Source organism: Comamonas sp. CAH-2 (genome assembly GCF_009668305.1).
GTDB lineage: Bacteria > Pseudomonadota > Gammaproteobacteria > Burkholderiales > Burkholderiaceae_C > Comamonas > Comamonas aquatica.
This window is the reverse complement of the sequence record NZ_VSWF01000025.1, coordinates 1-50,952: the sequence shown is the minus strand read 5'-3', so window position 1 is coordinate 50,952 and position 50,952 is coordinate 1. Positions and strand designations below refer to the sequence as shown.

General features: G+C 68.5%; 47 protein-coding genes and 1 pseudogene. 24 read left to right on the top strand and 24 right to left on the bottom strand.

The features are described from left to right. Window positions 1-485 (top strand): annotated as a pseudogene (locus FYM52_RS18660) (hypothetical protein); the annotation flags it as partial. A gap of 26 nt (window positions 486-511) precedes the next feature. Continuing rightward, window positions 512-1,759 carry a L,D-transpeptidase family protein gene (locus tag FYM52_RS13460; RefSeq protein ID WP_162524722.1) on the top strand — a complete coding sequence of 416 codons (1,248 nt, stop codon included), beginning with the start codon at window positions 512-514 and terminating at the stop codon, window positions 1,757-1,759. Between the two features lie 88 nt (window positions 1,760-1,847). Here the strand turns inward: FYM52_RS13460 and FYM52_RS13455 are convergent, their stop codons facing one another. Together FYM52_RS13455 and FYM52_RS13450 are read right to left on the bottom strand one after the other, a co-directional pair. Next, window positions 1,848-3,326, bottom strand: coding sequence for a SulP family inorganic anion transporter (locus tag FYM52_RS13455; protein WP_154164470.1), 1,479 nt, complete (start codon window positions 3,324-3,326; stop codon window positions 1,848-1,850). A 196-nt stretch (window positions 3,327-3,522) separates the two neighbouring features. Beyond that, window positions 3,523-4,344: a YecA family protein gene (locus FYM52_RS13450; protein ID WP_154164469.1), complete on the bottom strand. Its 822-nt coding sequence runs from the start codon at window positions 4,342-4,344 to the stop codon at window positions 3,523-3,525. 239 nt (window positions 4,345-4,583) lie between these two features. Here FYM52_RS13450 and FYM52_RS13445 point away from each other — a divergent pair, with 239 nt between their 5' ends. The 3 genes from FYM52_RS13445 (at window position 4,584) to FYM52_RS13435 (ending at window position 7,437) form a co-directional block, all read left to right on the top strand. Continuing rightward, window positions 4,584-5,396 carry a hypothetical protein gene (locus tag FYM52_RS13445; protein WP_162524721.1) on the top strand — a complete coding sequence of 271 codons (813 nt, stop codon included), beginning with the start codon at window positions 4,584-4,586 and terminating at the stop codon, window positions 5,394-5,396. Window positions 5,397-5,643: 247 nt separating this feature from the next. After that, window positions 5,644-6,465, top strand: a complete 822-nt coding sequence (locus FYM52_RS13440) for a hypothetical protein (RefSeq protein WP_154164468.1) — start codon at window positions 5,644-5,646, stop codon at window positions 6,463-6,465. Between the two features lie 18 nt (window positions 6,466-6,483). After that, on the top strand, window positions 6,484-7,437 hold the full coding sequence (locus tag FYM52_RS13435) for a sensor domain-containing diguanylate cyclase (RefSeq protein WP_154164467.1): 954 nt from the start codon (window positions 6,484-6,486) through the stop codon (window positions 7,435-7,437). Window positions 7,438-7,581: 144 nt separating this feature from the next. On the opposite strand, the gene FYM52_RS13430 is transcribed toward FYM52_RS13435, so the two are convergent. Next, the gene (locus FYM52_RS13430) at window positions 7,582-8,904 is read right to left on the bottom strand and encodes a dicarboxylate/amino acid:cation symporter (RefSeq protein ID WP_042417696.1); all 1,323 of its coding nucleotides are present in this window, start codon (window positions 8,902-8,904) and stop codon (window positions 7,582-7,584) included. A gap of 214 nt (window positions 8,905-9,118) precedes the next feature. Here FYM52_RS13430 and FYM52_RS13425 point away from each other — a divergent pair, with 214 nt between their 5' ends. Both FYM52_RS13425 and FYM52_RS13420 read left to right on the top strand, forming a co-directional pair. After that, window positions 9,119-11,767 (top strand): PAS-domain containing protein, encoded by a 2,649-nt coding sequence (locus FYM52_RS13425; protein ID WP_154164466.1) that lies wholly within the window; start codon window positions 9,119-9,121, stop codon window positions 11,765-11,767. A gap of 190 nt (window positions 11,768-11,957) precedes the next feature. Next, window positions 11,958-12,362 carry a YkvA family protein gene (locus FYM52_RS13420; RefSeq protein ID WP_154164465.1) on the top strand — a complete coding sequence of 135 codons (405 nt, stop codon included), beginning with the start codon at window positions 11,958-11,960 and terminating at the stop codon, window positions 12,360-12,362. Window positions 12,363-12,366: 4 nt separating this feature from the next. Here FYM52_RS13420 and FYM52_RS13415 read toward each other — a convergent pair whose 3' ends face one another. Further along, window positions 12,367-12,642 (bottom strand): metal/formaldehyde-sensitive transcriptional repressor, encoded by a 276-nt coding sequence (locus tag FYM52_RS13415; RefSeq protein WP_083215376.1) that lies wholly within the window; start codon window positions 12,640-12,642, stop codon window positions 12,367-12,369. 45 nt (window positions 12,643-12,687) lie between these two features. Between FYM52_RS13415 and dmeF the strand changes: the two genes are divergently transcribed. Next, on the top strand, window positions 12,688-13,734 hold the full coding sequence (dmeF, locus tag FYM52_RS13410; RefSeq protein ID WP_154164464.1) for a CDF family Co(II)/Ni(II) efflux transporter DmeF: 1,047 nt from the start codon (window positions 12,688-12,690) through the stop codon (window positions 13,732-13,734). Window positions 13,735-13,812: 78 nt separating this feature from the next. On the opposite strand, the gene FYM52_RS13405 is transcribed toward dmeF, so the two are convergent. Continuing rightward, complete coding sequence (locus FYM52_RS13405) at window positions 13,813-14,241, bottom strand: VOC family protein (protein ID WP_154164463.1); 429 nt, start codon at window positions 14,239-14,241, stop codon at window positions 13,813-13,815. A gap of 184 nt (window positions 14,242-14,425) precedes the next feature. Here FYM52_RS13405 and FYM52_RS13400 point away from each other — a divergent pair, with 184 nt between their 5' ends. After that, entirely contained in the window at window positions 14,426-15,517 is a 1,092-nt protein-coding gene (locus FYM52_RS13400; RefSeq protein ID WP_231499184.1) for an acyltransferase, read from the top strand. 19 nt (window positions 15,518-15,536) lie between these two features. Here the strand turns inward: FYM52_RS13400 and FYM52_RS13395 are convergent, their stop codons facing one another. Further along, window positions 15,537-16,475, bottom strand: a complete 939-nt coding sequence (locus FYM52_RS13395; RefSeq protein ID WP_154164462.1) for a LysR family transcriptional regulator — start codon at window positions 16,473-16,475, stop codon at window positions 15,537-15,539. A 133-nt stretch (window positions 16,476-16,608) separates the two neighbouring features. Here FYM52_RS13395 and FYM52_RS13390 point away from each other — a divergent pair, with 133 nt between their 5' ends. After that, entirely contained in the window at window positions 16,609-17,028 is a 420-nt protein-coding gene (locus tag FYM52_RS13390; protein WP_154164461.1) for a RidA family protein, read from the top strand. 70 nt (window positions 17,029-17,098) lie between these two features. On the opposite strand, the gene FYM52_RS13385 is transcribed toward FYM52_RS13390, so the two are convergent. Continuing rightward, the gene (locus FYM52_RS13385; protein WP_042417672.1) at window positions 17,099-17,737 is read right to left on the bottom strand and encodes a response regulator transcription factor; all 639 of its coding nucleotides are present in this window, start codon (window positions 17,735-17,737) and stop codon (window positions 17,099-17,101) included. Between the two features lie 531 nt (window positions 17,738-18,268). On the opposite strand from FYM52_RS13385, the gene FYM52_RS13380 reads away from it, so the two are divergent. Then, a complete protein-coding gene (locus tag FYM52_RS13380) occupies window positions 18,269-18,589 on the top strand; it encodes a heavy metal-binding domain-containing protein (protein WP_154164460.1) in 321 nt (106 codons plus the stop codon). A 91-nt stretch (window positions 18,590-18,680) separates the two neighbouring features. Here the strand turns inward: FYM52_RS13380 and FYM52_RS13375 are convergent, their stop codons facing one another. From FYM52_RS13375 to FYM52_RS13365, 3 genes are all read right to left on the bottom strand, one after another. Next, window positions 18,681-19,001 (bottom strand): multidrug efflux SMR transporter, encoded by a 321-nt coding sequence (locus tag FYM52_RS13375; protein WP_154164459.1) that lies wholly within the window; start codon window positions 18,999-19,001, stop codon window positions 18,681-18,683. A 216-nt stretch (window positions 19,002-19,217) separates the two neighbouring features. After that, window positions 19,218-19,742, bottom strand: coding sequence for a nucleoside deaminase (locus FYM52_RS13370; protein WP_154164458.1), 525 nt, complete (start codon window positions 19,740-19,742; stop codon window positions 19,218-19,220). After that, window positions 19,739-20,773: an ABC transporter substrate-binding protein gene (locus FYM52_RS13365; RefSeq protein WP_154164457.1), complete on the bottom strand. Its 1,035-nt coding sequence runs from the start codon at window positions 20,771-20,773 to the stop codon at window positions 19,739-19,741. The genes FYM52_RS13370 and FYM52_RS13365 overlap by 4 nt, the downstream gene beginning before the upstream one ends. Before the next feature lie 427 nt (window positions 20,774-21,200). Between FYM52_RS13365 and FYM52_RS13360 the strand changes: the two genes are divergently transcribed. Further along, entirely contained in the window at window positions 21,201-22,205 is a 1,005-nt protein-coding gene (locus FYM52_RS13360) for an isopenicillin N synthase family oxygenase (RefSeq protein WP_154164456.1), read from the top strand. A 153-nt stretch (window positions 22,206-22,358) separates the two neighbouring features. On the opposite strand, the gene FYM52_RS13355 is transcribed toward FYM52_RS13360, so the two are convergent. The 3 genes from FYM52_RS13355 to FYM52_RS13345 form a co-directional block, all read right to left on the bottom strand. Beyond that, window positions 22,359-23,462 carry a 3-deoxy-7-phosphoheptulonate synthase gene (locus tag FYM52_RS13355; RefSeq protein WP_154164455.1) on the bottom strand — a complete coding sequence of 368 codons (1,104 nt, stop codon included), beginning with the start codon at window positions 23,460-23,462 and terminating at the stop codon, window positions 22,359-22,361. 115 nt (window positions 23,463-23,577) lie between these two features. Continuing rightward, the gene (locus FYM52_RS13350) at window positions 23,578-24,066 is read right to left on the bottom strand and encodes a putative toxin-antitoxin system toxin component, PIN family (protein ID WP_154164454.1); all 489 of its coding nucleotides are present in this window, start codon (window positions 24,064-24,066) and stop codon (window positions 23,578-23,580) included. A gap of 3 nt (window positions 24,067-24,069) precedes the next feature. Beyond that, the gene (locus FYM52_RS13345) at window positions 24,070-25,353 is read right to left on the bottom strand and encodes a class I SAM-dependent RNA methyltransferase (RefSeq protein WP_043383713.1); all 1,284 of its coding nucleotides are present in this window, start codon (window positions 25,351-25,353) and stop codon (window positions 24,070-24,072) included. A 152-nt stretch (window positions 25,354-25,505) separates the two neighbouring features. On the opposite strand from FYM52_RS13345, the gene FYM52_RS13340 reads away from it, so the two are divergent. Continuing rightward, complete coding sequence (locus FYM52_RS13340) at window positions 25,506-27,332, top strand: methyl-accepting chemotaxis protein (RefSeq protein WP_154164453.1); 1,827 nt, start codon at window positions 25,506-25,508, stop codon at window positions 27,330-27,332. A gap of 181 nt (window positions 27,333-27,513) precedes the next feature. On the opposite strand, the gene FYM52_RS13335 is transcribed toward FYM52_RS13340, so the two are convergent. The 8 genes from FYM52_RS13335 to FYM52_RS13300 form a co-directional block, all read right to left on the bottom strand. Then, window positions 27,514-29,094, bottom strand: a complete 1,581-nt coding sequence (locus FYM52_RS13335; protein WP_154164452.1) for an RNA polymerase factor sigma-54 — start codon at window positions 29,092-29,094, stop codon at window positions 27,514-27,516. A gap of 50 nt (window positions 29,095-29,144) precedes the next feature. Continuing rightward, window positions 29,145-29,915, bottom strand: coding sequence for an LPS export ABC transporter ATP-binding protein (gene lptB, locus FYM52_RS13330; RefSeq protein WP_154164451.1), 771 nt, complete (start codon window positions 29,913-29,915; stop codon window positions 29,145-29,147). After that, a complete protein-coding gene (gene lptA / locus FYM52_RS13325; protein WP_154164450.1) occupies window positions 29,915-30,553 on the bottom strand; it encodes a lipopolysaccharide transport periplasmic protein LptA in 639 nt (212 codons plus the stop codon). The genes lptB and lptA overlap by 1 nt, the downstream gene beginning before the upstream one ends. 101 nt (window positions 30,554-30,654) lie before the next feature. Next, complete coding sequence (locus tag FYM52_RS13320) at window positions 30,655-31,302, bottom strand: thiol:disulfide interchange protein DsbA/DsbL (RefSeq protein WP_042417634.1); 648 nt, start codon at window positions 31,300-31,302, stop codon at window positions 30,655-30,657. 55 nt (window positions 31,303-31,357) lie between these two features. Next, a complete protein-coding gene (locus FYM52_RS13315) occupies window positions 31,358-32,008 on the bottom strand; it encodes an SPOR domain-containing protein (protein ID WP_154164472.1) in 651 nt (216 codons plus the stop codon). A gap of 30 nt (window positions 32,009-32,038) precedes the next feature. Beyond that, on the bottom strand, window positions 32,039-33,748 hold the full coding sequence (argS, locus tag FYM52_RS13310) for an arginine--tRNA ligase (RefSeq protein WP_154164449.1): 1,710 nt from the start codon (window positions 33,746-33,748) through the stop codon (window positions 32,039-32,041). Window positions 33,749-33,811: 63 nt separating this feature from the next. Continuing rightward, window positions 33,812-34,258, bottom strand: a complete 447-nt coding sequence (locus FYM52_RS13305) for a DUF2214 family protein (RefSeq protein ID WP_045265903.1) — start codon at window positions 34,256-34,258, stop codon at window positions 33,812-33,814. Then, a complete protein-coding gene (locus FYM52_RS13300) occupies window positions 34,255-35,184 on the bottom strand; it encodes a LysR family transcriptional regulator (protein WP_154164448.1) in 930 nt (309 codons plus the stop codon). Before FYM52_RS13300 ends, FYM52_RS13305 begins: the two co-directional genes overlap by 4 nt. Window positions 35,185-35,431: 247 nt before the next feature. Here FYM52_RS13300 and FYM52_RS13295 point away from each other — a divergent pair, with 247 nt between their 5' ends. From FYM52_RS13295 to FYM52_RS13275, 5 genes are all read left to right on the top strand, one after another. Continuing rightward, window positions 35,432-37,627: a malate synthase G gene (locus tag FYM52_RS13295; RefSeq protein ID WP_154164447.1), complete on the top strand. Its 2,196-nt coding sequence runs from the start codon at window positions 35,432-35,434 to the stop codon at window positions 37,625-37,627. Window positions 37,628-37,809: 182 nt separating this feature from the next. Continuing rightward, the gene (locus tag FYM52_RS13290; RefSeq protein ID WP_043383694.1) at window positions 37,810-39,399 is read left to right on the top strand and encodes a methyl-accepting chemotaxis protein; all 1,590 of its coding nucleotides are present in this window, start codon (window positions 37,810-37,812) and stop codon (window positions 39,397-39,399) included. A gap of 175 nt (window positions 39,400-39,574) precedes the next feature. Next, window positions 39,575-40,264 carry a CsgG/HfaB family protein gene (locus tag FYM52_RS13285; protein ID WP_042417618.1) on the top strand — a complete coding sequence of 230 codons (690 nt, stop codon included), beginning with the start codon at window positions 39,575-39,577 and terminating at the stop codon, window positions 40,262-40,264. An 11-nt stretch (window positions 40,265-40,275) separates the two neighbouring features. Continuing rightward, the gene (locus FYM52_RS13280) at window positions 40,276-40,641 is read left to right on the top strand and encodes a DUF4810 domain-containing protein (RefSeq protein ID WP_154164446.1); all 366 of its coding nucleotides are present in this window, start codon (window positions 40,276-40,278) and stop codon (window positions 40,639-40,641) included. Window position 40,642: 1 nt separating this feature from the next. Beyond that, complete coding sequence (locus tag FYM52_RS13275) at window positions 40,643-41,314, top strand: DUF799 domain-containing protein (protein WP_154164445.1); 672 nt, start codon at window positions 40,643-40,645, stop codon at window positions 41,312-41,314. A 140-nt stretch (window positions 41,315-41,454) separates the two neighbouring features. On the opposite strand, the gene FYM52_RS13270 is transcribed toward FYM52_RS13275, so the two are convergent. Further along, window positions 41,455-42,351, bottom strand: coding sequence for a LysR family transcriptional regulator (locus tag FYM52_RS13270; RefSeq protein ID WP_154164444.1), 897 nt, complete (start codon window positions 42,349-42,351; stop codon window positions 41,455-41,457). A gap of 80 nt (window positions 42,352-42,431) precedes the next feature. Between FYM52_RS13270 and FYM52_RS13265 the strand changes: the two genes are divergently transcribed. From FYM52_RS13265 to FYM52_RS13250, 4 genes are all read left to right on the top strand, one after another. After that, a complete protein-coding gene (locus tag FYM52_RS13265; protein ID WP_154164443.1) occupies window positions 42,432-43,832 on the top strand; it encodes an acyclic terpene utilization AtuA family protein in 1,401 nt (466 codons plus the stop codon). Next, window positions 43,825-44,190 carry a hypothetical protein gene (locus FYM52_RS13260; RefSeq protein WP_154164442.1) on the top strand — a complete coding sequence of 122 codons (366 nt, stop codon included), beginning with the start codon at window positions 43,825-43,827 and terminating at the stop codon, window positions 44,188-44,190. Before FYM52_RS13265 ends, FYM52_RS13260 begins: the two co-directional genes overlap by 8 nt. Before the next feature lie 29 nt (window positions 44,191-44,219). Continuing rightward, a complete protein-coding gene (locus FYM52_RS13255) occupies window positions 44,220-45,191 on the top strand; it encodes a tripartite tricarboxylate transporter substrate binding protein (protein ID WP_154164441.1) in 972 nt (323 codons plus the stop codon). 206 nt (window positions 45,192-45,397) lie between these two features. Further along, on the top strand, window positions 45,398-46,276 hold the full coding sequence (locus FYM52_RS13250; protein WP_238826212.1) for a ChaN family lipoprotein: 879 nt from the start codon (window positions 45,398-45,400) through the stop codon (window positions 46,274-46,276). A gap of 173 nt (window positions 46,277-46,449) precedes the next feature. On the opposite strand, the gene FYM52_RS13245 is transcribed toward FYM52_RS13250, so the two are convergent. After that, on the bottom strand, window positions 46,450-47,337 hold the full coding sequence (locus tag FYM52_RS13245; RefSeq protein ID WP_154164439.1) for a LysR family transcriptional regulator: 888 nt from the start codon (window positions 47,335-47,337) through the stop codon (window positions 46,450-46,452). 304 nt (window positions 47,338-47,641) lie between these two features. Here FYM52_RS13245 and FYM52_RS13240 point away from each other — a divergent pair, with 304 nt between their 5' ends. Beyond that, window positions 47,642-47,854 (top strand): cysteine-rich CWC family protein, encoded by a 213-nt coding sequence (locus FYM52_RS13240; protein ID WP_154164438.1) that lies wholly within the window; start codon window positions 47,642-47,644, stop codon window positions 47,852-47,854. A 340-nt stretch (window positions 47,855-48,194) separates the two neighbouring features. Continuing rightward, window positions 48,195-48,980 (top strand): class II glutamine amidotransferase, encoded by a 786-nt coding sequence (locus FYM52_RS13235; protein WP_154164437.1) that lies wholly within the window; start codon window positions 48,195-48,197, stop codon window positions 48,978-48,980. Window positions 48,981-49,563: 583 nt separating this feature from the next. Here the strand turns inward: FYM52_RS13235 and FYM52_RS13230 are convergent. After that, a complete protein-coding gene (locus FYM52_RS13230) occupies window positions 49,564-50,157 on the bottom strand; it encodes a DUF2059 domain-containing protein (protein WP_162524720.1) in 594 nt (197 codons plus the stop codon). Window positions 50,158-50,952: the final 795 nt, after the last annotated feature.

The window sequence follows — 50,952 nt, the reverse complement described above, 5'->3', positions numbered from 1 at the left end:
CACCCGCCCCGGCCCGCGTGGCCCAGGCCACCCCCGCGAGCCCGGCGCCCGCGGCCACCCCGCCTGCGCCTGCCGCCCCGGCCGCCGCCGTGGTCGAGAAGGCCGACAAGACCGAGAAGGCCAAGGAAGGCCCCTCGGCCCACCAGCAGGCCGTCGACGCGGTGGAAAAGGCCGTGCTGGCCTGGGCCAAGGCCTGGGAGCAGCAGAACATCAACGCCTACTACGCGGCCTACAGCCCCCGCTTCGATCCCCAGGGCGGCACCCTGGCGGCCTGGAAGCAGGAGCGCAAGGACCGCATCGTGGGCCGCGACGCCATCACCGTGGCGGTGCGCAACCTGAAGGTCACGCTGGACGGCGACAAGGCGTCAGCCAGCTTCCAGCAGTACTACGCCTCCGGCAGCTACAAGGCCACCACCCGCAAGACCCTGCGCATGCAGCGCGAGGGCAACCAGTGGCGCATCGTCCGAGAAGAAACAGGCCGCTAATGTCCCGCGATCCGATCCGTAGCCCCTTGCCCACCCTCCGCCCGCGCTGGCTGGCCACCTGCCTGGCCGGCGCCGCGCTGGCTGGCAGCCTGGGCTGGACCTCCACCGTCTGGGCCTCCTCGCAGGCCCAGGAGCTGGCGCGTGCCGAACAGCGCTTGGTCGCCATCCTGGCGCAGATCGAGCGCCGCGAAATCAACGCCGCCCTGCGCGCCGTCGCCGAGCTGACCGAGGAGGTGCCCAACTTCCGCGCCGCCCAGTTGCTCTATGCCGACCTGCTGCGCATGCGCACCGGCAGCGGCCCCATGGGCGCCCAGCTGGCCCAGACGCAGACCACGCCCAGCATCAGCAACCGCAGCGTGGCCGACCAGAGCATTGCCCCGCCCGAGTTCTTCCAGGGCCTGCAAAGTGAGCTGCAGCGCCGCCGCCAGGCCGCGGTCGACCTGCCGCCGCCGGGCATGATCCCCAGCAACTTCCTGCACCTGAGCCCCTCGGTGCGGCATGCGATCGCCGTGGATGCCAGCCGCTCGCGGCTGTACGTGTTCGCCAACGGCCCGCAGGGCATGGAGCTGATCTCCAACTTCTACGTCACCGTGGGCCGCAACGGCGTGCACAAGCGCGCCGAAGGCGACCAGCGCACACCGCTGGGCGTGTACTTCGTCGGCCGCCAGATCCCTGGCGAGAAGCTGCCCGAGCTGTATGGCAAGGGCGCGCTGACGGTCAACTACCCCAACGACTGGGACCGCCTGCAGGGCCGCACCGGCAGCGGCATCTGGCTGCATGGCGTGCCCTCCGACCAGTTCGCGCGCGTGCCCCAGGCCAGCGATGGCTGCGTGGTGCTGTCCAACCCGGACATCAGCTTCCTGATGGAGTCCATCGACCGCCGCACGCCGGTGCTGATCGCGGAAAAGCTGGACTGGGTCACCCCGCAGTGGACCACCCAGCAGCACAAGCAGGACAGCTTCATGCAGGGCCTGGAGCAGTGGCAGGCGGCCTGGCGCCAGGGCGACACGCAGCGCCTGTCGGCGCTGTACAGCGCCGAGCTGGCCGGGGCCGAGCCGCTGAGCAAGCGCCGCAGCCGCCTGTCCTCGTACGGCCCGCTGGCCAACCTGGCGATCGATGACATGTCGGTCTACAACTGGCGCGAGGCCGCTGGCGAGATCCGCATCGTCAACCTGCATGTGGCCACCAAGGGCGGCAACAGCCCCACCGTGCGCCAGTACTGGCGCAAGCAGGACGGGCGCTGGCAGATCTTCTCGGAAGATGTGCTGAGCTGAGAACCACGCGCCGCGCGACACCCCGCAAAAAAGCCCGCTCGCATCGCGCCAGCGGGCTTTTTGGTATCCGGCCCAGGGTTGGGCCCGCTCAGGTCTTCATGCGCTGCACCAGGCGCTGGCTCTGGGCGTCCAGGCCCACCAGTTCCACCGTGCAGCCATGCTGCTGCAGGCGCTGCACCACCTTGTCCAGGGCGCCGACGGCGGTGATGTCCCAGAAATGCGCGCCGCTGACGTCGATGCGCACCGGCAGCCCGGCGACGGCGCGCACGTCGAAGCTTTCCACCAGCGCATCGGCCGAGGCAAAAAACACCTGGCCACTGACCCACCAGGTGCGCGCCCCGGTGGCCGGATCATCCGCATGGCGCACCTGCAGCATGTGCGCCACCTTGAAGGTGAAGAACACGCCCGACAGCAGCACCCCGGTGATCACGCCCGCCGCCAGGTTGTGCGTGGCGATGGTGATGGCCACCGTGGCCAGCATCACACCGCTGGACAGGCGCGGGTGGCGCACCAGGTTGCCCAGCGACTTCCAGTCGAAGGTGGAAGCTGAGACCATCACCATGATGGCCACCAAGGCCACCACCGGCACCTGCGACACCCAGTCCTTGAGCGCCACCATCAGCACCAGCAGGAACACACCAGCAAACAGCGTGGACAGGCGCCCGCGCCCGCCGTATTTCACATTGCCCACGGCCTGGCCGATCATGCCGCAGCCGGCAATGCCACCGAAGACGCTGGAGGCCATGTTGGCCAGGCCCAGGCCCGTGCATTCGCGGTTCTTGTCGCTGGGGGTGTTGGTCATCTCGTCGACCACGGCGGCGGTCAGCACCGACTCCAGCAGTCCGACCATGGCAATGGCCAGCGCCGGCAGCAAGATGATGCGCAGCGTCTCCAGGCTGGCGGGCACCGCGGGCAGGCCGAACTGCGGCAGCGCCTCGGGCAAACGCCCCAAATCGGCCACCGTGGCCACGGGCAGGCCCAGCAGCGCCGCCAACACGGTCAGCACCACCACGCAGATCAGCGGCGAGGGAATCAGGGTGAACAGCTTCAGCCCCAGGCGCTGGCCCAGCCACGGCAGGCCGTAGATCAGCAGCAGGCCCAGCGCCAGCAGGGCCCAGGTGGGCGCATTCGCCCCGTGCAGGTGCGGCAACTGGGCGGCAAAGATCAGGATGGCCAGCGCATTCACAAAGCCGGTGCGCACCGAGCTGGAGACAAAGCGCATCAGCACGCCCAGCTTGCACAGGCCAAAGACGATCTGCAGGGCCCCGGCCAGCAGGCCGGCGGCAAACAGGTAGGGCAGGCCGTGCGCCGCCACCAGCGGTGCCGCCACCAGGGCCACCGAGCCTGCCGCCGCCGACACCATGGCCGGGCGCCCGCCGAAGATGGCGATGACGATGCTGATGACAAAGGAGGCAAACAGCCCCACGGACGGATCGACCCCGGCGACGAAGGAGAAGGCGATCACCTCCGGAATCAGGGCGAAGGTGGCGACGGCGCCGGCCAGCAGTTCGCGCGGAATGCTGGGCGCCCATTCCGCACGCAGGCGGGCAAGCAGGGGCAAGGACATGGACAGATGCAACGAGCGGGGGCGGTGGGCGGAGCGTGACCTGGTGGTCACCCACAAAAAAGGAGCTGCCAGCGCTGGATATGGCTGAGTTTCAGAGATAAAACCATCTGAAACCCTTTGCATACCAGCGCCAGCAGCTCCTTTTCAAGAAGCGTGCCGGGACGGATTCCACCCCGGCGTTCCGGCATTCAGGCGATCAGGCGCCGCAGCACTTCTTGAACTTCTTGCCGCTGCCGCAGCTGCAGGCATCGTTGCGGCCGGGCTGGTCGCCCTTGACCACGGCCTCCACGCGGGGGCCGATGCTGCGCCACAGCTGGCGCAGGTCGTACACGGCCCAGATGGCTTCGCCGAACGCGTCCAGGCGCTCCTGGCTGGTGGAGGCGGGGCCTTCCTCGGCGTACAGGTTCAGCGCGGGCTCGCCGTCGTCGTCCTCGGTCAGGTCGACCACGAATTCCATGGCCGCATCCAGCATCTGCGCGGCTTCCTTGTCGCGCGGGGCGGCCCATTCCTCGGCCCAGTTTTCCACCACGAACATGAAGCCCAGGGCCCAGACCTGGGCGAAGGACGGGATCTCCTCATCGGCCAGCTCGGCACGCTCGGCCTCGGGCAGCATCAGCACGGCGCCACGGGTGTCCATGACTTCGGGCTGGAAGGCGGCCTCGTCCTGCAGGGACTTGATTTCGGTGTCCAGCTGGGTGCGCAGCTCGGCCATGCGCAGCGCGGCCAGTTCCAGGAAACGGGCCTGCTGGGCCTCGTCCAGGAAGGCTTCCAGCTTGGGCAGGGGCTGGCCTTCGGCCACGCTCAGCGCCTCGCCGTCACCCAGCAGCATGGGCAGCCATTCGGTGGCGGGGATCTCGCGACGGGTGCAGACGATGGCCGCCAGGAAGCCGTCGCAGAACTCCCACTGGGGGATTTCCTCGGCGCGCTCGCGCATGGCTTCCAGCATCGCGTCCAGCTCCTCCAGCATCTCGGTGCTCAGGGCGGATTGGGGTTCCAGGGTGTCAGGGGTATCGGTCATGGGACGGTGTCGGTGTGCGGGGGGAGGGCCGGGGCGATGGCAGGGCCGTCGCGGGGGCCGGAAGGTGGCGGCATGCGCAGGCATGCAGCGCCGTTGCCGCGCAGTGTAGCCCGCAGGCCAAGTCCGCGTCGCGCACCCTGGCGTTGTCGACCCGCGCGCAGCCCCCGGCGAACAAGGCACAATCGCCGCACCGACCACCGGCCTGCCTGCAGGCCCCTGTTTTTCTGGACCGACTGCCTGTGCCTGCTTCCGCAACCGCCACCGACTACGACGCCTTCTTGCACGCCCATGTGCACAGCCAGCCGCACAGCGTCATGCGCTACGACGTGGACGGGGAGAGCCTGTGGGTCAAACGGGCCGGCGCCACCGTGCCGGGCTGGCGCCTGCGGGTGCTGGGCGCGGCCGCCAAGGCCTTGCGCATGCCCGTGCTCACCCCCGTGCCCAACCCCGGCGGGCGCGCGGCCATGGCCATCGAGGTGGCGCGCCTGCAGGACCTGCAGCGCCGCGGCCTGCGCGTGCCCACCGTGCTGGCGCACTGTGCCGACGGCTTTGTCATGCGCCACCTGGGCGCACCCGGCCAGGCAACGCCCAACCTGGGCAATGCGATGGAAGAAGCCATGCCACGCGGCGCCCACACCGTGCTGGCACTGTGGAAGCAGGGCCTGCAGGCGATTGCCAAGGTGCATAAGGCCGGCACCTGCCTGAGCCAGGCCTTTGCGCGCAACCTGGTGCGCTGCCCCGATGGCGTGATCGGCTACATCGACTTCGAGGACGACCCGGCCGCCCACCTGCCCCTGGCTGTGTGCCAGGTCCGCGATGCCCTGTGCTATGCCCACTCCACGGCCTGGATCCTGGCGCAGGCCGGGGCGCTGGAGCCGGCGCGCGCGCAGTGGCAGGCCTGGGTCAGCACCCTGTCGCCCGACGCGCGCGAGTTGCTGCACGCCTCCATCGCGCGCATGGCATGGGCCGGCCGCCTGCCCGACAGCCGCCGGCTGGGCCGCGACGCACAGCGCCTGCGCAGCGCCTTCGAGCTGGTGCGCGCCGACCGCTGAGCCCCCGCCGGTCACCGGCCACAGACCGGCCCATGCCGCACGGCACCAAGCGGCGCCAGCATGGCGGATGCGGCCACCCCACACCGGCGAGCAACTGAACGACCGCTGGTCGGAAAAATAACATAGCACTCAACGCAATAGCAATAAGCTATTTTGTGCTTTTTGACCGTTGATCGCCCCCCGTGCGCGATAGCGACCGTCACCGGGAATCCCTAGGATCGAGCGCTTTGCCGCCCTGCTGGGACCCATGACGCAAGACCACTTCGATCCCCCGCTGCTGATTCGCGAGCTGCAATCGCGCACCGTGAGCCTGGAACTCACCCCGTTCTTCTACAACGCCGGGGGCGAGCCCTGCTACCTGGACCGGCTGCCCCCCGAGGCCACGCTGATCCAGCCCGCGCCCTGCAACCCCCAGGCCCAGGCAGGCCGTCCCTACACCGTGCGCGGCCTGCGCAACACCAAGCTGTCGCCCGGCTTTGGCGTAGAGTACGAGCTGGACCTGGCCGCCGAGGAGGTGGTGTTCGAGCCGCTGTGGGCCACCGCGGAGCATGCCGCCGCCTTCGGCATCACCGTCATCCAGCCCGGCCAGGGGCTGCGCATTGACAGCCGCTTCCCCGAGCTGCAGCACATGCACCTGGAGTACGGCGTGTTTGCCGGCCACTGGTCGCCCTACCAGGGCACGCAAAACCGCCTGTGCACCACCATCTGCACCGACCTGGAACACCACGACTTCCCGCACCTCTTCATCTCCTGCGACCCGGTCAAGCCCCTGGTGCTGAGCGTGGCGCGCTACTGGCCCGCCGAAGGCCGCATCTGCATGGCCGACCTGTGGATCCCGCAGGGCTGGAGCGTGTTCCTGCCGGCGCAGCCCGGCAGCGCCACGGCCCCCTGCGTGGACCTGCACAACAACCGGAACTCGGCACGCGCCTGCTGGGGCGACCTGTTCCAGGACCGCGTGCACACCCAGACCCTGCTGCGCGAGAACGACGACTCCTTCCGCTGGTACTGGAACCCGCTGCCCACGGTGCACAGCCGTCCGCCCGCGCAGGCGCCGCAGCACAGCGCCTGAGCCCGGAGGTCGCGCCCCATGCCCCAGCTGCCCCCACCCCAGCCCTTCGACCAGGACGATATCTACCGCACGCTGCTGGAGTCCACCCAGGCCATCCCCTGGAAGATCGACTGGGCCAGCCAGCGCTACGTCTACGTCGGCCCCCAGATCGAGGCATTGCTGGGCTGGCGCACCGACGACTGGGGCACAGTGCAGGACTGGATCGACCGCATCCACCCCGACGAGCGCGACCAGGTGGTCCGCCGCTGTGTGGAGCTGTCGCAGGCCGGCGTCGACCACGAGGCCGACTACCGCGCGCTGACGGCCGACCAGCGCTATGTCTGGGTGCGCGAGACGGTGCACGTGCTGCGCAATGCGCAGGGCGGCACCGAGGCCCTGGTCGGCTTCATCTTCGACATCCACGAGCGCAAGCAGACCGAGCAAAGGCTGCTGGCACTGCAGCGCGAACTGCAGGCCCTGTCCTACCAGGACAGCCTGACCCGCGTGGCCAACCGCCGCCGTTTCGACGAGGCGCTGGAGCAGGCCTGGACCCAGGCCCAGGCCACGCAGACGCCGCTGTCGCTGCTGGTGCTGGACATCGACTTCTTCAAACAGCTCAACGACTGCTACGGCCACCAGACCGGCGACCAGGCCCTGGTCCAGGTGGCACAGGCGCTGGCCCAGGTCTGCGACAAGTGCAACGACCTGGTGGCGCGCTATGGCGGCGAGGAGTTCGTGGTGCTGCTGCCCAAGGTGGGCCTGGACATCGCCCGGCAGGTGGCCGAGCGCTTTCGCCGCCTGCTGCAGGAGCAGGCCATTCCCCACGCCCGCTCGCCCTTCGGCCAGCAGGTCACGGTCAGCATCGGCGCGGGCAGCCTGGTGCCGCAGCCCGGCCAGGATTGCGCCGGCTTCGTGCACGCAGTGGACCAACTGCTGTACGCAGCCAAGAACGCCGGACGCAACCGCGTGGTCGCGCAGGCGGTGCTGCTGTAGACCGCTCAGTCATCGCAAAAGATAGCACCCTGCGCTCACTACACCTCGGCCAGCGACCGATTAGGTACAGCATCACCCAGCGCCTGGGGGGCATGAAAAAAGCCCCGCTGAGCGGGGCTTCGGGGTCGGGCAGCGCGCTCGGCCTCAGGCCTTGGCGGGCACGGCATCCAGCGCCGGCAGGGGCTTGCCATCCAGCGCAGCGTGCAGGCGTTCCATGTCCACGCCCTTCTCCCAGCGCGAGACGACCACGGTGGCCACGGCGTTGCCGATGAAGTTGGTCAGCGAACGGCACTCGGACATGAAGCGGTCCACGCCCAGGATCAGGGCCATGCCGGCCACGGGCACTTCGGGCACCACGGCCAAGGTGGCGGCCAGGGTGATGAAGCCCGCGCCGGTCACGCCGGCCGCGCCCTTGGACGACAGCATGGCGACCAGCAGCAGCGCGATCTGGTGACCCAGCGTCAGCTCGGTGTTGGTGGCCTGGGCGATGAACAGCGCCGCCAGCGTCATGTAGATGTTGGTGCCGTCCAGATTGAACGAGTAGCCGGTGGGCACCACCAGGCCGACCACGGACTTCTTGCAGCCGGCCTTTTCCATCTTTTCCATCAGCGAAGGCAGGGCCGATTCGGACGACGAAGTGCCCAGCACCAGCAGCAGCTCTTCCTTCAGGTAGCGGATCAGCTTGATCACCGAGAAGCCGCAGGCACGCGCCACGGCGCCCAGGACCACCAGCACGAAGATGGCCGAGGTGATGTAGAAGGTCAGCACCAGCTCGGCCAGGTTCAGCAGCGAACCCAGGCCGAACTTGCCGATGGTGAAGGCCATGGCGCCGAAGGCACCGATGGGGGCGGCCTTCATCACGATGTTCACCAGCTTGAACACGGGCTTGGTCAGGGCTTCGAAGAAGTTCAGCACGGGCTTGCCGGCATCGCCCACCATGGCCAGCGACACGCCGAACAGTACGGCCACCAGCAGCACCTGCAGGATGTTGTCACCGACGAACGGGCTGATCAGGGTCTTGGGGATGATGTCCATCACGAAGCCGACCAGCGTCATGTCGTGCGACTTGGCCACGAAGCCCTGCACGGCCTTCTGGTCCAGGTCGGCGGGGTTGATGTTCATGCCCGCACCGGGCTGAAACACGTTGGCCACCACCAAGCCCACCACCAGCGCCAGCGTGGAGAAGGTCAGGAAGTACGCCATGGCCTTGCCGAACACGCGGCCCACGGTGGACAGCTGGGTCATGCCGGCGATGCCAGTGACGATGGTCAGGAAGATCACCGGCGCGATGATCATCTTGATCAGCTTGATGAAGGCATCGCCCAGCGGCTTCATGGCCTCGCCATAGGCGGGCTCGAAATAGCCCAGCAGCACGCCGATGATGATGGCGGCAACCACTTGGAAATACAGCTGGCGGTAGAACGGCAGCTTCAGGGTGTTCATTGCTTCAGCGGGGACGGCATGCATGCGAGGTGTTCCGGAAGTCCAAAAAAACGCACCCGGGGGTGCAACTGCCGGGGTTGTACTGCTGCGCCGCGCCCACGCCGATAACCTATTGGTATTAGAGGCCCCCTTTTTGCTGCAAGAAAGCCGCTTTTCTACGTAGAAATACGAACGATTTCACCCCCTGCCCAGCACCCGCCACGCACGCCCAGACGCCCGAACGGGCACACTGGAGGCCATGTTGTTCCCCCTTCGCCGCCGCACCGTCTGGACCGTCGCCACCTTGCTGCTGGGCATGCTGCTGAGCATGCTGACCGCGGGCTGGCTGACCTGGGAGCGGACCCTGCTGGCCGAGAGCGAGAACTACCTGCGCCAGCTCGCGGTGCGCGCCCAGGGGCTAACCCAGCGCGTGGACCGCTACCGCACCCTGCCCGAGGTGCTGTCCCTGGACAACGAGCTGCGCGCCGCGCTGCAGCACCCGCTGTCGGCGGGCGATGTGAACTACCTGAACCGCAAGCTGGAGCGGGCCAACGGCGCCAGCCAGGCCTCCACCCTGACCCTGATCGACCGCCATGGCATTGCCGTGGCCGCCAGCAACTGGCGCTCGCCGCGCAACAACGTGGGCGAGGACTACAACTTCCGCCCCTACGTGCAGCAGGCCCTGACCACGGGCAGCGGGCGCTTCTACGGCATCGGCACCACCACCGGCGAGCCCGGTTACTTCCTGTCGCAGGCCATCTACGACGAGGGGGGCCAGGTGATCGGCCTGGTGGCCATCAAGATCGCCCTGCATGAGCTGGAGCGACAGTGGCTGCGCACCACCGACGTGGTGGTGGTGGCCGATGAGCACGGCGTGATTTTCCTGACCAGCCGCGAATCCTGGCGCTACCGGCTGCTGCAGCCGCTTTCATCCGAGGACCTGGCCATGCTGGCCGCCACGCGCCAGTACGAGGGCCAGACCCTGACGCCACTGCACTTCGACGTGCGCAAGCAGTTGGACAACGGCGGCCAGCTGGTGCGCCTGCGCGACAGCGACCTGCCGGGCCGCATGCTGCTGCAGACGCTGGAGCTGCCGCACAGCGGCTGGAAGATGCACCTGCTGCACGACATCCGCACCAGCCTGCAGACCAGCATCTGGGCGGCTGCCGCGGCCGGCGGCCTGTGGCTGGCCAGTGGGCTGCTGGTGCTGTTCGTGCGCCAGCGCCAGCGCCTGGCCCGCGTGCGCCAGCGCAGCCGCCAGGAGCTGGAGACCGTGCTGCGCCAGCACGCGCAGGAGCTGCGCACCGCCCAGGACGGCATCGTCCAGGCCGCCAAGCAGGCCGACACCGGCCTGTCGCGCAGCCTAGAGCACCTGCCCCAGGGCGTGGTCATCATCGACGCCGAACTGAACCTGGTGGCCTGGAATTCACGCTACCTGCAGCTGTTCCGCTACCCGTCCGAGCTGCTGCAGGTGGGCCGCCCGATCGAGGACCTGCTGCGCTACAACGCCCGCCGTGGCCTGCTGGGCCCGGCGCCGATGGAAGAGGCCATCCAGCGCCGCCTGCAGCACCTGCGCAGCGGCAAGCCCCACCTGCATGAAAGCGCCAAGGACGACGGCACGGTGCTGGAGATCCGCGGCAACCCGCTGCCGGACGGCGGCTTCGTCACCAGCTACGCCGACATCACCAGCTACAAGAACGCCGCGCGCGAGCTGCGGTCGCTGGCCGATGCGCTGGAGCAGCGCATCGTGGAGCGCACCCGCGACCTGGCCGCCGCCAAGCGCGAGGCCGAAGAGGCCAACCGCTACAAGACCCGCTTCGTCAACGCCGCCGTGCACGACCTGCTGCAGCCGCTGAACGCCGCACGCATGTTCACCAGCCTGCTGCCGGCCCATGTGCGCGACGAGGCCGGGCGCCACGTGGTCGACAGCATCGAGGCGGCCCTGGCCTCGCAGGACGCCATCCTGACCAGCCTGCTGGACATCGCCCGCATGGAATCGGGCCAGCTGGAGGTGCACGTGCGCGACTTCACGCTGGATGCCTTGCTGCACGTGGTGCACAACAACTTCGCCATGCTGGCGCAAAGCGAAGGCCTGCAGCTGCGCACGCGCCCCGGCCACTACGTGGTGCGCAGCGACGAGGCCTTGCTGCGCCGCATCGTGCAGAACTTCGTCTCCAACGCCATCCGCTACTCGCGCCGCGGCCGCATCCTGGTGGGCTGCCGCCGCGAGGGCCAGTTCCTGCGCATCGAGGTGCACGACCAGGGCCCGGGCATCCCGCTGAGCCTGCAAAAGGAAATCTTCGAGGAGTTCCGCCGCCTGGACGAAGGCCACGCCGACGACCGCGGCACCGGCCTGGGACTGGCCATCGTGGAGCGCCTGGGCCGGCTGCTGGGCCACGAGATCGGCCTGCGCTCCGAGGTCGGCCAGGGCAGCGTCTTCTGGGTCAAGGTGCCGCTGGGTGACCGCGCCGCGCTGCAGCCCACGGCCCGCCCGCAGGTCACCGTCCACACCGACGATGCGCCGCTGCAGGGCGGCGTCGCCTGGTACGTGGACGACGACCCCGGCACCTGCAGCGCCACCGGCGCCCTGCTGGAGCGCTGGGGCTGCCATGTGCCGTTCGCCGGCGGCCCGCACGAAGCGCTGGCCCTGGCCGGCCCCGACAGCGTGCCCCAGCTGCTGCTGTTGGACGTGCACCTGGGCGGCGACCTGTACGGCCCCGAGGTCTACGCCCAGCTGTGTGAACGCTGGGGCCAGACCCCGCCGGTGATCCTGGTCACGGCCGAGCGCGATGCCTCGCTGCGCCGCCAGGCCGCGGAAAAGGGCTGGGGCTTTCTGGCCAAGCCGGTGCGCCCCCCGGCCCTGCGCGCCCTGATGAGCCAGATGCTGCTGCGCATCCGCGAAGGCTGAGGCCCGGCGCCACGGCGCCGCAGATGATGCACAGGCTTTCAGGCCTCCAGCGCTGATGCAGCCTGCGCCGGCAGCTCTGTTTTTTGCGTGCAGACGCAACAGGGCCTGTGCGACGGACAGGCCTGCGTACCGCAGGGCCGTCCCTACAATCTGCGGCATATTGGCCCCCGGCCTTTTCCCTACCTTGCAGATGCAATTGCTCGACACCCTCAAAACCTGGGCCCGACGCCTCAAGCGCGACGGCCTGACCCTGTGGTTCGCCGGCCGGCACCCGAACACGCCCTGGCATGCCAAGGCCCTGGGCGTGCTGGTCGTCGCCTACGCCCTGAGCCCGATCGATCTGATCCCGGACTTCATCCCGGTGCTGGGCTTTGTCGACGACGTCCTGCTGCTGCCGGGGCTGATCTGGCTGAGCCTGCGGCTGCTGCCGCCGCCCGTGCTGGCGGCCTGCCGCGCCCAGGCAGAGGCCTGGATGCACACCACGGGCCGCAAGCCCCGCAGCACCGCCGGTGCCGTGGCCATCGTGCTGCTGTGGCTGGCCGCCGCCGTGGCGGCCTGGCTGTGGTGGCGCGCACGCACTGGCGGCGGCGCCTAGCCCCTCACTTCACGTACGAGCGCAGCACCTTCACCACCAGGTCCAGGTCCTGGGCGCGCTGGGCCTCGGGCACGTCCGGCGCGCCCAGGTGTTCGCGCACATGGCCCTCCAGCACCTCCAGCATCAGGCCGTTGACGGCCCCACGGACCGCCGCCAGCTGCTGCAGGATGACCGCACAGTCCTCGGCGTTCTCCAGCGCGCGCTCCAGCGCCTCGGTCTGGCCTTTGATGCGCCGGATGCGGGCCAGCAAGGGTTTTCGGTTCTGCAGGGTGTGTGACATGGCCCCTATTCTAGGGGTGACAATATACTGGGGTACAGTATAAAAATGCACACCGATTCCATAACCCTGAATCCCTTGTCACCCAGCCCCCGGTCCCACAGCCACCGCTTCGACACGGGCAACCCCTTGGCGGAAAAGAACACCACGCTGGCGGTCTGGCTGACCCTGTCCATGATGGTGCTGGAGATCGGCGGCGGCTACTACTTCCACTCCATGGCGCTGCTGGCCGACGGCTGGCACATGAGTTCGCACGCCCTGGCGCTGGGCCTGTCGGTGGGGGCCTATGTGGCGGCGCGGCGCCTGGCGGGCGACCGCCGTTTCGCCTTCGGCACCTGGAAGCTGGAAGTGCTGGCGGGCTACACCAGCGCCATCCTGCTGCTGTTCGTCGCCGGCTGGATGGCGGTGCAGTCCCTGGACCGGCTGCGCGCGCCCCTGGCCATCGATTACGCCCAGGCCATCGCCCTGGCCGGCCTGGGCCTGGCGGTGAATCTGGCCTGCGCCTGGCTGCTGCGCGGCGGCCACCACCACCATCATCATCATGGTCACGATCACGGTCATGACCACGGGCACCACCCCGTCGGCCACGCCGATGACCACGCGCCCGAAGACCTGAACCTGCGCGCGGCCTACCTGCACGTGGTCGCAGACGCGGCCACCTCGGTGCTGGCCATCCTGGCCCTGCTGGGCGGCATGCTCTGGGGCGCGGCCTGGCTGGACCCGGCCATGGGCCTGGTCGGTGCGGTGCTGGTGGCCGTCTGGGCCCTGGGCCTGCTGCGCGACAGCAGCCGGGTGCTGCTGGACGCCGAGATGGATGCGCCCGTGGTGCAGGAGATCCGTGACGTCCTGGCGGCCGCGCCGCAGCCGGTGGTGCTGACCGACCTGCATGTCTGGCGCGTGGGCAAGGGCCTGTACGCCTGCATCGTGGCCCTGGAGGCGCGCGACGGCGTGACGCCCGACGCCATCCGCCAGCAGCTCGCCATCCACGAGGAGCTGGTGCACATCACGGTGGAGATCAACCCGGCGCCGCCGGCACTGAGGCCGATGGAAGCGGAGCAGCCTGCGCAGCCACGGCCCCGCCCCGCAGCACCCTAAAAAGCAGAGCTGCCCACGCTGATTCCACCTGGGCCCACGGCTTATTTCATGCGAATCTGCGCTGACCCGGCCCGCCGCCTAGAAGCGGATGTGCACGGAAGGTGCGCTGCGCTGGGCTTCGCCGTGAAACACGGCCTCGATGTTGTTGCCATCGGGGTCCAGCACAAAGGCCGCGTAGTAGCCCGGGTGGTAGGCGCGCTCCCCGGGAGCGCCGTGGTCGCGGCCACCGTGGGCCAGCGCGGCCTGGTAGAAGGCATCGACCATGGCCCGGTCCCGGGCCTGGAAGGCCAGGTGGTGGCGCCCGGTCAGCTGGCCCAGCGCGGCCTCGCTGTCGGCACCGGTCACAAACAGCTCGTCCGCCCAGAAGTAGCCCTCCCCCGTGCCGCCCAGGGGCACCTCCAGCGCCGCCAGCACGGCGGTGTAGAAGGCCTGGGTGCGCGGCAGGTCGCGCACCACCAGCTGCACATGGTCGATCAGGCGACCCCGGTGGATCTCGTTGATTTGCATACCGTACTCCGGTGAAACAGGGATGGCCCACTGTAGCGCCAGGGCCGGCACGCCTCAAGCCAGCCTGCCCGGCCCGCCAGTACCACCCGCGCGCCTGCCACCGGGTGCCGCAAGCCGCGTGTCAGCCATTCGCCCCCCTGGCGCGTTGAGGGAGGAGAACAACACCTAACACACCCTCTGGATAGTGACTTCCCGCAATACCGCCCTGGACCACGTCAAGGCCGTGGCCTGCTTGGTCATCGTCTGCCACCACCTGGCTTTCTACGGCCCCATGTCCGACGTGCTGCGCCCGCTGTGGCCCGGCCTGCTGGGCTGGCTGGACGAGTATGGGCGCATGGCCGTGCAGCTGTTCCTGGTGCTGGGCGGCTATTGGGCCGCCGCCGCGCTGGCGCCCCAGGGCCAGGCCCGGCATGCCGACATCGGTCCGGTGCTGGGCAAGCGCTTCGTGCGCCTGTGCCTGCCCTACAGCGCCGCCCTGGCCTGCGCCATCGTGGTCAACGAGGTGGTGCGCAGCTGGGGCTTTGACCACGATTCAGTCTCCGCCACGCCGACCTGGGATGCGGTGCTGGCCCACCTGCTGCTGGTGCAAAGCCTGGGCGATTGGGAAGCCCTGTCGGCCGGCGTCTGGTACGTGGCCATCGACTTCCAGCTCTACGCCCTGTGCCTGGTCTGGCTGTGGTGCAGCCGCCGCCTGCCACGCTGGCCCGCGCTGGGCCAGACCGGTCTGGTGCTGGCCACGGCCGCCTCGCTGTGGGTCTGGAACCTGGACAGCAGCCTGGATGTGTGGGCGCTGTACTTCCTCGGCGCCTACGGCCTGGGCATGATGGCCTGGTGGGCCACGCACAAGCCCCACCCCTGGCAGCGCTGGGGCTGGGTGGCACTGATGCTGCTGCTGACCGGCAGCGCCCTGCTGCTGGAGTGGCGCACCCGCATCGCCATCGCCGGCGTCACGGCCCTGGCGCTGGTGCTGCAGGGCCTGTGGTTGCCCGCCGGCCGCTGGCCGCAATGGCCGCTGCTGACCTGGATGGGCCAGCGCTCCTACGCCATCTTCCTGATCCACTTCCCCACCAGCCTGCTGGTGAACGCCCTGGTCACCCTGCACTGGCCCCAGAGCGTGACCGCCAATGCCCTGGGCCTGCTGGCGGCCGTGCTGCTATCGGTGCTGGCCGGCGCCCAGCTGTTCCGCTGGACCGAACAGGCCACGCCCACCTGGCAGCTGTGGCGCAACTGGCAGCTGGGCGTGCTGGCCACCGGCTGGGTGGCCGCCACGCTCTGAGCGGCGCTTCGCACTCGCCTCAGTCCGGCGCTGCGGGCGGTGCATCCACCGGCCGGGGCACGTGCACAGCCATCAAGGCCACCACCCAGTCGATGAAGGCCCGCAAGGCCGCACTCACGTGGCGCTGCGGCGGATAGGCGATCGACAGCGGCATGGCGGGCAGTTGCCAGTCGGCAAACAACGGCTGCAAGGCCCCGCAGGCCACGTGCGGCTGGGCCATGTAGTCGGGCACGCACACCACCCCCAGGCCGGCCAGCCCGGCCGCCAGATAGGCGTTGCCGTCGTCCACCGCGCAGACGTAGCGCGCGGGCAGGGCCACCGACTCCGCGCCCCGCCGCAGCGTGGCCACCCGCGGCTTGCCGGTGCGCGACTGCAGCAGGCCGACCATGTGGTGCCCGTCGCCGGCCAGCTGCTGCGGGTGCGCCGGGGTGCCATGGCGCTGCAGGTAGGCCGGGGCGGCATACACCCCCAGGCGCAGGCTGCCGACCTGGCGCGCCACCAGGCCGGGGCTGTCGATGCTGCCGCCGCGCAGCACGCAATCCACCCGCTCGCGCAGCAGGTCCACATTGCGGTCGCTGACGCCCAGCTCCAGTTGGATCTCCGGATAACGCGCAAAGAAGTCCGGCAGCGCCGGGATCAGCACCCGCTGCGCCAGCGGGCTGGGCACGTCCACGCGCAGGCGGCCACGGGGCTGGTGGGCCGCGCTGGAGAGCTGGGACTCGGCCTCCTCCAGCTCGGCCAGCACCCGGCACACCCGGTCGTAGTAGAGGGCACCCTGCTCCGTCAGGCGCAGCCTGCGCGTGGTGCGGTGCAAGAGCTTGACGCGCAGCCGCGCCTCGAGCTGCTGCACCAGCTGGGTCACGGTGGCGCGGCCCATGTGCAGCGTCTGCGCGGCCTGGGTGAAACTGCCAGCCTCCACCACACGGGCGAAGGCCTGCATGGCATCAAAACGGTCCATGGGCATTCCAGGGGCAAAGGGATTGTTGGGATTTCACAAACAGTGTTGGCACGGGTTGGCCCTCGATCTGCGGGCTCCAGATTCTTACAGTGGCTGCATTGTCCCTGCGGGACGCTATCACCCTGGATACCCCATGCACCCACCCCTGCGCGATGCTGTTTTTCCACCCGGGCGCCACGCCCTGTACGAGCGCCACCGCTACTCCCCGGCGGTGCGCTGCGGTGGCTGGCTGTTTGTCTCCGGCCAGGTCGGCAGCCGCGAAGACGGCTCGCCCGAACCCGACCTGGACGCCCAGGTGCACCGCGCCTTCCAGAACCTGCAGGCGGTGCTGCAGGCCGCCGGCTGCAGCTTTGACGATGTGGTCGATGTCACGGTCTTCCTCGTCGATCCGCCACAGCAGCTCGAACGCATCTGGCGCATCCTGCCCCACTACTGGGGCGAGGCGCCCTACCCCGCGCTAACCGGCGTCGGCGTCACCTGGCTGTCCGGTTTCATCTTGGAAATCAAGGTCATCGCCAAGCTGCCCCCGGAGACTCAAAAACCAGAGCTGTAGGCGCTTGACAGCATTGGGCAAACACCCAAAAACACCAATGAAAGGTGGCCCCGCCTGGGGCCTGCGCCACTCAGGCCTCGCGGTCGTTTTCCAGGCTTTTGACCAGCACCGCGGCCTGGGTGCGGGAGTAGCAGGCCAGCTTCTTCAGGATGGCCGTGACATGCACCTTGACGGTGTTCTCGGCCAGCCCCAGCTCGTGCGCGATCTGCTTGTTCAGCAGGCCATCGGCAATGCACAGCAGCACGCGGAACTGCTGCGGCGTGAGCTGGGCCAGGCGCGCCGCCAGCTCGGCGTCGGCCTCAGAGCGCTCCGCCGCCATCGGCGGAAACCAGCTGCCACCGTCCAGCACCGCCGCCACGGCGGCCGCGATGTCTTCGGCCGGGGCCGATTTGGGGATGAAGCCCGCCGCCCCGAACTGCTGGGCCCGGCGGATGATGCGCGGGTGGTCGTTGGAGGAGATGATGACCACCGGGATCTCGGGGTACTCGCCGCGCACATGCAGCAGCGTGGAAAAGCCCCGCGCACCCGGCATGGTCAGGTCCAGCAGCACCAGCTCCACCTCGGGGTGGGCCTGCAGCGTGCTGCTCACGGTCATGGCGCTGGCGGCTTCCAGCGTCTGGTACTGCGCAAAGCGTTCGCGCAGCACGTGCAGCACCGCGGCACGGAACAGGGGATGGTCGTCGGCGACCAGCAAGGTGGGGTGGGGCATGGCGCGAGTCTGCCATGCGGGTCATATCCACACCCCCTGTCGGCGCAAACCCCCAACAAAAATGCCCCGCAGCCTGCGGCTGAAGGGCATTTGTCACTGCATTTGTCAGGCAGCCGCAGCGGCTGCCGCCAGGGCCGGATTACTGGCTGGCGATTTCCAGGTGGGCAGCGCGGGCTGCTTGGATCAACTCGATCACGGTGTTGAGGGCTTGGCGCATGACAGTCTTCTTTCTGTAAATACGAGATGCCTTGCTTGGGGGCTGTGGGCGGGCATCTCAACCACCGCACAACCTCGGGATAACCTCTAAGTGATAACCCGTAGACATAAGTATAAACCACATGCGATTTTTTTTGCACCGCAACATGCCACCTGCGCCAGGTGTGGGCATCGCGCCACAGCCCGCCGGCCTGGGCCGGGCACGCTGGTCCGGGTCTGGTCGGGGTTGCGCGGTGCTTTCGGCCTGCGTCCTACACCGCGCACGCCCTGCGCCCTTGGAGCATGCCGTCATGCGCAGGCGCGCCTGGAGGCCCCATGATCATCACCACCACCCCGAACGTGGAAGGCAAGCACATCAGCAAGTACTGCGGCGTGGTCGCGGGGGAGGTCATCCTCAGCACCGATGTGTTCAAGGACATGTTTGCCGGTATCCGCTACCTGACGGGCGGGCGCGCGGGCTCCAACGAACGCGAACTGCAAAAGGCGCGCGAACTGGCGCTGCAGGAGCTGCAGGCCCACGCCACCCAGTTGGGGGCGAACGCCGTGGTGGGCGTGGACCTGGACTACGCCATCCTGGGCACGGGGCACAGCATGCTGATGGTGTCCGCCAGCGGCACAGCCGTGGTGCTGGCCTGACCGACCCCGGCAAAGGGAGGGCCGCCGCAGCGGCTGCATTCAAGAGGGGCACCACGGTCACGCGCCGCACGGACCTGCGGGCACCCCGCGCTCACTCGGTGGCAGACAGCTTCATCAGCACCAGGCCGCTGACGATCAACACGGCCGCCAGCACGCGCGGGCCGCTGACCTGCTCGCCCAGCACCGTGATGCCAACCACGAAGGCGCCCACGGCGCCGATGCCGGTCCAGATGGTGTAGGCCGTGCCCAAGGGCAGCGTGCGCATGGCCAGTGACAGCAGGCCGAAGCTGGCGACCATGGTGACGCCGGTGATCACGCTGGGCAGCAGCCGTGTGAAGCCCTGCGACTGCTTCATGGTGTAGGCCCACACCACCTCCAACACCCCTGCCACCAACAGATACCACCATGCCATGACCCTGCTCCTTGGCGGTGCCAGGCACCGCACAGGGGCCGTCCCCGGATGTGGATTCCGCCAGGGCCGTCCCTGGTGGCACAGCGCGCGGCTGTGAAGCTGCAGCCAGTGTAGGCCGCCCCTGCGCCCGTGGCCCGCGCGCCACCCCAAGCCCGGGCAGCGCCTGGGTGGTTGCCACGCCACAGTGGCGCCCGGGCCGCGGCGCGCGCTCGCGCCCTACCTCCAGGCGCCGACGTGGGGCTGGCTGGCCTCGTCCACCAGGGACGGGCCCGTGCACTCGACCGAGAACGGCGCGGCACGGAACACGTCGCGGCAGGACAGCTCCACATCGCGCTGGTCCAGGCGCTCGCCGCGGAACACGCGCAGGCGCTGGTCGTCAATGCCATACACCACGCGGCGGATGTTGGCCCAGAAGATGGCGCCCGCGCACATCACGCAGGGCTCGCCAGAAGCGTAGAGCGTGGCCTGCTCCAGGGCCGTGCGGTCGTGGCGCTGGCAGGCCTCGCGAATGGCCTGCACCTCGGCATGCGCGGTGCAGTCGCCGGACTCGCCATTGCTGTTCCAGCCCGCGCCCAGCACCGTGCCGTCCGGCGCCACGATGACCGAGCCAAAGGGCCGGTTGCCGCGCTGGCGCGCAGTGCGCGACAGGGCAATCGCCTGGCGCAGGTAGGTGGCGTCGCGCTCGGCCACGGGCTGCTCGGCCGGGAAGGTGGCCACGGAAGGTGCTGTCACCGCGGTCATGCGCCCGCCCCTTGCTGCACGGCCGTGGGCAGAAAGCCGGTGTTCCACACGGCCTGCACCGTGGGCAGCTGTGGCAGGCCGAAGGTCTTGCCAATCTGTGCGATCTGCTGCTGCAGCACGGCCGGCTGGATGCGGCCCAGGCCAACCTGGGCGGTTTCGGCGTTCGCCAGGTAAGTGCGCGTGATGGCCCAGCGCGCGCGCTCCTGGTCGTCGCGCAGCATGGGCTCGCGGGCGCGCACCGCCGCCAGGGCTTCGGCCGGGTTGGCCAGGGCGTCCAGCAGGGCACGCTGGGTGGCGCGCAGGAAGCCGCGCACCAGCTCGGGCTTGTCCTTCATCAGTGCGGTGCTGGCCACGATGGCATTGCCGTACAGGTGCACGCCGGCCTCGGCATAGGACAGCACGCTCAGCTGCTCGGGCGGCATGCGCTGGAACAGCGACACGGCCGAGTCGTGGAAGTAGGTGGCGGCGTCCACGTCCCCGCGCACCATGACGTTGTCGCGCGCGCTGAAGTCGGTGGTCACCCATTCGAAGAAGTCGCTGCCCAGCTTTTGCTGCTCGGCCACCATGGGCCAGCTGCGGCGCGTGGATTCCACGGCCGCAGCGGCCACCTTCTTGCCCTTGAGGCTGGCCATCTGGGTGGTGATGCCCCGGTCCTTGCGGCCGATGATGACGAAGGGCGCGCGGTTGTAGTACTGGTAGACGGCCTGCACGGGCAGGCTGCCCTTGGCGTGGGCCTCGATCAGCGCGCTGATGTCGCCCAGGCCCAGGTCGTAGGCCCCGGAGGCCACGCGCGTGAGCGACGCCACCGAGCCCGCACCCACGTCGATCTGCACGTCCAGCCCCTCCTGGGCGTAGTAGCCCTTGGACGCAGCCAGGAAGAACGGTGCGGTTTGGCTGGTGACCTTGAAGTCCAGGGTGAACTTCACAGGGGTCAGGGCGGGCTTGGCCCCCTGCGCCCAGGTGTGGGCGGGCACCAGGGCCGCAGCGGCGGACAGGGAAGACACAGAGCGCAAAAAGTGGCGGCGTTGCATGGCAAAACTCCTTCATCGGGGGATGTGCTGCAAGCCGGGGCAGACGGGGTGCGCGCGCCAGGCTGGCCCACCCCGTCCACGCCGTCCTGCAGCCGTGGGGGTGAGCAATTTCCGGCGGCACGGCCAGGGCCGTGGTGTGCTGAACGCTTCTACTCAGCACCCTGCCAAGCACATCGCATGCCAGCGCGCCTTGCGACAGCGCAAAGGTGGCGCAGCGCGGCCTGGCACGGTTTTGGCTTGAATCAAGGTGCACGAGTAGAAGCGTTCAGCAGTGTCCCCAGCCTGGCCGGCGGGCACGGCCGGAAATTGCTCAGCGTGCGGTGCCTGCGTGCACCGCAACAGGCCTGACCGTCCCGCTGAGCGCACCACCCCGGTGCAAGGCCGGGCGAGCAGGAATTTCCACCTCTTGCCCCTGAAAGCCCTTGCCATGCCAGCCATCCACCCCACCCCCGCTGCCGCGCCCGACTACGCCCTTGAAGAGTTGCGCAAAGAGTCCACCATGGGCAGCGAAGGCACAACCTTGCAGCGCGACATCCGCCGCATCGACCTGTCGAACTTTGCCGCGCGCAAGGCCGAGATCACCGAGCAGCTGTGGAGCGCGGCCACCGAAATCGGCTTCTTCCAGATCGACCACCACGGCATCAGCAACGCCGAGATCGACGACGCCTTCGCCCTGTCCGAATCCTTCTTCGCCCTCCCCACGGCGACCAAGGCGCAGTGGCCGCTGTCGCGCAACGCGGGCTGGGAAAGCCTGTCGCAGATCCGCCCGTCCACCGGCACGGCCGACCAGAAGGAGTCCTACCAGATCACCCGCCCGCGCATGGCCGGGCTGTGGCCGTCGGAGCAGGAGCTGCCCGGCTTCCAGCAGGCCGCGCTGGCCTTCGAGGCCAAGTGCTGGCAGGTCGGCATGCAGGTGCTGTCCTGCTTTGCCGACAGGCTGGGCTTTGACAGCGATTTCTTCGCACGGGCGCATGCGCCCGACAGCCCGCACTACCAAAGCACGCTGCGCATGCTGCACTACTTTGCCCAGGACGGCGCCCACACGCCCGGCACCTGGCGTGCCGGCGCACACACCGACTTCGACTGCCTGACCCTGCTGTTCCAGCGCCCCGGCCAGGGCGGCCTGCAGGTGCTGCCCGGCAAGGAGATGCAGGGCCGCGCCTGGACGCCGGTGGAGCCCGCCCAGGGCGTGATCACCTGCAACATCGGCGACATGCTGATGCGCTGGAGCGATGACCAGTTGCCCTCCAACTTCCACCGCGTGAAGCACCCCGCCGCGCACGAGTACCAGGGCGCACGCTACAGCCTGGCCTTCTTCTGCCAGGCCAATGAGGACGTGGTGATCCGCAGCCCCGGCGGCAAGTACCCGGACATCACCGCCGCCGAGTACCTGAAGCAGCGCATCAGCGCCAACTTCTCCAACAAGTACTGAGCGCAGCCCGCCGTGCCCGGGCACTCTACCCGGCCCGGGGTACGCCGCCGCACAGGCCTGTCAAAAAGATAGCTGCCTGCGCAAGCAAAAAGCCACTTTCAGCACGCTACGGGGCTGAAAGTGGCTGGGGGCGGGCGCGGTGCGCTGCGTTCTTTACGGCTGGGTGCGGCGGGCGCGCACGGCGGCGGCCAGCTGCTCCAGCACCGGCACGGTCTGCGCCATGCTGATGCAGGCGTCGGTCAGCGACACGCCATAGGCCAGCTCCTGGCCTTCGACGATGTCCTGGCGGCCTTCTTCCAGGTGGCTTTCGATCATCACGCCAGTGATGCGCGCGTCACCGCCCGCGATCTGCTGCGCCACATCGGCGGCCACGTCGATCTGGCGGCGGTGCTGCTTGCTGCTGTTGGCGTGCGACAGGTCCACCATCACCTGCGGGCGCAGGCCGGCCTTGACCAGCATCTCGCAGGCCGCCTGCACATCGGCGGCACTGTAGTTGGGCTGCTTGCCGCCGCGCAGGATGACGTGGCAGTCCTGGTTGCCGCGGGTCTCGAAAATCGCGCTCTGGCCCATCTTGGTCATGCCCATGAAGGCGTGCGACGACTGCGCGGCCTGGATGGCGTCGCTGGCCACCTTGACGCCGCCGTCCGTGCCGTTCTTGAAACCCACAGGGCAGGACAGGCCGCTGGCCAGCTGGCGGTGGCTCTGGCTCTCCGTGGTGCGGGCGCCGATGGCGCCCCAGCTGACCAGGTCGCTGATGAACTGCGGCGACAGCAGGTCCAGGAACTCGGTGCCGGCCGGCAGGCCCAGCTCCACCACCTCCAGCAGCAGCTTGCGCGCCAACTCCAGCCCCTCGTTGATGGCGAAGCTGTCGTCGCGGTGCGGGTCGTTGATGTAGCCCTTCCAGCCCACGGTGGTGCGTGGCTTCTCGAAGTACACGCGCATGACGATCAGCAGGTCGTCCTGCAGCGCATCGGCCTGCTGCTTGAGCTGGCGCGCATAGGCCATGGCCTGTTCGTGGTCGTGGATGGAGCACGGCCCGACCACCACGATCAGGCGGTCGTCCTGCCCATGCAGCACGCGCGAGATGGCTCGGCGGCTGTGCTCCACCAGCGCCAGCGCCTGCTCGGTGGCAGGCAGCCACTCTTCCAGCAAGGCCGGCGTGAGCAGGGGCCGCACGGTCTTGATGCGGGTGTCGTCGATGCGGGTCTTGTCCACCGTGGACAAGGCGGCGGGTTTGGTGTGGGTGGGGGCGTTCATCCCGCTATTGTCGCGCCATGCGCGTGCCCCCGCGCACTCGCCCCGTTCCGTGCCGCCGCTGCGGCCCTGGTGGGCGGGGTGCCAAGCGCGGCCCCAGGGGCCGCCATCGCCAGGCTCAGGCCTCGGCCAGCGCCGCTTCCAGCAGCACGAGGTTGCCCACGGTCGCCCCGTAGGTGGTGGCCACGCGCTTGCGCTGCTTGAGCACGGCCTTGTCCTTGCTGACCAGCAGGGCCTGGTGCTGGCTGGCCAGGTCCAGGAAATGCTGGTCGTCGGGGTCGGTGCAGGTGAAGCGGATCTTGGGCGCCTCGGCCACATAGCTCACCGCGGCGTCGAAGGCGGCCAGCACGCCCTCGGCGGTCTTGCCGTAGAAGGCCACGCGCGGCGCGATCTGGCTGTAGTGCAGCACGCGCTCCAGCTCGATGCGCTGGGCCTGGTCGGCAATCCAGCGCACGGCGCCCTGCGCCACCAGTTCGCGGATGGGCGGGATGTGCAGATCGTCAAAGATGAGCATGTCCAGCACCACGTTGGTGTCCAGCACCAGCGGACGCGGCCAGGGGCCGGTGTAGCCGGCGTTGCAGGCCGGCCACTTCAGCACGATTTTCATGGCTTAGCCCTCGTCGGATGGGCGTTGTGCGCTCTCATCCTTGCGGGGCTTGACCGCGCCCTTGATCAGGTCGAAGCGGAACAGCCGGCATTCGATGGGGCCGTTCCACATCGGCGTGCGGCGCGTTTCCTTGAGGCGCATCTTGCCGGGCAGCTTCAGGTCGGGCGTCAGCAGCCAGGCCTGCCAGCCGCTGTAATGCTTCTTCCAGTGGGCGGCCAGCTGGTCGAAGAAATCGACGCCGTCTTCGGTCTGCGCGGTTTCGCGGCCAGCGCGCTCGACCACGCCCATGCGCTCGGCCGCGTTGCGGCCGGCGCTGCCGGCGGCGGCAATGCGCTCGCCATACGGCGGGTTCAGCAGCATCACGCCGGGCTGCTCACAGGGGGGCATGCGCTGCAGCGCATCACCGCCGCGCAGCTGCACGGTCTGGCCGACGCCGGCGCGCTCGGCGTTGCGCTGGGCAAAGTCGACCATGCGGTGCGACACGTCCGAGCCGTAGATGGGCACCGGGCTTTCGTCCAGGATCTGGGCCTCGGCCTCGTCCAGCATGGCTTCCCAGACATGCTTCTGGAAGGGCACCAGCTTCTCGAAGGCAAAGCGGCGCAGGATGCCGGCCGGGATCTTGCGCGCGATCTGCGCCGCCTCGATCACCACCGTGCCGCTGCCGCAGCAGGGGTCGTACAGCGGCTGCGGATTGGGGCCGTGCGGGTTCCAGCCGGTGGCGGCGATCATGGCGGCGGCCAGGGTTTCCTTGAGCGGGGCATCGCCCTTGTCTTCGCGCCAGCCGCGCTTGAACAGCGCCTCGCCCGTGGTGTCGATGTACAGCGTGCAGCTGTCCGTGGTCAGGTGCATGTGCACGCGCACGTCGGGGTGGTGGGTTTCCACGCTGGGGCGCACGCCGTTGCGTTTGGCACGGAAGCGGTCGGCGATCGCGTCCTTGACGCGCAGCGCGGCGAAGTTCAGGCTGGTCAGCGGGCTGTGCTGGGCCGTGACCTCGATCTTGAAGGTTTCCTTGGGCGAGAACCAGATCTCCCAGGCCACCTCGCTGGCGGCACGGTACAGGTCGTTTTCGTTGCGGTATTCGGTGAACGACAGCTCCACCAGCACGCGCTGGGCCAGGCGGCTGTGGAGGTTCAGCAACAGGGCGTCGCGCCACATGGCGCGCACCAGCACACCGCCACGGCCAGTGAGCACATCCTCCGGGCCGACGCCAGTGATGGCGCGGACCTCATCGGCCAAAAAGCCCTCGACGCCGGCGGCGCAGGGCAGAAAAATTTGCAGGGCATTCATAAGTAGTGCTGCGGAGGATACGCGTTGCCGCCAGGAATTGCTTGACGCAATTTTTTACACCTGTAACTTTGCAGATCGCGCTTGATCCAGTTCAATTTCCGTCGAAATAGCAGCCAGAATCACTTTATTACATCTCCTTTCGGGAGTCCTCGATGTTCCAGAGTCTGCGCGCCCGCCTCATCGGCATTTGTGTTGCCATCACTGCGCTGTCCCTGTTGGCGCTGGCAGTGCCCACCTTTCTGCTGGTCCGCAGCAACACCCTGGAGAGCCTGGACCAGCGCATCCACCAGCTCACCCTGGTCTATGCCGGCGAGCTGACCGAATGGGTCAAGGAAAAGCAGCGCATCACCAGCTCCATCAAGGCCGCCGTGCCCCAGGCCGAGCCCGTGCCCGCGCTGCTGGCGGCCAAACAGGCCGGCGCCTTCGACGACACCTACTTTGTGTTTGCCGACAAGCGCCACGTCTTCAGCCACCCGATGCCCGAGAACTACGACGGCACGGCACGCCCCTGGTACCAGCAGGCGGTGCGTGAAGGCAAGGCGGCGCTGACGCCAGCCTACGTCGACGCCAGCACCAGCAAGCTGACCATCAGCTTTGTGGAGCCCGTGGTGACCAACGGGCAGACCGTGGCCGTTGTCGGCTCGGACATGCACCTGGACACGGTCTCCCGCAAGGTGACCAGCATCCAGCCCACCCCCAAGAGCTTCGCCTTCTTGCTGGACGGCCAGGGCAACATCCTGGCCCACGCCCAGGCGGACCTGGTGCTCAAGCCCATGAGCGCCCTCGCACCGGCCCTGACGCCAGCCCTGATCGAGCAGCTGACCAGCCAAGGCCAGAGCGCGAACGTCACCATCGGCGACGCCGAGCAGATGCTGTATGCCGCCAAGGTCGACGGCACGCCCTGGGTGCTGGCCATCGGCATCGACCGCGCCGAGGCCACCGCGCCGCTGCGCCACCTGCTGCAGGTGGCGGCGGCCATCACCGCGCTGTGCCTGGTGGCGGCCGTGGCCCTGGTGTCGGTGGCCGTCAGCCGCCAGCTGCGCCGCCTGGCCATGGTGCGCGATGCGCTGGAAGACATCGCCTCGGGCGAGGGGGACCTGACCGTGCGCCTGGACAACAGCGGCAAGGACGAACTGGCGCAGATCGCCACCGCCTTCAACCACTTCGTGAACAAGATCGCCGCCGTGCTGCTGCGCATCCGCACCGCCTCGGAATCCGTGCGCCTGGCCAGCCAGGAAATCGCCATGGGCAACCAGGACCTGTCCTCGCGCACCGAGCAGCAGGCCAGCTCGCTGGAGGAGACCGCCGCGGCCATGGAACAGCTCACCGCGACGGTGCAGCAGAACGCCGAGAACGCCCGCCAGGCCAACCAGCTGGCCAGCAGCGCCTCCTCCGTCGCCTCGCACGGCGGCAGCGTGGTCGGCCAGGTGGTGCAGACCATGGGCGGCATCGACGCCGCATCGCGCAAGATCGTCGACATCATCGGCGTGATCGACAGCATCGCCTTCCAGACCAACATCCTGGCGCTGAATGCGGCGGTGGAAGCCGCCCGTGCCGGCGAGCAGGGCCGCGGCTTTGCCGTGGTGGCCGGCGAGGTGCGCACCCTGGCCCAGCGCAGCGCCGCCGCGGCCAAGGAGATCAAGCAGCTGATCGACGACTCAGTCAACCAGGTCAACACCGGCAGCCGCCTGGTGCAGGAGGCCGGCGCCACCATGCAGGAAGTGGTGGACAGCGTGCGCCGCGTCACCGCCATCGTGGCGGAGATCAGCCACGCCAGCCAGGAGCAGAGCAACGGCATCGGCGAGATCAACGGCGCCGTCAGCCAGATGGACCAGGGCACGCAGCAGAACGCCGCCCTGGTGGAACAGGCCACCGCCGCCGCGCAGTCGCTGCAGCAGCAGGCGCACCAGCTGGCCGAGGTGGTCGGCGGCTTCAAGCTGGACCACGCGCCCGCCACGCAGGCCCTGGCCCTGCGCTGACGCACCGCCGGGCACGCGCTGCGCGTGCCCGCGGGGTTCTCAAAAAAGAGCGGCTCGCGCGCTTGCAAAAAAGGGTTCAGATGGTTTTCCATCTGAACCCTTTGTCTATGCAGCGCCAGCAGCTCTCTTTTTGGATAGTCGACCGCCGTGTCTGCATAGCCAGCCACCGACCCTAAGGCGTCTACAGCGCCTTGCGCAGGTTGGCCGGGGCGATCTTCAAGGCCTCGCGGTACTTGGCCACGGTGCGGCGCGCGCACTCGATGCCCTGCTCCTTGAGCATGTCCGCGATCTGGCTGTCGGACAGCGGTTTCTTCGGGCTCTCGGCCGCGACGAACTGCTTGATCAGCGCGCGCACCGCCGTGCTGGAGGCGTTGCCCCCGGTCTCCGTGCCCAGGCCCGAGCCGAAGAAGAACTTCAGCTCGTAGGTGCCGTGCGGCGTGGCCATGTACTTGGCCGTGGTCACGCGGCTGATGGTCGATTCGTGCAGGCCCAGTTCGTCGGCAATGTCGCGCAGCACCAGCGGGCGCATGGCCAGCTCGCCGTGCACGAAGAAGTTCTTCTGCCGGTCGACGATGGCCTTGGACACGCGCAGGATGGTGTCGAAGCGCTGTTGCACGTTCTTGATGAACCAGCGCGCCTCCTGCAGCCGCTGCTGCAGGCCGGCGTGCCCGTCGCTGCCCTTGTGGCTGCGCAGGGCGTTGGCGTAGACGTCGTGCACGCGCAGGCGCGGCATCACGTCCGGGTTCAGCTGCACGCTGAACTGCGCCAGGCCATCGCCCCCTTTGCGCGACGTTTTCTTGACGATCACGTCGGGCACGATGATGTGGCGCTCGACATCGGTGAAGCGCCGTCCCGGCTTGGGCTCCAGCCGGGCGATGACGCCCAGCGCGGCGCGCACCTTGGCCTCGGGCAGGCCGCAGGCCTGCATCAGCTTGCGCACATCGCGCCGCGCCAGCATTTCCAGCGGCTGGGCGCAGACCTGCAGCGCCACCTCCAGCATCTCGTCCTGCGGGTCCTCGCGGTGCAGGTGCAGCAGTTGCAGGCGCAGGCATTCGGCCAGGTCGCGGGCACCCACGCCCACGGGCTCCAGCGACTGCAGCAGGCGCAGGGCCACGGTGAAGCGGTGCACCAGCTCGTCGAGCTGCTCCAGGTCGTCGGTGCCGGCCAGGCCCTCGGCCAACTCCTGCAGCGGGTCCTCGAGGTAGCCGTCGTCGTTGAGGTTTTCGATCAGGAAGCGCAGCGCGTAGCGGTCGATCTCGGACAGGCGCAGCGACAGTGCCTGCTGGTGCAGGAAATCGGTCAGCGACTCGTGCGCGCCCGCCAGGTCCAGGGCCGTGGGGGCATCCTCGTCGTCGTTGCGGTTGCCGCGCGCCGGGGCGTCGCCGCCCCATTCGCTGTCGTCGTGCGCCATGTCGACGCTGCCGTCGCCCTCCCAGTCGCTGGGCACGTCGCTGTCGGGCGCCGAGGATTCCTGGTCTTTTTGGCCTTCAGCGCTGGCTGTGCCTGCGCTGTCTGCTATGGAATATGGTGTTTCGTCGGCCGAGGCGCCCTCGTGCTGGGCGGGCTCGTCCGCAGTCTGCAGGCCGAACTCCTCGCGCGGGGCGTCGTCCGAGGCCAGCTCCAGAAACGGGTTGTCGTCGAGCATCTGCTCGACTTCCTGGGACAACTCCAGGGTGGACAGCTGCAACAGCCGGATGGATTGCTGCAACTGCGGCGTGAGCGCCAGATGCTGTGAGACCCGCAGTGACAAACCTGGCTTCAACGCTGTACCCCCTCGAACTTTCTTGTGATTGCCGACGCTGCCGGGCCAGACTACATGCGGAAGTGCTCACCCAGGTAGACCCGGCGCACATCCGGGTTCTCGACGATCTCCTCGGGTGTGCCCTGGGCGAGTACTGTGCCATCGCTGATGATGAAGGCGTGGTCACAGATACCCAGTGTTTCGCGCACGTTGTGATCGGTAATCAGCACACCGATGCCGCGTTCCTTGAGGAAGCCGATGATGCGCTGGATCTCGATCACGGCGATCGGATCGATGCCGGCGAAGGGCTCGTCCAGCAGGATGAAGCGCGGGTTGGAGGCCAGGGCGCGCGCGATCTCCACGCGGCGGCGCTCGCCGCCGGACAGCGCCAGCGACGGCGACTTGCGCAGGTGCTCGACGCGCAGCTCCTGCAGCAGGCTGGTCAGCTGCTGCTCGATGGCAGCGGCACCCAGGGGCTGGCCGGCCGCATCCGTCTGCAGCTCCAGCACGGCGCGCACGTTGTCCTCGACGTTCAGCTTGCGAAAGATCGAGGCCTCCTGCGGCAGGTAGGACAGCCCCAGGCGCGAGCGCTGGTGGATGGGCATGTTGCCCACGGACTGGCCGTCGATCAGGATGTCGCCGCCATCGCAGCGCACCAGGCCCACGATCATGTAGAACGAGGTGGTCTTGCCCGCGCCGTTGGGGCCGAGCAGACCCACCACCTCGCCCTTTTGCACCGTCATGGACACGTCCTTGACCACCTTGCGGCTGCCATAGGTCTTGGCCAGGTGGCGCGCCTCCAGCTTGCTGGTGGCACGCGCGTCACGAAAATCTTCTGCCATCACTGTCCTTGGGAGTTCAGACCACCCGACGGCTGCAAGGGCTGGGCCGGTGCCGGCGCGGGGCTGCTGCCCGGCGTGGCCTTGGGCGCCAGGATGGCGCGCACGCGGCCGCCCGAGCCTGCGGGTGCCGACGAAGGCAGGTTGCTGCGCTTTTCGCCGTCGACCGTGAACACATCGGTCAGGTTGTTGTAGGTAATGACGCTGCCCATGATGTCGTCGCTGAGCTTGCCGCCGGTGTAGCGGCGCAACTGGCCGCGGCGGATCAGCTTCACATCGTCGGTGCGGCCGTTGTACTCGATGACCTCGGCCTCGCCCTCGACAAACTCTTCGGGGGCGCCGGGCGCCGTGTCGCGTTTCTGGCGGAAGAAGGCGCGCTTGCCGGCGTCGGCCTTGACCACGCCGTGCTGGTAGCCTTCGCCGTCCTGGCGCACGTCCAGCTGCGCGCCGCGCAGCACGATGGAGCCTTTGGTCATCACCACATTGCCGGTGAACACGCTGGTCTGCTTGAGCTCGTCGTGGCGCAAGGCATCGGCTTCGATGTTCATGGGCTTGTCGCGGTCGGCACGCTCGGCATGCGCCACGCCAGAAGCCCCCGCAAGGGCAGTCAACAACAGGCAGGTGAGGAGTTTGGGTGTCATGGGCAGGGCACGTTTCTTGCTGGACATTGTAGTCATCCTGCCTCCCAAGCCCACAAAAAAGCCCGCGCAAGGCGGGCTCGGGGATGGGGCAGCAGGCCGGGTCAGGCCTTGCGGCTTTGCTCCACCAGGTATTCGACCACACGCAGCACATTCGGCATGCTGCCGGCACGGGGGCCGTCGGTGTAGTAGCGGCCGGCCACGCCCATGGAGGGCACGCCTTCCACGTCATACGCCTGCTGCACCTGGGTGGCCTTGCGCACCTGGCTGGCGACGTTGAAGGAGTTGTAGATCTCCTTGAACTTGTTCACGTCCACGCCCTGCTTGGCGACCCAGTTGAAGATGTCCTCGTCCTTGGCCAGCTTGTTGCGCTCCACATGGATGGCGTGGAACACCTTGACGTGCATGGCGTCGAAGTTGTCCATCGCCTGCAGCGCGAAATACAGCTTTTGCTGGGGCACGAAGCTGGCGTTGAAGGCCACGGGCACGCGGCGCACGGACACGTTGGCCGGGGCCTTCTGCTTCCACGCGGCAAAGGTGGGCTCGAACGCGTTGCAGTGGGGGCAGCTGTACCAGAAGAACTCCACCACCTCGATCTGGCCAGCGGCCGCTTCCGTGGGGGCGGGGGTCGACAGGCGCAGGTATTCCTTGCCTTCCTTGGGGGCGGCAGCCTGTGCCCAAGCCGTGTTGGCACCGAAGGCCATGGAGGTCGCAGCGGTGGCTGCGGCCAAAGAGAACTGGCGGCGTTGCATCAAAAGGACTCCTTCTTGAGATATGGGCATTGAGAGGGGGAAAGCCTCAGAAAGTTCACTGCTGCACGCGCACCAGGGCGGCGTCCACGCCCGCACCGTCCAGCTTCTGCTTCAGCTGCTCGGCATCGCCGCGTTTGTCGAAGGGCCCCACGCGCACGCGGAACACGGGCCGGCCGTTCTGCTCGCGCTCGCTGATGCGGGCCTCCCAGCCCAGCATCGCCAGCTTGGCGCGCTGGGCGTCGGCATCGGCCTGGGTGCGGAAAGCACCCGCCTGCACGAAGTAGCTGAACCCGTCGGAGCCACCCGCACTGGCGGTCGCGGCCTTCGCGGCCGCGGCCGCCTTGGCATCGGCGGCCTTGAGCTGGGCCTTGGCCAGGTCCCCCAGCGGGTCCGCGGCGACCGCGGGCGGCTGCGTGGTCGGGCTGGCCGCCGGCGGCGTGGCCGTCGCGGTCGCTGGGGCGGCCGGGGCCTCCGGGGTGGCCGCCGGCGCCGGACGGGCCGGGGTGCTGCCATACAGCGGCGAGTTGGGGTCCCAGTTGCGGTTGCGTTCGCTCTCGGCGGCCGGGGTGTTGCGCGACTCGCCCTTGTTCAGGAAGGGCACGGGGACCTTGGTGACATACACCGCCACCCCCAACGCGACCCCCAGACCCACGATCAACCCAAGGATGAAGCCGAGGATCGTGCCCCCGCGCTGCTGCTTGTCCATAAAACCGCCTGTCACTTTCTGTTGCGTCACTTACATGCGCTCGGGGGCATCCACCCCCAGCACCGCCAGACCATTGTGCAGCACCTGGGCCGTGGCGGCGACCAGGGCCAGACGCGCCAGCTTCACGGCCTCGTCGTCCACCAAAATACGCTCGGCGTCGTAGTAGCTGTGGTAGGCGGAAGCTAGGTCACGCAGGTAGAAAGTGACGTCATGCGGGGCATTGCCCGCGGCCGCGGCGGTCAGCATCTCGGGGTACTTGGCCAGCAGCAGCATCAGCGCCTGGGCCTGCGGGCCTTGCAGCGCGGACAGGTCCACGCTCTGCAGCGCCGCCACGCCGGCACCGCCGGCCTCTTGCCAGGCACGCAGCACCGACTGGATGCGGGCGTGCGCGTACTGCACGTAGTACACGGGGTTGTCGTTGTTCTGCGCCACGGCCAGGTCCACGTCGAAGGTGTACTCGGTGTCGGGCTTGCGGCTCAGCAGGAAGAAGCGCACGGCGTCCTTGCTGGTCCACTCGATCAGGTCGCGCAGGGTCACGTAGGAGCCGGCGCGCTTGCTGATCTTGACCTCTTCGCCGTTGCGCACCACACGCACCATGGTGTGCAGCACGTAGTCGGGGTAGCCCTGGGGGATGCCCACATTGGCGGCCTGCAGGCCGGCGCGCACGCGGGCGATGGTGCCGTGGTGGTCCGTGCCCTGGATGTTGACGACCTTGCCGTAGCCGCGCTGGAACTTCTGGATGTGGTAGGCCACATCGGGCAGAAAGTAGGTGTAGGTGCCATCGGACTTGCGCATCACGCGGTCCTTGTCGTCCCCGAATTCGGTGGACTTGAGCCACAGCGCACCGTCCTGCTCGTAGGTGTAGCCACTGGCGATCAGGCGCTCCACCGTGGCCGCCACGTGGCCGTTCTGGTAAAGGCTGGATTCCAGGTAGTACTCGTCGAACTTCAGGTTGAAGGCCAGCAGGTCCTTGTCCTGTTCGTTGCGCAGGTAGGCCACGGCGAAGTTGCGGATGTTCTCGTAATCTTCGACATCGCCATTGGCGGTGAACTCGCGGTCATCGGCCTTGACGGTTTCCTTGGCCAGGAAGGCCTGGGCAATGTCGGCGATGTAGTCGCCGTTGTAGAAATTCTTGGCCAGCGGGTTCTCGCTGTCCGTGGGCCAGCAGTCGTCGCCGGGCTTGAAGCCCTTGGCGCGCAGCTGTGTGGACTTGGTCAGGGTGTCAATCTGCACGCCCGCGTCGTTGTAATAGAACTCGCGGTGCACCTTCCAGCCCTGGGTGGCGTAGAGGTTGCTGATGGCATCGCCAATCGCCGCCTGGCGGCCGTGGCCCACGTGCAGCGGACCGGTGGGGTTGGCCGAGACGAACTCGACCAGCACCTGCTCGCCCCGCGCCGGCTGGAAACCGAACCGGGCGCCCTGCGCCAGCACTTCGCGCACGATCTGCTGCTTGGCTGCGGGCTTGAGGCGGATGTTCAGAAAGCCGGGGCCGGCGATCTCGATCGCATCCACCCACTGTTGGAACGCGGGCGTGGCTTCCAGCGCGGCCTTGAGCTGCTCGCCCAGGGCGCGCGGGTTGGCCTTCAGGGGCTTGGCCAGCTGCATGGCCGCCGTGCAGGCGAAGTCGCCATGGGCTGCCACCTTGGGGTTTTCAAATGCGGCGCGGGCGCCGGCGCCGGGCGAGAGTGTTTCGAGCTCGGCAGCCAGGGCCGCGAGCAAATCCTGTTTGACGGAAAGCATCGGCGGATTTTACGTGCCCGGGCGCCGCTATGCCCGCAGCCAGGATTCCCGCGCCCTGGCCGGCTACATGCCCCGGGCCCAGTACGCGGCCACGACGGCGATCACCGGGATGATGTGGGCCTGCACCATGATCCAGACGCGGACCTTGCGCACCGCCTCCTCGCCGGGCAGCGCGCCGTCCGTATTCAGGGCCTTGAGCCAGCGGCGGATGGCCAGGGTCGGGCGCAGCGACATCAGCGCCGCCACGAAGAACAGCAGCATCTTCAGGTGGAACAGCGGCTGCGACACGTACCAGGTCAGGCCCTTGACGCCCCACACCAGGCGGGCAATCCCGGTCAGCAGCAGCACCAGGGCCGTGATGCCGTAAATCATGTCCAGCCGCGCCAGACGCCGCACCACGGCGGCGTTCATCCACTCGCTGCGGCACAGGGCCGCCTCGCTCGACAAGAAGACCACCAGGGTCAGGATGGCCAGCAGGTGCAGGCTGGCTAACAAGGCTTCCAAGGTCATTGCGTTCCTCCTTTGCTCCAGAATTCCGGGCGCTCATAGTGCGCCTTGAGGTAGTCCATCCACAGCCGCAAGCGCAGGGTCATGTGCTTGCGCTGCGGAAAGACCAGGTAAATCCCATTGGGCGGCGCGGCAAAGTCGGCCAGCACCTCCACCAGCCGGCCGGCGGCAATTTCCGCCTCGACCTCCCAGGTGCTGCGCCAGGCAATGCCCCAGCCGCCCAGGCACCAGTCGTGCAGCACCTGCCCGTCGGAGCAGTCCAGCGGACCGCCGGGTTTGATGTGCACGCTCTCGCGCCCGCCGTCCCGGGGCACGCTGAAGGCCCAGCCGCGGGTCTGCGAGGCATCGCTGGACAGCGTCAGGCAGCGGTGCTGCGCCAGCTCGCCCGGGTGCCGGGGCGTGCCATAGGCCGCCAGGTAAGACGGCGTGGCCACGCACAGGCGCCGGTTGTCGGCCATGCGCACGCTGATCAGCGACGAATCCGGCAGGTCGCCCACGCGCACCGCACAGTCATAGCCCTCGCCCGCCAGGTCGACCACGCGGTCGCTGAGGTTCAGCGAGATGGTCACCTCGGGGTGCAGGTCGTGGAAAAGGGGCACCAGCGGCGCCACATGGCGGCGGCCAAAGCCAGCCGGCGCGGTGATGCGCAGGTGCCCGGTGGCCTTGATGCCGCCGGCCGAGACACTGGCCTCGGCGTTGGCCACATCGGACAGCAGGCGCTGGCAGTCCTCTAGGAACGCGCTGCCCTCGTGCGTGAGCGTGATGCGCCGCGTGGTGCGCACCATGAGCTTGACGCCCAGGTGCTCCTCCAGCGCGTCCAGCCGGCGTCCCATGATGGCCGGGGCCACGCCCTCGGCCTTGGCGGCGGCCGTCAGGCTGCCCTTGGTGGCGACGGAGACAAAGGACTCGAAAGCTTTGAGTTTGTCCATGGCGAGACGGATCAGGTGCCCAATAGGCCTGCAGCGCTGATGCAGCAAGCGCTGAAAGCTATGTTTTCTTTGATTATCGACGCTGCATGCACGCTTGGGAGTGTTGCCCACTTTTGCGTAAAAGTCATCAGTTTTGAGATTTTTCAGCAATTTATTGCTGCATACATTTGGAATACAGTGGAATGCAACGCTGGCCCGTCCCGGCGACACCGGTTTTCCGACTTCCCACGATCCAAGGAGCCTTCCCATGACCGCTCGCACCCAGGTTCACGGCCTGCAAGTTGCCCAAGAACTGCACACTTTCATCAATGAACAGGTGCTGCCCGGCACCGGCGTCGATGCCGCCGCGTTCTGGCAGGGCTTTGACGCCCTGGTGGCCGACCTGGCCCCCAAGAACGCCGCCCTGCTGGCCGAGCGCGACCGCCTGCAGACCGAGCTGGACACCTGGCACCAGGCCCACCCCGGCCCCATCACCGACATGGCCGCCTACCAGCAGTTCCTGACGCAGATCGGCTACCTGGTCGAGCCGCCCAAGGACGCCAAGGCCACCACCGAGAACGTGGACGCCGAGCTGGCCCAGATCGCCGGCCCGCAGCTGGTGGTGCCCATCCTGAACGCGCGCTACGCGCTGAACGCGGCCAACGCCCGCTGGGGCAGCCTGTATGACGCGCTGTACGGCACCGACGCCATCCCCGAGGACGGCGGCGCCGACAAGGGCAAGGGCTACAACCCCGTGCGCGGCGCCAAGGTCATCGCCTTCGCCCGCAACTTCCTGGACCAGGCCGCCCCGCTGGCCACCGGCTCGCACCAGGATTCCGCCGGCTACCGCGTGGAAGCCGGCCAGTTGGTGGTGACACTCAAAAACGGCAACACCACCGGCCTGAAGGACGCTGCCAAGTTCATCGGTTTCCAAGGCGATGCCGCCGCGCCGTCGTCCGTGCTGCTGAAGAACCACGGCCTGCACATTGACATCCTCATCAACAAGTCCACGCCCATCGGCAGCACCGACGCCGCCGGCGTGGCCGACGTGGTGGTGGAGGCCGCACTCTCCACCATCCTGGACCTGGAAGACTCCGTGGCCGCCGTGGATGCCGAAGACAAGGTGCTGGGCTACAGCAACTGGCTGGGCATCCTGAAGGGCACGCTGACCGAATCCTTCGACAAGGGCGGCAAGACCGTCACCCGGGGCCTGAACGGCGACCGCGTCTACACCGGTGCCAACGGCCAGCCCGTGGTGCTGCACGGCCGCTCGTTGATGTTCGTGCGCAACGTCGGCCACCTGATGACCAACCCCGCCATCCTGTGGGGTGCGCAGGCCAAGGAAATCCCCGAAGGCATCCTGGACGCCGTGGTCACCACCGCCATCGCCATCCATGACCTGCAGGGCCATGGCGCCAACGGCATCCGCAACAGCCGCACCGGCAGCGTCTACATCGTCAAGCCCAAGATGCACGGCCCTGCCGAAGTCGCTTTTGCCAACGAGCTGTTCGGCCGTGTCGAGCAACTGCTGGGCCTGCCCGCCAACACCGTGAAGCTGGGCATCATGGACGAAGAGCGCCGCACCTCGGTGAACCTGAAGGCGTCCATCGCCGCGGCCCCCGCCCGCGTCGCCTTCATCAACACCGGCTTCTTGGACCGCACCGGCGACGAAATGCACACCGCCATGCGCGCCGGCCCCATGGTGCGCAAGGGCGACATGAAGACCAGCGCCTGGCTGCAGGCCTATGAGCGCAACAACGTGCTGGTCGGCCTGACCATGGGCCTGCGCGGCCGCGCCCAGATCGGCAAGGGCATGTGGGCCATGCCCGATCTGATGAAGGCCATGCTGGAGCAAAAAATCGGCCACCCCAAGGCCGGTGCCAACACCGCCTGGGTGCCCTCGCCCACCGGCGCCACCCTGCACGCCCTGCACTACCACCAGATCAGCGTGGCCGATGTGCAGAAGGAACTGGAAAAGACCAGTGCCGACACCGAACGCGCCAACATCCTGGCCGATCTGCTGCAAATCCCCGTGGCCAAGGACCCCAAGTGGACCGACGCCGAAAAGCAGCAGGAGCTGGACAACAACGTGCAAGGCATCCTGGGCTATGTGGTGCGCTGGGTGGACGCCGGCGTGGGCTGCTCCAAGGTGCCTGACATCCACAACGTGGGCCTGATGGAAGACCGCGCCACGCTGCGCATCTCCAGCCAGCACATCGCCAACTGGCTGCTGCACGGCGTGGTGACCGAGCAGCAGGTGCGCGACACCTTCGCCCGCATGGCCCAGGTGGTGGACAGCCAGAACGCCGGCGACGCCAGCTACAAGAGCCTGGTCGCCAACCCGCAGGGGGCGGCCTTCCAGGCGGCCCTGGACCTGGTGTTCAAGGGCGTGCAACAGCCGTCCGGCTACACCGAGCCCCTGCTGCACGCCTGGCGCCTGAAGGTCAAGGCCGGCGCCCGCTGAAGCCACGGGGACCCAGGCCCCGACAGGCACGACCAAGCGCCCTGCGGGGCGCTTTTTGCATGGCGTCGCCAGCTCTGCAGATATTGCTACAGGATGTAAGGTTGTCATTGGCGCGTAAACGGAGTGGGCGGGGATTGCTTGGACAATCGCCGCCAATCAGGGTTTTTACTTACTCCATCTCCATGCCACTTCAACACATCTCCATCGGCAAGCGCCTGGGCCTGGCCTTTGCCGTGCTGACGCTGTTCATCGCCACCATGCTGGCAGTCGGCATCTGGCGCCTGCAGGCCGTGGCCCAGTCCACGGCCGACATGATGGCGCGCCCGCTGTCCAAGGAGCGCGTCATCTCCGACTGGTACCGCACCGTCTACAGCAACGTGAGCCGCCACGCCCTGGTGGCCCGCAGCAGCGACGCCGACCTGGCGCGCCAGTTTGTGGCCGACAACGTCGAGGCCTCCAAGGCCTCGTCGCGCCAGCAGGCGGAGCTGCAAAAGCTGATCAGCACGCCCGAAGAACAGGCGCTGTTCGACCAGGTCAGCGTGCTGCGCACCCGCTTCGTGCAGGCCCGCGACACCATCTACCAGGCCAAGGCCGAAGGCCGGGCCGACGAGGCCGAGCGCCTGCTGCGCAGCGACTTCCAGCCGGCGGCCGACGCCTACCTGCAGACCCTGCAAGCCCTGCTGGACCACCAGCGCCAGCGCATCAGCGACGCCGCCGCCGGCGTGCAGGCCGAGTTTGAACGCGGCCGTATGCAGCTGGCCGGCCTGGGGGGCCTGGCCGTGCTGATCGCCGTGGCCCTGGCCGTGGCCATCACGCGCAGCATCACCACCCCGCTGGCGCGCGCCGTGCACGCCGTGGAAACCGTGGCCGCCGGCGACCTGACGCACCGCGTGCGCAGCGATGCCCGGGACGAAACCGGCCAGTTGCTGCGCGCCCTGGACGGCATGGGCGACCAGCTGCGCAACGTGGTCGGCCAGGTGCGCCAGGGTGCCGACGGCGTGGCCTCGGCCTCCAGCCAGATCGCCAGCGGCAACCTGGACCTGTCCAGCCGCACGGAAGAGCAGGCCAGCGCCCTGCAGCAGACCGCCGCGTCGATGGAGCAAATGACCTCCACCGTGCGCCAGAACGCCGACAACGCCCGCACCGCCAACCAGCTCGCGGTCTCGGCCTCGGAGCTGGCCAGCCGCGGCGGCCAGGTGGTCGACCAGGTGGTGGGCACCATGGGCGACATCCATGAGGCCTCGCGCAAGATCGTGGACATCATCGGCGTCATCGACGCGATTGCCTTCCAGACCAACATCCTGGCGCTGAACGCCGCCGTGGAAGCCGCGCGTGCCGGCGAGCAGGGCCGCGGCTTCGCCGTCGTGGCCAGCGAGGTGCGCACCCTGGCGCAGCGCAGTGCCGATGCAGCCAAGCAGATCAAGGACCTGATCACCGCCAGCGTGGAGCGTGTCGACGCCGGCCACACCCTGGTCGAGGAAGCGGGCGTGGTGATGCGCGACGTGGTGGCCGGTGTGCGCCGCGTGACCGACATCGTCGGCGAGATCAGCGCGGCCAGCCAGGAGCAGACCCAGGGCCTGGAACAGGTGCAGCACGCCATCACGCAGATGGATGCCGTGACCCAGCAGAACGCCGCCCTGGTCGAGGAAGCCGCCGCCGCCACGCGCGCACTGGAGGCCCAGTCCGTGCAGCTGGTCCAGGCCATGGTGCACTTCCAAGTCGGCCAGGAACGCGCCGTCACCGCCGCACCGGCGCTGCTGACCCGGGCATGACCCGCAGCCCCGGCCCCGATCGGGGTCCGAGCACCGCACCGGCGTCTGACATGGCGCAAGACAAGGCACCTGCGGGTGCCTTTTTGGTGGGCGCTGCCCCCTTCTGTCAGCCAGCCACAAGCATCGCGCGGTCCGATATGGAGACAATCCACTTTTCTCTTGATTGCACTGCACCATGCGCTCTTTCCGACTGATCCCCCTGGCCGCCGTCGTGGCCGTTCCCCTCTGGCTGACCGGCTGCGCGACGGAAACGTCCCAGGCCCTGAACGCCACCCAGACCCAGAGCGCCAGCCGCAGCTACCACGGGCCGCGCAGCCCGATCGCCGTGGGCAAGTTCGACAACCGCTCCAGCTACCTGCGCGGTGCGTTCTCGGATGGCGTCGACCGTCTGGGCAGCCAGGCCAAGACCATCCTGATGTCCCACCTGCAGCAGACCAACCGCTTCAACGTGCTGGACCGTGACAACATGGCCGAAATCAAACAGGAAGCGGCCATCCAGGGCACCACGCAGCAGCTCAAGGGCGCGGACTACGTGGTGACCGGCGACATCTCCGAGTTCGGCCGCAAGGAAGTCGGCGACAAGCAGCTGTTCGGCGTGCTGGGCCGCGGCAAGACGCAAACCGCCTATGCCAAGGTCACGCTGAACGTGGTCAACATCCGCACCTCGGAAGTGGTGCGCTCGGTGCAGGGCGTCGGCGAGTACCAGCTGTCCAACCGCGAAATCATCGGCTTCGGCGGCACCGCCAGCTACGACTCCACCCTCAACGGCAAGGTGCTGGACCTGGCCATCCGCGAAGCCGTGGACCGCCTGGGCGAAGCCGTCGATGCCGGCGCCCTGCCTGCCCTGGCCGCAACCGCACGTTGAAAGGCCGCAGCATGCACCTCCACACCGCCATACGCGCGGGCGCCAGCCTGGCGCTGGCCACCCTGCTGGTGGGCTGCGCCGCGCCCAAGACCTTGTACAGCTGGAACGGCTATCAAACCCAGGTTTACCAGTACCTCAAGAGCGACGGCCCGGCCGCCGAAGAGCAGATCCTGGCGCTGGAAAAAGGCGTGCAGGTCAGCGCCAGCCAGGGCGCGCAGTTGCCGCCCGGTTACCAGGCCCACCTGGGCCTGCTGTACCTGAACACCGGCCGTACCAACCAGGCGCTGGCCGCCTGGGAGCAGGAGAAAAAGCAGTTCCCCGAATCGGCCCCGTACATCGACTACCTGGTCGGCAACCTGAAGAAGAACGGCATCTGACATGCGCATTCCCCGGATCCCCCGCATCCTGAAGTGGTCGACCCTGCTGGCCACCTGCGCCTGGCTGGCAGGCTGTGCCACGGCCCCCGGCAAGGACTACAGCGCCTACCGTGCGGCCAAGCCGGCCTCCATCCTGGTGCTGCCGCCCGTCAATGACGCACCCGAGGTGCAGGCCAGCGCCAGCGTGCTGTCCCAGGCGACCCTGCCCCTGGCCGAGGCGGGCTACTACGTCCTGCCCGTGACCCTGGTGAGCGAAACCTTCCGCCAGAACGGCCTGGAAATCGCCGGCGACATCCACGAGGTGGCCCCCGCCAAGCTCCAGGAGATCTTTGGCGCCGACGCCGCGCTGTACCTGCGCGTCACCCGCTATGGCACCACCTACCAGGTGATCCAGAGCGCCACCGTGGTCAGCGTCGAAGCGCGCCTGGTGGACCTGCGCACCGGCACCCAGCTCTGGGATGGCCGCGCCTCGGCCTCCAACCAGGAAGGCGGCAACAGCTCGGGCGGTGGCCTGGTCGGCATGCTGGTGACGGCCCTGGTCCACCAGATCGTCAACTCGGCCACCGATGCCGCCCACCCCATGGCCGGCGTGGCGACCAACCGCCTGCTGGCAGCCGGCACGCCCAACGGCTTGCTGTACGGACCGCGCTCGCCGCTGTACGGCAAGAACTGACGTGCACCCTGGCCCACAGGCCCGGCGTGGCTGGTGGGCCGGCGCCTGCACGCTCCCACATCCAGAGCATGCAGCGCGCTTGGAGCCTGGGCCCAAGGCGGTTTTGACTTAATTCTTCGCAACCCCGGCGGCGCGGCCGCTCAGACCGTCACGCACGCCGGCCGCATGTCCTGCATCAGCCGGTACAAGGCCTGGGCCGCCACGGACAGGCTGCGCCCCCGCCGGCGCACCAGGTAGATCTGGCGCTCCATCGCCGGCAGTTGCAGGGCCCGGGTGCACAGGCCGGGCTTGTCGAAATGGAACAGCGACAGCGCCGGCACCACACTGATGCCCAGCCCCGCCTGCACCAACCCCATCACCGTGGCCAGCTGCTCCACCTCGACCAGGGTGCGCAGGGTCTGGGGAAACAGCGCCGCATCCAGGTACTGGCGCACGCTGCTGTGCCGCGCCAGGTGCACAAAGGGCCAGGGCTGCAGATCCGGCACGCCGATCTCGGCCTGCTGCGCCAGCGGGTGGTCGTCGCGGCAGACCAGGTGGAAGCCATCGCGGCAAAACGGCTCCGCCTGCAGCTCGGGCGTGTCGGCACGGATCGCCGCCAGGGCAAAGTCCGCCTCGCCCTGGGCCACGGCGGTGATGCAGGGCTCGGACAGCACGTCCTGCACCGCCACCTCCACCCCGGGATGGCGCGCCAGAAACTGCGCCAGCACGCCGGGCAACCAGCCCGCCGCCAACGAGGGCAGCAGGGCCACGGCCACATGCCCGCGCGCCAGCTGGGCGGTGTCGCGCATGGCCTTGGCGCAGTCCTCCAGCTCCTCGGCAATCCGCTGGGCCGACAGCCAGAAGCGCTCGCCCTCCTGCGTCAGCAGCACGTGGCGCGTGCTGCGGTCGAACAGCTTCAGGCCCACGTGGTCCTCCAGCGCCTTGATCAGCGCGCTGAACGCGGGCTGTGACAGGTGGCAGCGCACGGCCGCACGGGTGAAGTTCTTCACCTCGGCAAGGGCCAGGAAGGCCTGGATGTCGCGGGACGAAATATTCATCTGACTTCCAAATCAATTCATCTCAATTATCGATTTCACAGCTTATCCAGCCCTTCCTATAGTGGCCAGCAGGAGATTCCATGACTTCACCCCACGCCACCACCCCGCCCCTGCTGATCGGCTGCGCCGCGGGCTTCTCCGGGGACCGCATTGATGCCGCCGGCCCCGTCGTGCAGGAGCTGATCCGCCAGCGCCAGCCGGCGGTGCTGATCTTCGAGACCCTGGCGGAACGCACCCTGGCCCTGGCCCAGCTGGCCCGGCGCAGCGACCCCGAGGCCGGGTTCGAGCCGCTGATGCCCGAGTTTCTGCGCCCGGCGCTGGCCGACTGCCTGCAGCACGGCATCCGCATCGTCAGCAACTTCGGTGCCGCCAACCCGCAGGCCGCGGCCCGCACCATCCACCGCCTGGCCCAGGCCCTGGGCACGCGCACGCCGCGGATTGCCGTGGTGCACGGCGATGACCTGAGCGGCCCCGCGCACCGCCCGCTGCTGGCCGAAGCCCTGGCCGAGCGTATGCCCGCGCAGGAGCTGGTCAGTGCCAATGCCTACATCGGTGCCCAGCCGATTGCGGCGGCCCTGCAGGCCGGTGCCGACATCGTGGTCTGCGGCCGCGTGTCCGACCCCTCCCTGGTCGTCGGCCCGGCCATGGCCCACTACGGCTGGGCCTGGGACGACTGGGACCGCCTGGGCCGCGCCACCATGGTCGGCCACCTGCTGGAATGCGGCACGCAAGTGACCGGCGGCTACTTTGCCGATCCCGGCTACAAGGACGTGCCGGGCCTGGACCAGTTGGGCTATCCCATCGCCGAGATCGATGCCGACGGCCACTGCACCCTCTTCAAACCCCAGGGCACGGGCGGCTGCATCACCCCCGCCACGGTCAAGGAACAGCTGCTGTACGAGATCCACGATCCGGCCCAGTACCTCACCCCCGACGTGGTGGCCGACATCACCCAGGCCCAGGTCCACGCCGTGGGGCACGACCGCGTGCGCCTGGAAGGGGTGCGCGGCCACCCCCGGCCCGACACGCTGAAGGTCAACGTCTGCTACGCCACGGGCTGGTTTGCGGAGGCCGAGATTTCCTACGCCGGCCCACGTGCGGCCGAGCGCGCGCGCCTGGCGGGCCAGACCATCCAGCAACGCCTGGGCCATCTCGCGCCGCTGCGCACCGACCTGATCGGCGTGACCAGCGTCTGGGGCAACGATGCCAGCAGCTGGCTGGACGGCGCCGACCTGCGGCACGCCCCGCACGATGTGCGCCTGCGCATGGCCTGGCAGCATGCCGACCACGCCACCGCCCTGCGCCTGCCGCGCGAGGTCAACGCCCTGTACTGCTGCGGTCCGGCGGGCGGCGGCGGGGTGCGCACGCACATGCGCCAGCGCCTGGGGCTGACCTCCTGCCTGATCCCCCACACCAACATCCCCACCGGGTTCACCTGGGCCACCGCCCCTGGCCCGGCACCGGAGCATGCCCATGGCTGAACCCACCACCCTGACCGTCCCCCTGTACCAGCTGGCCCACGGCCGCACGGGCGACAAAGGGAACCGCTCCAACATCAGCGTGATCGCCTTCCACCCGCAGCTGTGGGACCTGATTTGCGACCAGGTCACCGAGGCCGCCGTGGCCCAGCTGTTTGCCGACCGCCAGCCGCACCAGGTGCGCCGCTACCTGCTGCCGCAGCTACAGGCCATGAACCTGGTGCTGGACGAGGTGCTGGATGGGGGCGTGAACGATGCCCTGAACCTCGACAGCCACGGCAAGACGCTGTGCTTCCGCGTGCTGCAGATGCCGATTTCCGTTCCCGGGGCACTCGCCCCCTGGATTGCCCGTCCCGCTTGACCATTCCCATAACCACACAGGAGACAACCATGACAAGCACGACCCGCCGCCACCTGCTGACCGCCAGCCTCGCGCTGGCCCTGGCACCCACCGCCTTCGCCCAGGGCAGCTTTCCCAGCAAGCCCATCACCCTGCTGGTGCCGTTTGCAGCCGGCAGCGCGACCGACCAGCTGGCACGCGCCCTGGGCCTGTCGATCACCGAGCAGACCCAGCAGCCCGTGATCGTCGAGAACAAGGGCGGCGCCAGCGGCATGATTGCCGCCCAGGCGGCGGCCAAGGCCCCGGCCGATGGCTACACCGTGCTGATCACCACCAACACAACGCACGCGGCCAACGAGCACCTGTACAAAAAGCTCGCCTACGACCCGGTCAAGGACTTTGCCCCGCTGACCGGTCTGGGCAAGGGCGGCCAGGTGCTGGTGGTGCCTATGAATGCGCCCTACAAGACCGTGGGCGAGCTGCTGGCCTTCGCCAAGGCCCACCCCGGCAAGCTGAGCTTCGGCAGCGGCAGCTCCTCCAGCCGCATGGCCGGCGAAATGCTCAAGCAGCTGGCCGGCGTGGACATCCTGCATGTGCCCTACAAAAGCAACCCGCTGGCCATCACCGACCTGATGGGCGGGCAGATCAACCTGATGGTCACCGACATGTCCACCGGCGTGCCGCAGATCAAGGCCGGCAAGCTGCGGGCGCTGGGCTACTCCACCCCCAAGCGCAGCCCCCAGCTGCCCGATGTGCCCACCATCGCCGAAGCGGGCGTCAAAGGCTATGACATGGGCTACTGGTTCGCGGCCTATGCCCCCGCCCACACGCCCGCCCCCGTGGTGGCCAAGCTCAATCAACTGCTGCGCACCGCCGTCGGCAGCCCGGCCGCGGCCTCGTTCTTCGACATGTCCGGCTCCGAGGCCTGGACCACCACCCCCCAGGAGCTGGCACAGTTCCAGACGGCGGAAACCACCAAATGGGGGCAGGTGATCAAGGCCGCCGGCATCACGCCCGAATAAGCCCCCCGCCCATCCACCCCCCGGCCCTGCGGGGCCTGGGGGATGACCGGCGTGCAGACACCGGAACGCGATCCCCTGCGGCGCAGGCACTGCCACAGGCACACCGCCCCGCCAGGTGCTGGCCCCGCCGCAGAACGGGGCAACATGCGGGCGCAACGCCCCACCGCCACTGGGGCGACCCGGCCATCCCGGTTACCATGCCGGGCATGGCATTGAAACCCATTCTCATTTCCAACGCAGTGCGCGCCGCCGTGTTCGGTGCGTGGTTGAGCCTCGGCGGCTGCGCCGCCCTGTCGCCGGCGCCGGCCACCGACGCCACGGGCTGGCAACGCCAGCTGCAGGCCCCCGCCCCCCTGCCCGAGGTGCTGCTGCTGGGCGAACAGCACGATGCCCCGGAACACCAGGCCTGGGAACGCGACACGGTCCAGGCCCTGGCCCGGCAGCAGCGCCTGGCGGCCGTGGTGCTGGAGATGGCCCACAGCGGGCACAGCACCCGGGCGCTGGCCCCCACGGCCTCGGAAACCGAGGTCCAGGAGGCCCTGGACTGGCAGGCGGCCGGCTGGGACTGGGCGCCCTATGCGCCCGTGGTCATGGCCGCCGTGCAGGCCGGGGTGCCCGTGCATGGCGGCAACCTGCGCCGCAGCCACATGCGGGAGGTGATGCAGCAAACGCACTGGGACCAGCACCTGCCGCCCACCGCGTGGGAGCGCCAGCGCGACGCCATCCGCAGCGGCCACTGCGATCTGCTGCCCGCCAGCCAGCTCACGCCCATGGCGCGCATCCAGCTGGCCAAGGACGCCAGCATCGCCGCCGTGGCGCAGGCCCAGCTGCAGCCCGGCCAGACCGTGCTGGTGATCGCCGGCCGCGGCCATGTGCTGCGCAGCGTGGGCATTCCCACCTGGCTGCCGGCCGGGTTGCACGCCCAAGTCGCCGTGGCCCAGGCGCAGGGCGCCACACCCACCCCGCCCGGTGACTACGACTGGCTGGTGCAGACCCCGGCCGTGCCCGCCCAGGACCATTGCGCCGACCTGCGGGCCCGCTGGCAAACCGGGGCACCTGCGGCACCCCAGCCCCAAAAACCATAGCTATCTGTGCGCACCCCGTCTGCGCATTTGCGGCATTTCATTCCAATCTTCGGCTGCACGGGGATACCGCCTGCTGCGGGTGCACCCTGCGGGCGGGCCCACACGCGCGATGGGGACTGCACACACCCCGTGCCGCATGCACTACCGCACGCCGCCAGCAGCCCGGTGCGCCCTCAACTGCCAAATGCGGCCAGCACCTGCAGCACCGCCTCCACCGCCGGGTGGGGCACGGGCAGCCGGCGGTGGGCCACGGCCATGGGCCGCAGCAGCGGCGGGTGCAGCGGCCGGATGTCCACACCGGGCACGTGGCGCTGGTCCTCGACTTCTTCCAGCGGCAACAGCGCCGCACTCTGGCTGGCGACAGCCAAGCTTTTGAGGGCACCCGGGTAGGTCAGCGTCAGGAACGGGCGCGGGTGGTAGCCCGCCTGGCCAAACCAGGCGGAGATCAGCCCATGCATCTGCGTGGCCGGTGCGAACGAGGCCCAGCGCCGCTCGGCCAGCCACTGCGGCGTGATCTGCGCCGGCGCCTGCCAGACCGCCGGCAGCAACGCCACCATGGTGTCGGTGCGCCAAGGGGTGAGCACGATGTCGGCCGTCGCCGGCTGGGGGCTGGCCACCACGGCGATGTCCAGCGTGCCGGCCTGCAAGCGCTGCATGGCATCGGTGGAGCCGACGGCCTCCAGCCGCACTTCCACGCCCGGGCTGCGCCGGCCCAGGGCTTCCAGCATCAGGGGCAGCAGCCGGGTGCTGACACCGGCCGACACACCCACGCGCACCAGGCCCTCGCGCCCGCTGGCGCGGCGCTGCACCAGGTCGATCAGATCGTCGCTGGCGGCCAGCAGCTTGCGCCCCTGCTCCACCAGGGCCTGGCCCGCCGGCGTCAGCTCGGCCTGCCGGCGCCCCCGCAGCAACAGCACCGCCTCCAGGCGCGATTCCAGATCCTTGATGTGCAGGCTCACGGTCGGCGGCGCCAGATGCAGGGCCTGCGCCGCCGCGGCAAAGGTGCCCAGGTCGGCGATGGCGATCAGGGTCTGCAACTGGTCGAGGTTGAGGTTACGCATCAGAATTCCTGAATTGAATCTTCATTGAATTCAACTTTACAGATGTTTGGCCAGCCCGGAGCATCTTCTCCATGCTGAAACCACCTGCTCACCTACCCACGGTGCCACCCGCCCCCGCGCCCACTGTGTCCACTGCACCCACGGCGCCCACCGGGGCACAGTCCCCGGATGCACCGCCAGCCCAGGCCCCTCGGCCAGCGTGGCCGCAACGTCTGCAATCGGCCCTGCAACGGGCCGAGCACCGCATCCTGGAGAACTTCCGCGTCCCGCCCGGGGGTGGCTGAACACGGCATACACTGGCGCCATGTCTGCCGCCCCCTCCCCTGCGACCTGCCCTCTGTGCGGCCAAGCCAATGCCTGCGCGGTCGCGGCCGGATTGCCGCCGGAAACCTGCTGGTGCATGCAGACCCGGATCCCGGCCTCGGTACTCGAACGCATTCCCGCCGCCGAACGCGGCCAGCGCTGTGTCTGCCCGGCCTGCGGCCAAACGCCACCGCCTCCCGAAGCCCCCCGCTAAGTCCCCTGCGTCCTCCACGCACCGTGGCCTGCACATCCGGCGATTGCCAACCGCAGCCCAGGAGCCATGTCCTCCGTCATGGGTGGACCGCGCGCCCCGCCATTGGGTGAATGCTGGCGTATTCCCCCCTCACCCCCATCACCAAGCGAAGCACCGCGGGCCGGCTACAGCGCCCGCCCCAAGCCCTCTGGTCTGGGCCGGCTGGACGCGCCACACCGTTGGCCAGCGGGCGCCACAGCGGCACAAACCCGGCAGGCAAGCTGCACCTTTGCTGCACAAACCGCCGGCGCGCGTTAGGCTATGCCCCTTTGTTGTCTTGCCCGTTTGGAAGCCCCTGCCCATGTGCCAGCTGTTAGGAATGAACTGCAACACGCCCACCGATGTGCGTTTTAGCTTCAGCGGCTTTGCACAGCGCGCGGGCAACACCGGCGATCACACCGACGGCTGGGGCATTGCATTCTTCGAGGACAAGGGCCTGCGGCTGTTTGTGGACCACGAACGCGCCATCGACTCGCCGGTGGCCGAGCTGATCCGCCGCTACCCCATCAAGAGCAAGCACGTCATTGCCCACATCCGCAAGGCCACCCAGGGCGTGGTCAGCCTGCAGAACTGCCACCCCTTTGTGCGCGAGCTGTGGGGCCGCAACTGGGTGTTTGCGCACAACGGCGATCTGAAGCACTTCGCGCCCAAGCTGCACACCCATTTTCGCCCCGTCGGCAACACCGACAGCGAGCTGGCCTTCTGCTGGATCATGCAGGAGCTGTGGAAATCCCACGCCGGCGTGCCCAGCATCGCAGAGCTGACCCTGACCCTGCAGGACCTGGCCCGGCGTATTGCGCCGCATGGCACCTTCAACTTCCTGCTGTCCAATGGTGAAGCCCTGTGGGCGCACGCCACCACCCACCTGTTCTTCACCGAGCGCCGCCACCCCTTCGCCCAGGCCCACCTGGCCGACGAAGACCTGAGCGTGGACTTTGCCAGCGAAACCACGCCCCACGACCGCGTGGCCGTGGTGGTGACCGCCCCCTTGACCAAGAACGAAGCCTGGACCGCCTTTGAACCCGGGGTGGTGAATGTGTTCGTCGATGGCCGCCTGCACCAGGGGCAAAGCCGCCCCCAGGCCTGATACCACAGCAGGGGCACGCACCGCCAGTGTGGCTGCCGCAGGGTAGGAAGGCGCAGTTCCGGTTCCTGTGCCCGTGGCAGAAAGCAGAGGCTTGCGTCGATCGCGCCGTGGGGCCCCGCCGCAACCCGTATTCCCGTGACAGCCGCACGGCGACCCAGCATGGCCTCGGCAGGCCACGGTTCGATTGCAGGGACTGTGGCGCTCCCCTTCGCCCCCGCGCAGATTGGCGTTCACGCCGGCGCTGCGCTGAGGTAGAGCGGTGCGGACCTCAGCGATGCTGCCTGTCGCCGCGCTGGAGGCGGCACATCCGCGCAGCCTGCTCTGCGGCAGCAGGGGATACCGGCCCAGCCCCCTCAGCCGGTGCCCCTGCATTCCGCAACATGGCAGTACCGGAAGAAAACACGTCTTGGTGATTTGCACAAAATTGGCCACCGGCGCTTATTTCATCAGTGCTGCAAGCTATCGAAATGATGGCATGCCACCCACCCTGCCAAGAGAAAACCCCGCCAACGTCACCGCGGCGGGGCGGCGGGGCTGCACCAGTCTCACGCCCATGCGCTGGGGACGGCCACAGTGCTAGCTTTTAGGGCTTGGCGCCGGCAGGCGGGGTGCCTGCGGCAGCGCCGGCCGCCTGGGCTTCCGCCATGTGCTTTTTCGCAATCGCCTGCAACTGGGGCATCAGCCGGGCCATGCTTTGCTGGGTGGTAGCCATGGTGGCCTGCATGACGGCCGGCATCTTCTCCACCACGGCCATGCCCACCGGCGTGCGGTAGAAGGCCGTTTGCCCATCCACCTCCTCCTGGGTGAACGTGCTTTGGTAGATCTGGACCATCATGGGCCGCATGTGGCTCCAGTTCAGCTCCTGGCGGATGAGGGCCGCGCTCTCGCGGGTCATCTTGTCGATGACCTGCTGCTCGCGCTCGCTGGGCTTGCGCCCCTGCAAGCTGGCCTGCACGGCATCACGCATGTTGCGCTCCAGATCGGCGCCAGTCTTGGCAATCAGGGCCTCGCTCTTGGTGGCCGCCAGCAGTGCCTCGATGGAGGCAACCGTGGGCGGTGCGCTCCAGGCCGATCCGGCCAGGCCCAGCCAAGCCATCGCAGCCAGGCTGGCAATACGGAAGCTGCCACGGCGGACGGTGGCAGGCAGGTGGGAAGAAGGTGTGTCGTTCAATCGCATGTCGGACCCAGAATGTGCAGCAGGGCCCTCTGCCATCGGACGGTCCATGGACTGCACGGTCAAGAAAAGCGGCAGCCGGGGTGCAACATACGCCTTGGCTCGGCTGTCTTCGCAGCCTGGGGCGAGGAAACACAGACCCAGCCGGCAAGGCGCCAACTGGGCAAGGTTGCAGTGGCCACTGCGCGGCGGGCAGCAGCCACAGCGGCTGCCATCCTGGTGCCACGCGACGGGACACACAGCGACGTGAGTGTCGTCCAGCGTGGGGAGCGCTCTGCGATGGAGGGACGAGGGTCGCCTTCAGCGGCACATCCCGTGCGAGTGGCAGCGCCGGCAAGCGTACCACCCAATCACCTTCAGATACCAGTCACCTTCATGCACTGAGACTGTGCAGCCGCACTGCACTCCGTAGCGCCCTGTGGCATGGCGATGTGCACCATCATCGCGAGAAGGCCGCAAAACAAGAACGGGATGGATTGCACGCACCTGCGCCTGCAGAAGCCAAGTGAGTGGCCTGGAACTCCAATCCGTGAGCGCTTGGCGCTGATCCAGATTCGGTTCTCAGGTCTTTGGTGCCTGATTCGCAATAAGAGCGCACGCAGTGCGCTCTTATTTTTCAGGGTATTGAAGTAACAACACTTGCCATCAATAAGCTGCCAACGCCGGTCCACAGCCTGTGTTTGATGCATCTCATCCCAAAAAAACAAAACCCCCTGCCTCGTTGGAGGTCAGGGGGTTTGTCGCTGTAAGAGCCTGGCGATGACCTACTTTCACACGGGAATCCGCACTATCATCGGC

Coding starts and splice junctions, on each gene's coding strand:
- FYM52_RS13380 (WP_154164460.1), top strand. CDS start 18,269: ATGATCATCACCACCACCCCGAACGTGGAAGGCAAGCACATCAGCAAG.
- FYM52_RS13230 (WP_162524720.1), bottom strand. CDS start 50,157: ATGCGATTGAACGACACACCTTCTTCCCACCTGCCTGCCACCGTCCGC.
- FYM52_RS13390 (WP_154164461.1), top strand. CDS start 16,609: ATGCACCCACCCCTGCGCGATGCTGTTTTTCCACCCGGGCGCCACGCC.
- FYM52_RS13245 (WP_154164439.1), bottom strand. CDS start 47,337: ATGCGTAACCTCAACCTCGACCAGTTGCAGACCCTGATCGCCATCGCC.
- FYM52_RS13435 (WP_154164467.1), top strand. CDS start 6,484: ATGCCCCAGCTGCCCCCACCCCAGCCCTTCGACCAGGACGATATCTAC.
- lptA (WP_154164450.1), bottom strand. CDS start 30,553: ATGACACCCAAACTCCTCACCTGCCTGTTGTTGACTGCCCTTGCGGGG.
- FYM52_RS13385 (WP_042417672.1), bottom strand. CDS start 17,737: ATGCCCCACCCCACCTTGCTGGTCGCCGACGACCATCCCCTGTTCCGT.
- FYM52_RS13265 (WP_154164443.1), top strand. CDS start 42,432: ATGACTTCACCCCACGCCACCACCCCGCCCCTGCTGATCGGCTGCGCC.
- FYM52_RS13280 (WP_154164446.1), top strand. CDS start 40,276: ATGCACCTCCACACCGCCATACGCGCGGGCGCCAGCCTGGCGCTGGCC.
- FYM52_RS13270 (WP_154164444.1), bottom strand. CDS start 42,351: ATGAATATTTCGTCCCGCGACATCCAGGCCTTCCTGGCCCTTGCCGAG.
- FYM52_RS13305 (WP_045265903.1), bottom strand. CDS start 34,258: ATGACCTTGGAAGCCTTGTTAGCCAGCCTGCACCTGCTGGCCATCCTG.
- lptB (WP_154164451.1), bottom strand. CDS start 29,915: ATGGCAGAAGATTTTCGTGACGCGCGTGCCACCAGCAAGCTGGAGGCG.
- FYM52_RS13430 (WP_042417696.1), bottom strand. CDS start 8,904: ATGCATGCCGTCCCCGCTGAAGCAATGAACACCCTGAAGCTGCCGTTC.
- FYM52_RS13395 (WP_154164462.1), bottom strand. CDS start 16,475: ATGGACCGTTTTGATGCCATGCAGGCCTTCGCCCGTGTGGTGGAGGCT.
- FYM52_RS13295 (WP_154164447.1), top strand. CDS start 35,432: ATGACCGCTCGCACCCAGGTTCACGGCCTGCAAGTTGCCCAAGAACTG.
- argS (WP_154164449.1), bottom strand. CDS start 33,748: ATGCTTTCCGTCAAACAGGATTTGCTCGCGGCCCTGGCTGCCGAGCTC.
- FYM52_RS13275 (WP_154164445.1), top strand. CDS start 40,643: ATGCGCATTCCCCGGATCCCCCGCATCCTGAAGTGGTCGACCCTGCTG.
- FYM52_RS13425 (WP_154164466.1), top strand. CDS start 9,119: ATGTTGTTCCCCCTTCGCCGCCGCACCGTCTGGACCGTCGCCACCTTG.
- FYM52_RS13320 (WP_042417634.1), bottom strand. CDS start 31,302: ATGCAACGCCGCCAGTTCTCTTTGGCCGCAGCCACCGCTGCGACCTCC.
- FYM52_RS13455 (WP_154164470.1), bottom strand. CDS start 3,326: ATGTCCTTGCCCCTGCTTGCCCGCCTGCGTGCGGAATGGGCGCCCAGC.
- FYM52_RS13350 (WP_154164454.1), bottom strand. CDS start 24,066: ATGAAAATCGTGCTGAAGTGGCCGGCCTGCAACGCCGGCTACACCGGC.
- FYM52_RS13290 (WP_043383694.1), top strand. CDS start 37,810: ATGCCACTTCAACACATCTCCATCGGCAAGCGCCTGGGCCTGGCCTTT.
- FYM52_RS13240 (WP_154164438.1), top strand. CDS start 47,642: ATGTCTGCCGCCCCCTCCCCTGCGACCTGCCCTCTGTGCGGCCAAGCC.
- FYM52_RS13375 (WP_154164459.1), bottom strand. CDS start 19,001: ATGGCATGGTGGTATCTGTTGGTGGCAGGGGTGTTGGAGGTGGTGTGG.
- dmeF (WP_154164464.1), top strand. CDS start 12,688: ATGCACACCGATTCCATAACCCTGAATCCCTTGTCACCCAGCCCCCGG.
- FYM52_RS13365 (WP_154164457.1), bottom strand. CDS start 20,773: ATGCAACGCCGCCACTTTTTGCGCTCTGTGTCTTCCCTGTCCGCCGCT.
- FYM52_RS13440 (WP_154164468.1), top strand. CDS start 5,644: ATGACGCAAGACCACTTCGATCCCCCGCTGCTGATTCGCGAGCTGCAA.
- FYM52_RS13235 (WP_154164437.1), top strand. CDS start 48,195: ATGTGCCAGCTGTTAGGAATGAACTGCAACACGCCCACCGATGTGCGT.
- FYM52_RS13450 (WP_154164469.1), bottom strand. CDS start 4,344: ATGACCGATACCCCTGACACCCTGGAACCCCAATCCGCCCTGAGCACC.
- FYM52_RS13415 (WP_083215376.1), bottom strand. CDS start 12,642: ATGTCACACACCCTGCAGAACCGAAAACCCTTGCTGGCCCGCATCCGG.
- FYM52_RS13420 (WP_154164465.1), top strand. CDS start 11,958: ATGCAATTGCTCGACACCCTCAAAACCTGGGCCCGACGCCTCAAGCGC.
- FYM52_RS13285 (WP_042417618.1), top strand. CDS start 39,575: ATGCGCTCTTTCCGACTGATCCCCCTGGCCGCCGTCGTGGCCGTTCCC.
- FYM52_RS13405 (WP_154164463.1), bottom strand. CDS start 14,241: ATGCAAATCAACGAGATCCACCGGGGTCGCCTGATCGACCATGTGCAG.
- FYM52_RS13255 (WP_154164441.1), top strand. CDS start 44,220: ATGACAAGCACGACCCGCCGCCACCTGCTGACCGCCAGCCTCGCGCTG.
- FYM52_RS13315 (WP_154164472.1), bottom strand. CDS start 32,008: ATGGACAAGCAGCAGCGCGGGGGCACGATCCTCGGCTTCATCCTTGGG.
- FYM52_RS13345 (WP_043383713.1), bottom strand. CDS start 25,353: ATGAATGCCCTGCAAATTTTTCTGCCCTGCGCCGCCGGCGTCGAGGGC.
- FYM52_RS13360 (WP_154164456.1), top strand. CDS start 21,201: ATGCCAGCCATCCACCCCACCCCCGCTGCCGCGCCCGACTACGCCCTT.
- FYM52_RS13260 (WP_154164442.1), top strand. CDS start 43,825: ATGGCTGAACCCACCACCCTGACCGTCCCCCTGTACCAGCTGGCCCAC.
- FYM52_RS13355 (WP_154164455.1), bottom strand. CDS start 23,462: ATGAACGCCCCCACCCACACCAAACCCGCCGCCTTGTCCACGGTGGAC.
- FYM52_RS13300 (WP_154164448.1), bottom strand. CDS start 35,184: ATGGACAAACTCAAAGCTTTCGAGTCCTTTGTCTCCGTCGCCACCAAG.
- FYM52_RS13340 (WP_154164453.1), top strand. CDS start 25,506: ATGTTCCAGAGTCTGCGCGCCCGCCTCATCGGCATTTGTGTTGCCATC.
- FYM52_RS13250 (WP_238826212.1), top strand. CDS start 45,398: ATGGCATTGAAACCCATTCTCATTTCCAACGCAGTGCGCGCCGCCGTG.
- FYM52_RS13370 (WP_154164458.1), bottom strand. CDS start 19,742: ATGACCGCGGTGACAGCACCTTCCGTGGCCACCTTCCCGGCCGAGCAG.